The sequence below is a fragment of the Leptospiraceae bacterium genome, from assembly GCA_016708435.1.
In the GTDB taxonomy this organism is placed as follows: domain Bacteria; phylum Spirochaetota; class Leptospiria; order Leptospirales; family Leptospiraceae; genus UBA2033.
This window is the reverse complement of the sequence record JADJFV010000002.1, coordinates 173015-230685: the sequence shown is the minus strand read 5'-3', so window position 1 is coordinate 230685 and position 57671 is coordinate 173015. Positions and strand designations below refer to the sequence as shown.

Below are 57671 nucleotides of genomic sequence, written 5' to 3'. Positions count from 1 at the left end.
TTCTCCATTGCCGATTTCATGACCGAATAAAACAAATGTCTTTCGCTTTGAGATTTGCTCTTTAAACGAATGGAATTTTTCATAGATCGTAAACGATGTATTGCGCCGAATGCTTTTAAGAAGATTGAAAATATCTTTTGTTACATTCTTAGCCCCCGCAACACGCAAGCATATCGGAATAAGAGACAAATTAAGAGTAACCGCTCGTATGAGTTTTTTAAAAAGAGATTTTGTTTCGGATGGAAATTCTCTATCCCATAGATTCATTTGCACTGGGAAATAGAGTCTTGCTTTGATTGAAAATATATCAGCGAGATAGGCGCTCAGTAGCACATCTCTTTCTTCCACATTGTTTATAAAAATCGTAGTCGGGTAGGGTAGATGAAGTCTCGATTCAATTCCAGTATGTAAATAATACTTAACGTCTTTGAAAAAGAATTTGCATAAGTATTTTAGAATACTAGTTGAAATTCTACTCCTAAAATTTACACTCGAATTATAATTTTTCATTGAAATCAGAATCCTATTGAGCTTGCTATTTTTGGCAACTCATTTCTCAAAACTATTCAGGAGAGTTTTATGAATCGCAAGATTATTTTTACTATAGTTATTTTTATTCTAATGCAGTCATTCCATTGCAAGAAAATTTATCAAATGTATGGGCAGACTGTTTCCGGAGTTGAGCTTACCGACGAGAATATTGAAAAATACGTCAAAGCGGTCAAGGCATTGCATAAACTAGGTCCGAATCTTCCCGAACAACTTGCAGAGAAGGGAGATAGTGCGACTGGAATGGAAGTCTTCAATGAAATTGAAGGTGTAATTAAAGACGCAGGCTTCAAAGACTATTTTGAATTTGTAAAGATAAATGCAAAGGTTGCCTGGGCATGGAATGTTTCGCAGGGAGAAGTTGGAATTCAAAAATTTCAAATCATGAAAGACAATGGAATACGTAGAATGGATGAATCTATTGCTGATCCGCAAGTCCCCGAAGAAACGAAAGAAGAGCTTCGAAAAGCGAGGCAAGAGATACTAGCGAACTGGGAGCATAACAAGAAGTATGCGGACTTAACGTTAAATTTCGTTCGTCCGCTTACAAATGAACATGATTTAGAAATCATCAAGCGTCATCAAAAAGAACTCATGGAGGCATACACCGGTAAGCCAATTGAAGAACTAAGTGAGATTGATCCGAATCTATTTTTTGGAAAGTAGAGACTTTATAAAAACATAGATTATTTTGAAAAGTATTTGAGTATGGAGCAGCTATGAATAAGATTGGAAGATTACAACGTCGAAAGTTCTTTATACCGAACGTAAGCCGGTTTTTGCTTAATGTGCTAATTTTCTATTTATTTCCATCCAAAATTGGAAATTGGATGTATTATTTATCAATTGTATCTGTTTCTTTCTCTTTGTTTTGGTTAGTTATAGAATTGATAGTATTCTTGGATTACAAGAAGTATCCGCTACTTGTATATTTCCCATTTTTATTTGATATGGCAGTTATCAGTGTCCTTTGTTATATATCAGGAGGAATAAATTCACCATTTTTATTTATGTATTTAATGATGGTAATCTCCGATACGATTTATTCTGATTCCAGGCTTGGGTTTAATGCTATGATTGTTTCTTCTATTTGCTATGCTACAATTTCAATTAGTATCTACTTTGGGACATTAGAATATACTAATATACTTTATTATCAAAAAAATCATCACTGGATGTTCTATGTAGGAGTTGCTGTTTTTTTTATGTATTCAAGTGCAATGATGCATTTTTCTATTCAAGAAGTGATGAATCAAAAGAAAAAACTTTTAGATTCTCTTGAGTCAGAAAAACAACAGTCTGAAATTGAAAAAGGGATTGCTCTCATTGCTCAAAAAGAAACTGAAAATGAAAAAGTAAAATCAGAAAGTTTATTGCTAAATATCTTGCCTGAGGAGATTGCTGATGAATTAAAAAATTCAGGCAATTCCAAACCAGTTTTTTATTCTTCCGCAACCGTTTTATTTACCGACTTTCAAGGATTTACTGAGATGGCGGAAACACTTGAGCCATCTAAATTGATAAGAGAACTAGATTATTGTTTTTCAAAATTTGATTCTCTAATGGAAAAATATAATTTAGAAAAATTGAAAACCATTGGAGACTCTTATATGTGTGTTGGTGGGATTCCTAAACCGAATAAAACTCATGCTATTGATTGTGTTCTAGCTGCTTTAGGAATGCAAGCGATTATGGAAGATTGGCGTGCTAAGAAAATTCAGAATTCCGAAAAATATTGGACCATTCGTATTGGAATTCATTCAGGCTCTCTTATCGCAGGCGTAATTGGTCAGAAAAAATTTGCTTACGATGTCTGGGGGGATACTGTTAATTTGGCGAGCCGTATGGAATCAAGTGGACTTCCTGAAAAAATAAATATCAGTGGGGATACTTATCATTTTGTGAAAGATTATTTTGATTGCGAATATCGAGGAAAAATTGCAGCCAAAAATAAAGGACAAGTGGACATGTATCTGGTAAACGGGATTAAGAAAGAGTTACGCAATGAAAAAGGTTATCCCAATTCTGATTTTTTTGAAAAAATGCGAGTGTGAATATGCTAAGGATAGGAGTCAAGTTCAGCTAGTTCAAAGATTCCGTTATAAAAACTAAATTAGAAATTGATACGTTACCCGTTCTTGGTATTCGTATAAAAAATTTATTTGTATCTATTGCGGCTAACGCTTTTGCTTAGAATCTTTCAGGAAACCCCATCCATTTCTGATAGAAATGCTTTCTCATGTAAAACCTGATTATGTTGTTTTTTTATGATTCAATACAAAATATGCAAGCAGGAATTGAACTATAATTTAATAAAGGTATGCACACATCTTATTTTAAACATTTAACTGTTCGATTGAGGGTGAAGCAAAACAATAGGGAGATAAATGTTATGAAAAACATTTTTAAATTTAGCAGAATGATACAACTAATTGTATTGTTTTCAGTGATTTCTTTCTCGGCAATATTCGCTCAAACGGAAGTTCCGAGTCTGAATGTTGTTGGTTCTGGATACAATATATTTGGTAAATATGCAGAGGCATCCAGTGTAACCTATCCGATTTTTCAATGGAGTGCAAATCAAAAAATTAAGGGAGGCAAAGATTATTTTGCCCCACCAGAAATTACAGTCACTTATATAGGAACAAAAAGTCGCAAAGAAATTTCTGGAAGTTCACAGAGAGAATATGCAAAGTCATTTAGCCAAGAAGTGGAAGTAGGCTATGAAGGACCAGCGTTTAGTGCTTCTGTAAATGTGGCTTATTCCAAATCATGGGGTGGTAGCTCGAGCGAGTATTATCTCACTATCCTCGATGCCAATCGCGTTTGGGAATTAGGAATAGATAAACGTATAAATCTAAAACAATTTATGACAGAGCAGGCAAAAGCAGATATTAACAATATGGATCCTATGGAATTGTTTGAAACCTACGGAACTCATTATATCGCAAATGCCTACATTGGAGCTAGGGCTGATTTTACTACCGTTACAAATAATGAAAGTAAATTCTCTGAGAGTGAAATTAAAGTGGCAGTTGAAGCATCATATAGCGTAATTAGCGGATCTAGCACTACTGGTCACACAAACTCATCTAAATCCATATTGGAGAATACAAAATCGACCCTGATCGTAAATGGAGGGAATTATCAATACGCAAATGACATTAAGGACAAAGAAACCTATACGAAATGGGCAGATGGTGTTGAATCAAATCCGGTTCTATGTGATTTTGAAAAAGGCAGCTTAAAACCTATCTGGGCGCTTGCAGACTCTCCCGCAAGACAATCGCAATTACAGACTGCTTTTAATGAGTATGCAAAAGGATTTCCTTTACCTGATTACGTAGAATCTGGAAGCGAAATGTTTGTACTTTCTGCACTAGATGGAAATATGGCTCTCACTGTAAAAGGTGGAAAAGATAAAAATGGAACTAACATTGAATTGTCGAATGGAAGTGCGGATAATAGCCAACAATTTTATTTTGAAACAGGAGATAAAGGAAGATTATTCATTCGCAGCAAGGGTAGAAATTACCTAGGGGTTGATGCCTCAGGAAATGTTCAATTATTTGACAGTGCTTTATCTGATAATCAAGCATGGAAAAGAATGAATACTGGTGATGGGTTCCAGTATATTGAAAATGTGGGGACTCAAAAAGTTTTAACAGTCGTAATAGATGACGATGACAAGGAAACAAACACAATCAAATCTGGATTTCTAAAGAAAAAATTCAAATTTGGACCCCTTAAGAAAGATAAAATCAAAGAAGCAGTCAACAATGACGATTCGGGAGCAAACATAATAGTTACACCTTATAAAAAGCTCAAAAGCCAGAAATGGAGATTGTCTTCGCCCGAAAATCTATTTAGCCTCGGACCAAATATGTATAAAGAAAAATGGAAGAAAGGTTGGAAAATAACTCGTTTTTTACAAATCAAAGATTCTCCCTATCTATTATTATACGGAAGAGATAAAAAAGCCAATGTTCAACCGATTGTTATAGATGATAATAAAATTGAACTAATAAAAGATAAAGGGGAGCATTACTCAAAAGAATGGTCATCAGGATGGTCGAATATAGATTTTTTTAAAATGGATGATGCTACTTACCATATGGCAATGAAAGAAAAATCAGGAAGTGTCAGTATCAATCAATATGATTATACCGGAGCACCTAAAGAAATTTGGTCTGCTGATTGGTCCGGCGGATGGTCAACTTTAAAAACTTTTTCAATGGGAGGCAAATCTTATGCTTTCGTTTATAAAAAAGGAAAAGGACATGCAAAAATTCATGAATTAGATCCCAAACCTTCAAAGGAAGCTCTATGGGAAAATGAAACTCTAAACCCAAATATAGTTTCTGCTCAACATTTTAAGATGGGAAAGGAACACTTTCTATTACTGCATAGTTTGGATGGGACTTCTTGGACTTATAGCATTGAAAAGGCAAAAAGTGGAATAGGGATGACTGAAGTTTCTAAAAATACCGAACTTGAAACTAATATAGATACTGCAATGGTTATTGATTACCATACTGGTCCTGTTTTATTCATGTATAAAAAACAAACCGGGACTGCTTGGTTTACTCCACTGCATTCAGATGGTTCTCTCGGAAAAACATGGAAAAAAACACTCTGGGGAAAGGATTGGACTGATTTTGATTATTTCAAAAAGGGTGATCATTACTACTTCCTAAAACATAAAGAGAAGGGAGAAACAGAGATATATAAACTCAAATAGATTTAGATGAGTTAAAGTGATTGAAATACATGGAAACGAAAAATCTTTTTCTCGTTTCCATGCAAACACAAATACTTTTTAATCTATTTACTTACGATGTCAGGGGGGATACTGTTAATTTGGCGAGCCGTATGGAATCAAGTGGACTTGCTGAAGAAAATATAAGTGGGTTTTATCGTTTTTTTATCCGTGTTCATCGTCTTTATCGGTGGTAATCTTTGAAATTTCTTCTACTCCACAAGTATCCTCGGTATCTCCGGATGAATGCGAGTAACCACATCGTAGTTGATTGTGCCGGTGAGTTGCGCTATTGTGTCAGCGGAGATTGTTTCTTTATCAGAGCGACCGATTAAGACTACTTCTGTTCCTACATTTACATTTCGGATGTGGGTAATATCAATCATGCTCATATTCATACAGACTCGACCGATGATATGAGCCCTCTCTCCATTGACTAAAACATAACCCTGGTTGGAAAGCCTTCGATCAAATCCTTCATTGTAACCAACAGGGATTACTGCGAGCGTTGTAGGATAATTGGTCTTAAACGTTGAGCCATATCCGATGTAAGAACCAGTAGGAACTTTCTTCGTGTGGACAATCGTTGTTTTCCACGAGAGGACTGGCATTAGATCGAATGTATTTTTTCCCATGAGAGAAAGAGAAAGCCTTGTTTCCAGACTAGGCCAGAGCCCGTAAAGAGAAATCCCTACACGCACCATATCAAAATGAGCTTCTTTAAAAAGCATAGTCGAGGCAGAAGAAGCAGCATGGCGGATAATGTCGGTATATCCCTGTTTCTCTGCGTGTTTTATATATTCCTGAAATGTCTTTAATTGTTGCATGGAATAGGAGTGCTCAGTAAAATCCTCTGTGCTAGCGAAGTGCATGAGTAGACCGGAGAGATTTATTTTATGGGCTTTTAATTCTTCTAAGAGTTTAAATAAATCTTTTCCAGACTGTCCTAATCGCGCCATACCAGTGTCAGTCTTGAGATGAATTTTGGGTTCATTGGAAAGTTTAGAAAGATGTATAATTTCTTTTAGTCTAGAAGCGACAATCCAGAAGTTGCTATGGTTAAGATCGGTTAGCCGCTCCTCCAGATTGGGAACTTCGCCCATGAGTAGAATGGGAGTAGGGGAAAATTTCTTTAGTAGGAGCGCTTCTTCAAGTGAATTGACTGCAAGAACATCCACTCCATTTTCGATGGCGAGCTTTGCCATTAACTCTATTCCGTGCCCGTAGGCGTTGGACTTAATCGCTACCGCCAAACGAGTATTTGGCGATAGAATAGAGCGAAATGCTTTTATATTATTAGAGACTGCTTTACGGGAAATCTCTACCCGTGTAGGGGCTAACAAGACTAATCCAGCCCGTATTTATCTCGCATAGAAGAACCCGGGCAACTCGATGTTCCGTGACAACCACAACCAGTGCTCGCACTTGCAGAAGCTGAAGTATGTCTGCTATAGGGAGAACGGTCTTGGTAGGAACTCAGATCAGTTTCTCCAAAGCCTGAGAACGCGAACGACGAAATCATCTTGTGGATAATACCGTTTTGCTTGCAGCCTTCATTTATTTTGTCACAGTCTGTAAAGGGTGTAGAATTGGATTGTAATACTTCAAATTTTTTGTTACAAGTTTCACATTTGTATTCAAAGATTGGCATTTTAATTCTCCTAGAATTGATTCCAGTATTTAGACTCGGTTTATACTTTCAATTCGAATAATAAAAAGTCTTTACGAAATACTTAGAATGATTATGATTTATTTATGGCGATTAAAAAAACAAGATTTCAAAATATGCTTTTAGGGATTGCAATTGGTGATGCTTTTGGCGTTGCGTATGAATTTACTTGCGATAGAATTGCTCTGTTGACTCATCTTGATCCAACTAAGTATAAATCAAAAAGAGTGAATAGAAAGGCTGGAATGTATACGGATGATACTCAAATGTCTATTGCAATTTGTGAAATGATGCTTAGTGATAAAGAGTTTAACTTAGAAAATCTAGCCCAAAGATTTATCGATACATATAGAGCATATCCAATCGAAGGATATTCTACTACTATAAAAGAGGCATTGCTTTTAAAAGATGGAGCAGAACTTTTAGAAAAGGCCGTGAGAAATAAAATAACGAACGGAGCGGCTATGCGCTCTATTCCGCTCGGACAGTAGGCGCTGTGTTTTATATTATTTCTAATTACAAGAATCCTTTTGATATTCTTTTAGAATCGGTGAAACTTGGAGGTGACACTGATAGTATTGCCTCTATGAGTTTGGGGATTACAATGATTAACCATTCTGTTGATGAACTTCCTGATTTTTTATTAAATGATTTGAATAATGATAATGGTAGAAGGGATAAAATTTTAGACTTAGGAAATAGATTAACTGATTGGTATGTGAGAAGAAATGAGTGAAATTAACCTACCTCGTTATCAAATGCAATGATATTGAAAAGAGCAAATCTTTCTATGAAGCAATTGGTTTTCTTCCTGTAAAAGAAAAGCATGGCAAAGGAGCGGAACATTATAGTTTTGCGCTAAATGATTTTATCATAGAGCTATATCCTTCAAGTAAGATTGTAGAAGGAAATTTAATTATGGGTTTAGAAATAAAAATTCCAATTGTGAAAATTAAGAAACGACTCAAATTTATTTCTTACGAAACTGAGCCTTCTAAAAATAAAGATGGGAATTTTTCTATCAATGACCCTGATGGAAATAAAATTCGTATTGACTCTTAAATTACTCTAGTAATTCGTGTAAATAGATTGTAATTATATAATGAAGAATTTGATTTTAATTTTTTGGATTATGCTGAGTTTTCAATGTTCATCGATGGAAATGAAAGCAAACTTGGAGAGAAATGTAATCATCGCTTATTCTGATTTGCCTGTAACCTCAATTGGGAAATTCAACAGAGTCAAATATGATTTTATTGCTCTATGGGGATTGGTAAATTATAATTCTGATAATGTAGAAAAAATTTTAGAAGAAGAATTAAAAAAATATCCAAATGTAAAAGGAATTAAAAATTTAAAAATCAGGTCATATAATTCTTCTCACAATACAAATCAAATCATTAGTCCCTGGGGTGCAATCTTTAGCTATTGCACTTATGTTGCTGGATTTTCTTATCGAAATGTATGGGTCAGAGGGGAAATCTTTTAATGAAATGGATAATCGTTATTATCTGCTTTTTTACTTATCAATGTAGGTTTTTTGATTATAGACAAGAGGCATTGACGGGAACTACTTTTCAAGAAAGAAATTGGAATAAAGAAACCAAATCAGATATTTTTTTCTTTAGCAGTAAAATTAAAAATCTTAGCAAAGGGAAAAATATATTTTTTACGAAAATTGAATTTTCTGTGATTCCTGGAATATTTGGAAATATGCTAGGTAATACGGCTTACAGAGATAATTTTTCCGATTACTTTCCCATTGAAAGATATAGAAAGGAACTGACAGAGGGGCAATACCTTATTATTCACAATATACGAATTAAATACAATAGCAATGTGCTATTTGATTGGTTTAAAACTTATAGTGTAATTATGTTTGGCTACTATACGATTGAAGCAGAGTTAAATTTTATTTCGGAAAATGAGTTCGGAAAAATTCTTGAGAGCAAAGGAAGGGAGAACTAGATGTTTCAAAAAACTTTATTTTTACTTCTGGTTCTATTTGCCTTTCAAGTTTGGGCGGAAGAGAATGACGATGAAGAAAATCCTACTCAAGTAGAGTCTAGACAAAAGAGAAAATGGAATCTTTTATTTTCAAATAAAACTATGAATAGTTCTCATCATTCATATAACCTTGAATTAAATTATAATATAGGGAAAAAATTTTCCATTGGCTATAGACATATATATAGAAGAGACTATGAGGAAAAATTAACTCTGAATCAAGCTGCACTGGCTAATGGTGATTACCTACTACAATTAAGTAAGTCATATAACTACTTGGATCGAGGTATATTGAATTTTCGTTACTATTTCTGGGATACGGTTCCTTTTTATCTTACAGCAGGAATTGCAAGAACATATACGACTGGTCGTCAAATGAATTATTTTACAGAGCTTCGATTTTCAGGGAATAATCCTTATTTAACTTATCCTTTTGAACTTTATTTTGATAGAAATCCGTATTATAGTAGAATGCTTGGGATTGGATTTCAATGGGTTTTTGAAAGCGGACTTACATTTGGAACTGAATTTTATACGTTGAAAAGTATAAATGGGGCTACAACTAAGAGAGAAATATATTATAGTCCTTATTTGTCATACTCTAGACTGACAGAGATTTATTTTCGTAATCAAGAAAAGCTAGGTCTAAGGCAAACCACACATTTCGAAATTAGCCTCGGCTATTCGTTTTAAATCTCAATCAAAAATCCCAACCATTTTTATTTGCTTCAACAACTTGCTGGAAGTTTACAACTTCTTCCTGCGTGGCATTGTCCTTTTTTTCTAAAGATTCAAATATTGAAAGCGGCGAACGAGTCTTATCCTCCAACATATCCATCATCTTCTCCACCCTATCAGCTAATGGCAATTGTTCCAAGCTAGAAGGAATTAATCTTTGATTCCAATCGTGTTTGCACTCGCAGGTTAGATTGTCAAAAACAGAAATGTCGTTTGTTTGATTGTATTCCATGAATAGGTTTGAAAATTTGTCATTGCAAAGAGGGCAGTTGGAGGAGGTGGCGATTGCTTTTACTGTATAATTGGCGGGGCTAACGTAGATTATCTTCTTTAGGTTTAATGCATGTCTGTGCTTTAGAATTTCTACAACGGACCAGAGCTTGATTGGTTTGTATAATTCTTGTTTCCATAATTCATGAGATAGGGTAAATGCTTCAACGGTGGGTAATTCAATGTCAATTCGGTTGATTTCAGTCTCTTCTAAAAATTGTAAGCTTTTGACTGCGTCATCGATGGATTCTTGTTCGCTTAAGAAAGGAGGTTTTAGCATGAGAAGTGCAGTGCAATTGATATTATGCGCTCTCAGTAGTTCCGAGACTTCGATTACTTTGTTGTTTGTGAAGTTTTTGTTGATGCAAAGCCTTCTAACTACTGGGTCAGAGGATTCAAATCCAAACGATAATTCTAATTCCTTGTTAGTTGTATTTTTTATTCGTAGTATTTTTTCTTCTGTGATGTCCTGGAGTTTTGATTCAGTTGTAATTAACTTTAAATTTTGAAAACTGGAAAGAGTCTGAATCATCTCAAGAGTTACATCAAGACTGATTTCCTGCTCGGATAACATGCTTCCGTCGTTGTAGAGGCTAATGATGGGAAACCGGTCTAATTCTTTTTTGTGTAAGTCAAAGGCAAATTGCAATTGGTTTAGAAAATTGGAGCGATTTAGCTTGATTCCATGATTCGTTGCTGAATAAAATCCACAGAAAGTGCATCCACCATTGAGTTCGATAGAGGAGCAGCCAGTTCCGCGCAAAAAGATGATTAACTTTTGAACGAGATCACCATTGTATCTAGCATGTCTAACCTCAGTGCATACAGGGCGGTCTACAGAAAATTCTTCTCTTTCGGCTTCCGATTTATTTCGTAAGTCTTTTAGATAGCTCTGAATTCGTCTGGCTAATTGTGAATAGTTTTCTTCCAAAGATTTTTGCCCCGCTTGTCAATATCCCTATTATCCATTTCTATATTTAGAAAGCAAATCCATTTTCGCCTACATTGGGTATTTATCTAACGGTAATATGATTTTTTAAAGTAACATCGGAAAAAAGTCATGCTATTTTTACGATAGATCAGAAAAAACTCACAGGAGCGAATTTTCCATAAAAATGGAATCAGAAAATTTTTTTTCTTTCCATCGAATGGAGCGTTTTACTGTAAATTCAAAGAGTAGAGGATTATAGTCGTAAATCTCCTGTAAAATTTTCTGCTCCTCAGGAGTAATGAATCCAAATTCTACGAGTCGTCCCAATCGAATTACAATGTTGACTGCGGGTAATGGATAATCACTTCCCTGGACAAGTCTGGAGTGCAAGTCCTGTCTTGTGAGTAAAGTTTCTAAAACTTTTTTATCTCGGTTGAATTGAATAACAGCAGAGATGTCTGCGAATAGATTTGCTTTATACTTGGGGTCATCCATGAGTCGCATGAATAAATCGAAATTATCCACAACTTTCTTGTCAGGGCTTTCTAGATCGATGTTTGTTCCTAAACTTCCACAGTGAGCTATAATAATTTTTACACCGAGGCTAAGTGGATAACGGAGTAGGAGAGGGTTTCCGTATTTCTGATCTTCTTCTGCGTCTACTGCTTTTTCTTCGCCTGCATGTGTGAGTAGAGTCATCTTGTATTGAATCATTTTTTTATAGTAGGCTTCGATTTGAGGATTGGATGGATCAATGCCTTGTGAGTTGGGTAGCCACTTGATGAGTCTAATGCCGAGTTTCCCCCATTTGTCCAATTCCTCTAATGCATCTTTGCGATAGGGATGAATCGAAATGGTTGGAATGAATACATCTGGATTTTCTTTGGCTAATTTGTAAATGTATTCGTTTGGAACATAGAACTCGGTCTTTTTTAGGTTGAGAGAGCCGTCTGTGTTGTAGTATTTATCAAGTGCCAAAAGATAGTGCTTTCCATGAGTTTCTATATTGCGAATAAGGCGTGTTAGTCTTTCGACTGCCTCTGCATCTGCGTTGTTTAAATTTTTAATTTTTAATGCACTAGAATAAATCTTAAACCGAATGTATTCTTTTATATGAAGAGGTGATCGCATCTTTGGATTGATAAACGCTCCTGTCTTATTTTCTTCAATGCCTACAATATGCGTGTGATAGTCTCGTATCTTGGTAGCGTCTAATCCTGCGTAGCTTCTCTTTACAAGCTCAATTGCTTCTGGACTTGCTTTTTTGTAAAAGTCTTCTGGATTTTTACTAGATGCTCCGCCGATTTTATCAAAGAGGCTTTGCGGGAGGAGGGAAGTTGTTAGAAGTAATAGTAAAAGAAAATATTTCATTTTTGTCTGCCTATTTTTTTTATTGTTCTACCTGTTCGCCTTCGAACAAGAAAAAAACAAGTTTTTGTTTCATGGATGTTTCACGCTTGTTACTTTCTATTCATATATCAGATTTTTTCAATTGCTTTTAATATTTAAAAGTCTTAGGATGGTTTGCATTAAGGATTTGTTGCATTGGCTATGCACGAAGCAAATTTGGACGGACCCAAAAATGATTCCCGATACTACATATGTAAGCACATCTGGTTATTCTAAATCAGGATTATATTACAAAGTTACTGATTCAAAAATTGGAGATGTTGTTGTTATCCGCGTGGGTTTAAATGGGAGTAATAAAGCGACACATTCCCATGCTGCTATTTTAGGAAACATTGAATTAAAGAGAATGAAGAATGGCAATGTGATTGCTGTGAGGAAAACTCTCCAATCAAGTGGCAGCGATCAAACAATAAAGATGGAGATGTGGTAAGAAAAAAATGAAAAATCTGATGTTCGTGAATTTATTAATGAATATTTAAGAAAGAAAGAGTATTTTAGTATAAAAACTGATACTTTGTTAATTATGCACGAAGACGATCATTGGCGAATTAAACAAAGTGCTACAAATATTTACTACACAAAGGAAGGATTGATGACATATTTGGAGAAGGTAGGTAGGCATGATTCCAAGTATTACAAACTATTTAAAGTTCTTAAGAAAGAATCAATAGAGGAATGAAATGAAATTGGTAAGTATACTATATGCGCTCCTGTTATTTGGGGGTCAGAGAGAAAATATTATTGAGGATATTGTAACTATTCGTGTTCGCACCAATGGACAGGCGAAGGCGAAGGTCGCGAATACTTGCAGCGAAGGGTGGAATTTCGGGAATGACACAAGACTATTTCCTCACTTCAAACTCATCCCCTCGATAATTCTGAAAAATATACGAATCCATATTCGTCTTTTGTAAGTAATCTGTGGGTAATGGAACTTTGCCGCCACCGCCGGTGAGATCGGCTACGTAGGAAGGAATTGTAATTCCGCTGTTGAAGCCGCGCAGTTTTTTCATTAGGGCAATGCCTTCGGAGATGGGAACTCTGAAATGAGAGCTTCCGAACACTTCATCGCATTGGTGGAGATAATAGGGCTTAACTCCCATTTTTACGAGTGCGTAATTTAGGGCAGATAGCTTTTCGGGTGTATCATTGATGTCTCGCATGAGAACAGTTTGGTTTAAAACAGTCATATGGGCTTTGGTCGAAAGCCTCTTTATTGCCTCTGCGGCATCTGCCGTGCATTCGGCAGCAGAGTTGAAATGTGTCACCATAAAAAGCGGGAAGAATTCGGCAAGTCCTTTACATAGTTCGTCTGTGATTCGAAAGGGCAGAGTAACAGGATAACGGGTATGAATTCGAATCTGGTTTAGGTGCGGAATCTTTTTTAATTCGCGGATAATATAGAGTATCTGGTTATCGGAAAGAGAAAGTGGATCGCCTCCGGAAAGAATTACTTCTTTCAGCTCTGTATGTGTTTTGAAATACTCGAGTGCCTTGTCCCAATCTTCCGAGCGAGGCGTATTTTCGCTGTCCCCAACTTTTCTTTTGCGAGTGCAGAATCTACAAAATACAGCGCAGTTGTGAGAGAGATACCAAAGGGCTCGGTCCGGATAACGGTGAGTTACCCCTTTTACTGGCATATGAGCTTCTTCGCCTAGCGGGTCAATTCGTTCAAGCGGATGACGGGTTAATTCACCTGCGCGAGGAACAACTTGTAGTCGAATTGGGCAATTTGGGTTGGTTTGGTCAATCAAAGACAGGTAGTAGGGTGTGACTCCAAAGCTGAAGAACTCATCGGCTGCTTGGAATATCTTTTCTTCTTCTTCTGAAATTGGAATAAAATCTTTTAATTTGTATGGATCGGTTAGACGATTTTGGAGATGCCATTTCCAGCTATACCAATGGTTAATGGTTAATGGTGAATTGTTAATGTTGGTTGTTTTCATTATAATGGTAAATTGTTAATGGTTAATTGTAAAGGGTTAATTTTTAGTGATAGTTTGATGGGTGACTTTAATAGTTTCGTTCTGTTTTTCATTAACCATTAACCCTTAATAATTAACCATTAATATTAGCTTTCGTGGTCTTGAGAATACTAGTTATTAACTTTATAATCTCTACTGCATCCATATTGATTGTTTGAAATTGTTCTTGAGATAAATATTCTGTTTCCTTCAAAAGTTCCAGCCAGTAAATTGTTTCATTTATTTCTTTTTGGGCAATTCCCATTTTATGTTTAAAATCTGCTTTTGTCTCTGCATGTTCCGCTTCTCGAACCATTGCTCCAACGCTTGTTCCACTTCTCAAAAGTTGTTTGGACAATACAAACTCTTTTTTATTTTCTACTAAATATTGACACAGTTTTACAATTTTCACCGCAAAACTAAAACTCTTATTTTTGATCACATTCTCTTTCATCTTAATTATAATGGTTAGTTGTTAATGATAAATAGTTAATGTTAGTCTTAATAATAATTGCCCTTTCTTTTGCATTAAACATTAAACATTGATAATTAATCATTATCTCTCATTTTTCCATCCGCCGATAGCATTTTCAACTGTCCGATATTTTCGGACAGTTCACTTCCTTCTTTTTTTAATTTGGCTTTCAAATCGTTCCAATATTTTCTAGGGCGATCTGTTCCTGTAAGAGCTTCGATTATATCAATAATGCTGAAATACCATTGCTCTTTTTCAGCGTCCCAAATTCGGCGCACTTTTTTTTCTTCAAAAAGTTTTATCTCTGCGGTAGTCATTTTTTTCTCCCTAGGGACAACTCGTCCCCATGTAGTTTCCTTTCTCTACTAAAAAATTTTGCTATTACTATGCGTTAGGGATCAACTGGATGAGTGGTTCGACACATTATGTTGCGACTTTAAGAAGCAACATTGAGTTCAGCTTGGTAGCTGCTGCTCACCAACCGGGCTCAATAGAATTCCACTCAGGAAGGCGAGCCCGGCGTCAAACCTCGAAGGCGCGGAAGCGCTTCCGCGCCTTCGAGGTTTGACGCAACGCCCAAACTTTTCTCTTGACAGTGCCATTAAGTTAAAAAACCTTTATTTAACAATCAATAATCGGTAGGTTTTTCATGGTACTCGGCATCACAGAAGTTAGAAAAGGCATGGTTCTCAAAATTGAGAATGATATTTATACTGTCATCAAATCAGAATTTGTAAACCCAGGAAAGGGTAGTGCATTTATTCGCACAAAACTCAAAAGCGTCATCAAAGGCTCTAGCATCGAGCGCACATTTAAAGCGGCGGAAACTCTCGAGAGCGTCGAACTCGAGAAACGTGCGATGACTCTTTGTTACACAGAAGGCGATCAAATCGTTTTTATGGATGTAAATGACTTTGAGCAAATCCATGTTCCGATTGAATACGTGGAAGACGTTCTTCCATTCATGAAAGAAGAAGCGCAAGTCGAAGTCACTTTTTATGAAGACAAGCCAATCGGTGTTATCCCCCCAAACTTTGCTATATTAGAGGTTACTTATGCAGAAGAAGGTCTCAAAGGAGATACTTCTGGAACAGCTCTCAAAAAAGTTACTGTCGAAACTGGTGGGGAGATTAACGTTCCCATTTTCGTAAAACAGGGCGACAAAATCAAAGTTGACCTTCGTGATATTTCTTACGTAGAGCGTGTGAATAAATAAAATGGCTACTATCATTCGCAAGGGTAAACCAGAAATTACCGTTAACGAAGAAGTAAAAGATTTTTTAAAAGGCTATGGTGTGGAGTATGACCATTGGCCTGTCCCTTCCGCTTCCAAATCCTATACCGAAAAACAAACTTTAAATGATTTGGAAAAAGAAGAATTACTTAAAACTCTTAATAATCGCTTCGAATACTTACAAGAGCGGGAAGGTTTTACAACGCGTGATTTAGTGGTTCTTCATCCTGATGTTCCTGGCATTAATGATATGCTGGCTAAGTTTGACAAGGTTCATACTCATTCCGATGTAGAAGTTCGGTATATCATTGATGGTTCCGGCTACTTTGGATTTGTCGCTCCGGAGGGAAATTTTTTAGTGCATGTATTTAAATCTGACTTTGTTTTTGTCCCAAAAGGAATACAGCACTGGTTCACCCTCGACGAAAAAATGCGCATCAAAGCAGTTCGCTATTTCAAAGATATGAGCGGCTGGGTTCCTAACTATGTCGAAGGCGCAGTGGCTAGTATAGAATAAAAGATTTGCCACGGAGGCACAGAGACACAGAGTTTTGGATTTAAAGAGAGTCTTGCGCCAGATTAAGTTTTGTTTTTACATATTAATGGATACCCAAAATGAAATTAAAAGCTCGAAATCTTCGTGACCATTGTCTTTCCACACCAAACCAAATTCTTTTACCTCCGTGTCTCTGTGCCTCCGTGGCAAAACCCTATGCACAACGAAATTCAGCAATTAATCGAATATAGCCGCATCTACTATGATCGTGGGTGGATGGTGGCTACTGCTGGTAATCTGTCTGTGTTCGATCGTGCTAGCGGCGAACTTTGGATTACCTCTTCTGGAAAGCATAAAGGTCGTTTGAAAGAAGAAGACTTTATTTGTATGAGCCTCGATGGAAAAATTCTTCGCGAGACAACAAACAAACCAAGTGCCGAGACTTCTATTCACCAAGCTATTTATAGACAAATTCCTTCTGCCTGTGCCGTGCTTCATGTTCATACGGTTACTTCTTGTAAGCTGCATTTTGGATTACAAAAGTTAAATTCTGCAACTAGATTTCTTTTGCCTAATGTAGAAATTCTAAAAGCATTTGGAGACTTTCGAGAAGAGCCAAATTTTTCTGTCATCGTTACTTTTAATCATGGCTCTGTCCTGGATATTTCACGTGATTTGGAAAGTGCTCTGTGTGAGCGTCCTAGTGATGTGCCTTTTTTTTTAATTGAAAATCATGGTCTCACCGTCTGGGGCAAATCGGTAGAAGACGCTAACAAAAACTTAGAAGCCGCTGAGTTTATACTTCAAGTGATGGCAAACGAATAAAAATCGAGTTGTCATATTTGCCCATTTACAGGGGCTTTTATTTTCTAATGGAGTATAAAATTACTCTCTAAATCCGATTGCTTCAATTAGGTTGTTGATGATGTTCTCTTGCTCAGGTGTTTGGTTTATAAATTCAAATCCATTTACGAAATAATCTGGATTAATATCTTCTTTACTCCAGCGACATCGAATATTCAATTCTAAATGTCCATTGATTTCCTGAAATAATTCATCTCCTAATTCAATTCGGACTGGGATTTCTAATTGGTTTGTAATTTTTTCACGGCTAATTAGAAGTAACCCTTTTCCTGTAATATCCACTACACGTCCAATTAATTCATTTGTGTAACGGTTCTCCACTTTTAAATAATAAATTAGATGGCGTCGATCTTCCTGACGACCATGGTTAGCGCTATTTATTTCTGTCATTTTACTGCTCCGATAAAATAAGTCTTACTAATTCTGAACTTTCTTCGAATCCCTTTAAATTGGATTCAAAGATTTCTATTTTAATTTTTTCTTTTTCAATTAATTCTTTGACTGCTTCGTTTTCGTAGAGTGTGCGGGTAATGACAATATCTCCACCTTTACATTTGCCTTCTACACGGGCGGCGAGATTTACAGTCTTTCCAAAATAATCAAGCTTTTCGTTTTGATTTACTGCCAATACGGGACCACTGTGAATTCCTACCTTGAGGATAATTACATTTTCTCCATATTCTTTTTTGTTTAATTCTTTAATTTCTTTTTGCACTTGAATGGAATATAATACCGCGTTTACCGGCAAAAGGAAAATTCCCATGATAGCATCCCCAATCGTTTTTACAATCGCTCCATCGTATTTTGAAATGTTTCGAATTAGAATATCAAAATGACTACTGACAGCTTTGTAGGCAAATGCATCTCCGCGGGTATTATAAAATTCTGTTGAGCCTTTTAAATCAGTAAATAGAATTGTTAGATTTTTAATTCCAATTTCTTCCCCAGGACGAAGAACTTGAGAAGAAAATAATTCGCGGAACTCTTGCATTGCGGTTACTTCGGAAGCCGTCACGATATTTTCTAGCCATGTGGCGTGTTCGAGTTTGACTGTAATCTCTTCTGTTAAATCAGAATTTGAGAGTAGAAATTTTTTCTTGCCCGGAAGAATGGAAATCTTTTGACTTTCTATTCCATTGTAATGGAGGGTATCGATTGTTTGCCCCGATGATTCAACTGTTATATCTAATACTGCCTTGCTTTGTTGACTGTAGACTTTATAAACTCCAGCTAACAGTGTATATTCGAACTCTTCCGTTTGATTTGGTAAAACCCGAACTTGGGATTTTAGATGTGGAGTGCTGCCTGGTCCAGATGCGCAATATACACCACCAAACACTTTGCGAATCGATGCGTTAGGCGTAAATGTTAATTCCACCGACTTATCAAAATCAGCTTCATAATCTACATTGCAAGAAGAACAATGCACTTTTTTTTTCATGTCTGAAAGGGAATGAGAACTTGACTTTGCTCCACGGCAAGAGGGACAAAGAACGTCCCAATTCATATCAAAAAATCCTTCCTTTGTTCCTCGCAAGAAAAATTCTAAAACTTCTCTTTTGTCTTCGTGCCAAATAACAGCGAGTCGATAGGGGCGAATCTTGATTAGATCCAAGTCTTGCGATTTTAAAATAAACGAAGCGATTAGATCACAAAGTAATTCATTATGAGATAGGAGGGAAAATTTATGTAGTAGGGCATTGTGCTCTTCTGGTTTAATATTTTTTACAATTTCTGTAATGCCAATATTGTAATTGTGAGTAGGGCTTGAGGCAACGGCTAACTGGTAATTTTTATACCGGGGAATAATATCGAAGTAAAATTTTAAAAGATTGATTGGTGCTAGTATTTTCCAACGGAGGATAACGCGTATTGTGTTCTTGATTCGAATATGTCTTTCATCGACTTGTGTTAATTCTAAACGATGAATTAATCTCTTAAAAGGTCCCTGTGTATAGTTTCTTACAATTTGATAAAAATTTTCTTCGACCCACTCTGCTGGCTTTTCTTCGAAGCGGAAAGCGAATCCTGCATTTGTTTGAAGTCCTTCTTTTTTACTTCCTCCTTTCGGTAGCGGAAAATCTTGGTATTCCATTACAGGCTGACCGAGAAATTGGTTTGCTCTATCTGTATCAGAGACATACCCCCAAGTTTTTTTTAGACTCGCTTCTACTGTGCTTTCGAATCGAAAGACATATTCGTTTGGTAAAATTTCGTAAATCATTTATGCACCTTCAGTGAACTATAATCAGAGGAATGAAATGTAAACCATAATTTTAACTAACCTTTTATTGATTAAAAATTTAATTATATACAATTTTATTAAAATGTCACATGAATTTTTGAAAATAGATTGAAAATTAAAAAGAAGATACCTGTTATACTAATACATGCAAGACTCATCTGGAAGATGATTTGTATGCATTCGTTTGAAATGATTTTATATACACAAGATAAATTGGTTTTGGTAAATTGTCATCCTGAGCTTTTCGATGGATATTGATTCTATTCGCGATGGTTCGACAGGATTGGTTGGTGAATAGTAACTTCCGAGCGTGCGTATCGAACCACATCATGACATCCGAAAATCCGTTTGATTTGTGTAAAAATCTAAAATTCATATGAATGAAAAAAAATTAGGAGACTATTACGATGATCAAAATAATAAAGATGTGTTCCGTTGTAATGCTTTCAATATCTTTGATAGCAGGGTGTTCAGAAAAAAAAGATGACAGCAGTAAAACGAGTTTACTTGCCTTAGCGGCTCTTTCCAATCGATCTAGCAGTGCAAGCGCTACCAGCACAAGAACAACAGATATGTATACCGGTTTTGCTGAAATTCCTTCTAGCATTTACAAGACAGTTGCCTCTGGCGCGACTGCGTCAGTGCAAGGACAGTCTAGAACTCTTGCTACAACAGATTATAAATTTCAGAATAGTGCCAATGACGCTTCTGTTTCGAAAGTATATGACTTAGTAAGAGGAACTGCAAAGACAACAAGAGATATCGCTAAGTCGATAGGCGATATAGTAAAAGCATTGGAGGTGATTCCTGTTACAACTGCAATAGAAGGAAGTAATCCTGCTGGGTCTACTGGTTGGGCTAACTTAGCTTCGAAGTATAAGTTTCAACCTAGCACGATTTTGTCTGGTGGAAAAAAACTAGAAGTTTGGTGGAACAATGCTCCTGCTCCTTTCGCAAACAACAAAGCAATCGAAATGAATTACACTGGAAGCAGCACTTCTGGAAATATGAGTGGATTTGTATTTGTCCGATTTACCTCTGTTACAAATGCAACTACATTATCAAAGGCATATATCCGATTTGATTATAATGCTACTACTAGCACGCGGTCAATGGTTGTTATCCTACAAGATATTGGACCAACATTCACAGACAAAGCTCATTTTTTTGTGCAAGAAGTAAATGGTGTTACATCTATGGATGGAACATACACAGTAAATAATTTCAATGCGAATTCTAATGGTGTTGCTGTCGCTAACAGAGCCTATGTGTTTTCTGCGATTGGAAATTCTACCAAAGCTGTGATTAATGCCGCTTTTCCGCTTGCAACTGATAATACAACAGCGATTTATGCAAATACAGCAATGGGAAATATTGGACAAGTTTGGACAAATTTCATCTTTGCAAATCCTACAATTGTTGCTTTAGTGCAAGGTGTTAGTGCCTGTGCGGCTCCGAGCGTGGTTCTTACTCCTACCAATGGAAATCCAACGGGTGGCACCGTAACGGGTGCGGGGGTAACAACAGTTGCCGCTCTAAAAACTTGCTTAGATGCAATCATCACCGCTCAGTCAAGCACAAACAGTGTTAAGGACACATACTTCTTAACAAACATTAAAAATCCTGCCTATTTTAGCGTGTCTGGAAACACGGTGAGTTTGTATGGAGTAGAAAGTCTAGAAGCATCCGATACCAATAAAACAGCATATGACGCTCTACAAAATAACACATCTTTCCTGTCTTCTACAAGAACTACGACTAACACAACGTATGCGGCAGCTCTGGATGCAGTATCTGTAACTGGGTTGAATTTATTTACAGGAACTGGTGTTCCAACAGGAAGCAGTGCAACTGACTTGACAAAGTTAAATGCACAATGGGGTGGTAGTGCGACTGGAACTGGAACTTCTACATCGAGTGCAACAGCGAACATTGTGAACGGTAGTATAGACAACACAGCTCCGTTCTAGGGCTAGATCACGAGAATGCTAAAAGAATACTGTCATTTCGAACATCTCTTGGCGAATGATTTGCAGCTAAGCAAATAAGCGGATGTGAGAAATCTATCTTACTTAAAACGATAGGATTAAGTAAGATAGACCTGGCGAAGGCGCTGGTTCGCGACTAAGCGAAGGGTGGATGAAGCTATTCGAGGTGACAGGAGTATAGGTTTCCCTTAAGTTGATATCATTGTCTATGCAAGTTGTTGGTAATCTAATTAATCTCTCAATTTAATCTTTATCAAAGTGGCTTATCATCAAATTGTATTTTTCTAATAGATTTGGATCTTTGGCTTGGATAATCTTTCTTGTTTTTTCTAATAACTCATCGTCAGCGTGCTCATAGATTGTTTTAATTTCTTCCGACAAATTGCTGTTTAACCCTGCAACCATAACACCGAAAATTTTATTATCATCAAATCGTTTGAATAGATTGAGGACCCTCGCTTTGTCACGAGCATTGTAGGTAATTGATATTAGATCCGATAGTTTCTCAATTCCTCTTGCAATTTTTTCTACTGAGTCAATCGGAGTGTAGTCAATCAGGCTTCCAATTAGGAAGTAATTTTTTCGGGTTATAAGCTCATTAACCGCTCGACGCATCAAGTCAAATGGGGATTTGTTTATCATGCCTTCAATTTTTTCAGGGACTAAATGCTCTAATACATCACAAAAGAATTTGATAGAAAAATGTCCTGCGATTCCGATTGCATCTTTCGGATCAAGGTGATAAGAGAGATTAGCCGCAATGCTTGGTCCTAGAATATCTTCGCTTACTTTTGCATTCAAAAAATTTGGCATGAACTTACTAACCTTAGCCATCGGCACCCAAATTTCTTTTTGTCCATCTTGCATGAATAAAATGATTTTATTTCGTAGCATATTCATTTCTTCTGGTTCTAATTTTTCAAGAAATGATAATTCATTTCCGTGCACACCAAGGAGATTATTGATAGATTTGAATTCGAATTCTTTTTGTTCGTGTTTATTTGACATTTATTATTCCATTTTTTAAAGTAAAATTCAAGGATTACCACCGATTACCACCGATTACACCGAGAGCACCGATAAAAGATTCAATAGCCCTTGAATATTCTTAATTTGATTGATTTCTTATAATTATTCCTAGTAAATTAGAATAGTAATTTACTGGCAAGAGAAATTACTACTCTGATAAGTCGCTTGGTAATAATTGTATTTTGTATTTCTCTGCCATTTTTATTAATTGGTCGTTTGTTATTTGATGAATATTTTTTCCTGAATGTCGATTCTCTACAGTTAGAATAAATATGCTGTAATTATACTTGGATGCCAGTTTGAAATAAGGCTCTAATTCCCATTCCAATGTAAAACAGTTATCTAAAAAAACTTTTTCAAAATTTTCTTTTAAGCTAAGCTCTGTTTCTTTTTCACAATTTTTATAAGCAAGGTGATTCTTTTGATATTCGAACTTGTATTCGCCTGTATTTGGATTTATAAAGTAATCATCAATCGAGTGAATAGGATACTTTCCATTTTCACTGAGTAGGTTGGCTAATGTCGATTTTCCGCTACCGGGCAATCCTCGTAATATTATCAATGCTTTTTTAAAATAGATTTCCATGCATATTTGCCTTTATTTAACTACGCTGAATAGGATTCAATTCGGTATCTTCTTTGTCATTCAAGAAATTCTGGAAGTTTGGTAGTCATATTGAAAAAATTAAATGACCATAGGTTTTAAGAATTGGATACAAGAAAATTGTTGCCCTGGTGGAGTAGAGGGAGAAACTCGCGTTAGTCGGTCAATAATTTTCAGTGACTGATTGAATCAAATTAACTATATAGGAGAAATACTATGCAATTATTTAAAAAAGGATTAATTCCTTTTAATATTCTATTTATCTTACTCTATTTTTTTTGTTCAATCCAATCAGAAACCCTATCTTTGGAGTGGGGAAAAGAAGAAGGAAGTCTAGATTGGAAATCTGCAATCGAAAAATGTAAGGCAAACGGAATGCGTATGCCGACCAAAAAAGAACTTTTGTCTTTATATAATACTCGCGAATTTAAAACATGGGCGGCAAATTGGTATTGGACTGGCGATGAATCCGATTCCGAACGTGCCTGGGCTGTTGTTTTGAATGTAGGGGCAATTCTCCATATACCCAAGCCGTATCATAATAATGTTAGATGTGTTGGTTTGTAATTGTCGGCTTAAGACAACACAGTTTTAGCATTCTCAGAATTATAAAATCCTTCGAGTCTAAGAGTGATTCGTTTTTGTAAATGCGCTTGCATTTCTGGTAGCGAAATATAATTATCTAGGAGATTAACTAGATTATCCGTAATGTCTGACTTTTGAATTTTATATAAACTGAGTAGTTCGTTAATCTTTTTTCCTTTGTAACGAGTGAGGATTATGTCGATATGGCTCTCTAGTATTTGCAGTAGAAGAGGGATGCTTTGATGTGATTCCATTCTGCTTTGGTTACAGCTAAAATTTTCTTAATATCATCTTTGTCGGCATAATGCTGTAAGTCAGAGATTTTCTTTGCACTGATAAAATTCCAAATCTCATCTGTGAGTTCTTTTGAAGTCTTCGCATCTAGTTCCTGATTTAAAAGTTTTTCACTCTGCTTGAGAGAATTTTGTAGATTGGATTGGATAAATGCTGTTAGGTTCTTCTCGATACCTGCTTGCACTCCTGGAATATTTCCTAAAAAGTCTTGTCCCATTTTAAATAAGGAAAATGCACCAGGGACATTTTTGGCAAAAGAATTTTCGCCGCCAACAAAATCTGCAATCGCATTATACATTACGCTTGAAATCATTTTTGTGTAAACAGGTGAATTGATTACTGTGTGGATAATGTCCTTTCGAAGTTCTTTCATGCCCATTCCCATGTTCATGCTATCTTCAAAAATGCTCTTTGTGAAAAGTGAAGTTAATGGCTCTTGGTTCTTACTTATGAGAGTGTGCGTTGCTTCTGCCAATGACAAAACTAAATCTTCAGCTTCCTTTTCAATCTCTCTTGAATTTATATAGGATTTGACATAGTCTAGAATTGTTTTTTTATCGATGAATTTTTCTGCTTCTATTTCTACTATCGCATCATAGAGGCTTTCGATTTCAAATTTTAAACTTTTCTTTAGATTCTCGCCTTTCCATGCGGAGACTTCATATTCAATATGTGCGTTTAACAGTTTTTGTAATTGGGACATTGTTTTATTCTGGAGAAAATGAATTATTAAGCAAGCAATTTTTATTACATTCTTTGCTAAGCGGCTAATAGGGTCTGCCCGTCATTCATCCAATGTAAAGTTGATTGGCACGCGATGAGACATTTTCACTGGCTTGCCTGCAATGTAGCCTGGAGAGAAACGAGCGAGATTGATAATCTTAATCGCAGCTTCATCAAAGCCATATCCCGCTTTGCCAGAGGCGATCTTCGCACTTTTGAGCGCACCGGTCTCGTCTATCTGCACAAGAACTACAACAGTCTTTTCGGTAATGTTCGCTGCCTTCGCGGCTGCTGGGAAAAATTGTTTCAAATCAAAATCAATAATGGGAGTAGGGACTTTGTCTCCATTAAAAGAGAAGAGATAACCATCCTTATCCGTTCCATTTCCAGAAACAGCATTTACATTGATATCGTCATCGATTGGGTCGTCCCCATTTTTATTTTTTCCTTCGACCCATTCCTGTTTTTCGACAGGTGCGGGACTAGAAGTTCCGCCGATTAATTCAGGTGGAATTTCCTCAAAGTTTACGTCTACATCTTGTTTGACACTTTCTGAGTCAATTTCCTGTGATTCAATGATAGTGGAAATATAATACGCCGCATACAGACTAAAGTGAAGGAAGATAGATAAAAATAACATAGCCCCAAAAAGATTATTTTGTATTATTTTTTTAATCTTATCTTTCATGTGTGACCTACTTCTTGACCGAGAGCGCGATTTTTGTTACGCCTGCTTTGCGGATAATCCCCATTAATTTCGTAATCGTTCCATAGGATAAATTCTCATCTGCCGATAGAGTGAGTCTCATATTGGGTCTGAACTTAGAGTCTCTCTGAAGATTGGCAAACAACTTTTCTTCCGTAGTAGATTGACCTTCTAATAGAATTTTTCCATCCCGCGTTATCGCCACTTGAACAGATTGAGCAACGTTAGGATCTGCTGCTTGCACTTTGGGCAAATTGATATTGATTGATTCTTTCTTTAGAAAGTTTGCTGTTACCATGAAGATTACGAGTAATACTAAAATTACATCCACCATGGGGGTAATATTGATATTCCCTATTTCATCATCATCGCCTGATTGTGACGCCATTGCCATAATTCTGCCTCCTACTTTTAAAAGATTACCACCGATGGGCACAGATGAACACCGATAGATATTAAACTATATCTTAATCTCTGTGTCTCCGTGACTCTGTGGCAGATTTTTTTCATTTTCTACTATAACTTGCTATGAATTCTTTTGAAATAATTTCTAAGTTCTGGATAATCACTTTTAGCTTCTTAGCGAAAAAATTATTTACCATCACTACAGGAATTGCTACGAACAAGCCGGCAGCGGTTGCGAGTAGGGCAGTAGAAATACTTTTCATAACTACCTCCGCTCCTGAATTTCCAAGAGTTCCTAGACCATTGAATGCTTTGATAACTCCGAGAACTGTTCCAAGTAGCCCTAAGAACGGTGCGTTATTTCCCAGAGTAGATAGAATTGGAAGTCTTTTCTCTAATTGAATTCTTTCTTCAATGGCTTTTCCTGCCATCATTTCGACTAACGCTTCTTGTCCATCAGGGTAATGCTCAGCAGAAAATCCGGCAAATCGTGAGTAAACGTTCGTTGGATTCTGAGAAGACTCTTCGATACCTTTGATATCTTTTCTTCTGAGTCGCTCGATAATTGCTTTGAGGGTGTTTTCTCCGCCCTTTGCAAACCTTGAAAAAATAATTGCTCTTTCAAATCCGACTGCCAATGCCAATACGCTAGCTAATCCCATTAATATAAAAATGAGTTGTTCTCCAATATCAACAAGCTGTTCCATGGTGTATTCCTTTTAAAGTTATTCTATGATTTCCAAATGTTTTTAGTTTTATGACTATCTTTTTGCATTTCCATTTTTTTACATTATGTTTTTTCAATTAATCATGGTGTGTTGTTTGTTGGTAACACACAATTTCTTTTGCAATTACTTGTTCCACTATCCGAAAAACTTCCTTCGAACATTGTTTTATAGGACACATTACAGATGTTTAAATTTTTTCTTGTCTTCCAGTAACTAATGTCACATTTCAAATAACATTCTTTCAATGAATCTGACATTGTTCGATAAGGATCATTTTTTACAGTCTCGTTACAATAATCTGAGTAAGTAAGAAATTTATTAAAAGTAATACTTCCAATGAAAATTGTTTCTGTTAAAGTAAATGATGAAAATTCAGGTGCTGTTGCTGCGCAATTTTGCATTGCGATCATCCCTGATTGACAGGTTGCGACAGGATCTGGTTTTGCTTTCGTTGCAGTTTCTAAGAGAATGCGAAGCGCATATAAATCCTGGTAACTTTTTTTATTTTCATTTGCACACGAAATTTGAAATAATAAAATGAATAGTAAAGTAATTTTGAAAAACATTAGAATCTCACCTCCATGCCCACGTTGAAAAATGGAATCAGCATTCCACTGGGAAGTTGCAGTGTGAAAAAATCATTTTGCGGCTCTGGGTTTCGTTTTGAGTAGGGAGCCGTTGTGCTAAAATTTTCTCCATTGATATTTTTTCGCACATACATATTGATTATCTCTAAATACAGATTTACATAGCCCCATTCATAACTCAGGAATTTATCAATTCGTATATCAAATCTATGATAAGGTGCTTGTCTTCTTGAATTTGTATAGTCTGTGGAATAAGGATTTGTAGAATATCTTGGATTCCAATAGATTTGGTTGTTGTAAGGATTTTTAAATTGACCACCGTCATCACCAATGACCGGAGTATAGGGAGTAGCCGTTCGATAAAACCAACGTCCACCAATTTGGTATTCTTCTGTTAATCTCCATCCATAGACTACACTGAGTAATTGTGTTATATCATAATCAAAAATTGTCTCTCTTGAGTTTGGATACAGTGCGCGTAATCGTTGTTCGTCTCCACTGAGGATTCGATTTTTGTTTGGATCATAGTCTGCATTGTAAATATTATTATTGCGAAAGGACTGCGACCAAGTGTAAGAAATCCAGCCGAACCAGTCTTTTGAATTAGGGCGATTTGCTTTTTTAATGTATAATTCGTATCCATGCGACCAACCGGTTCCACTGTTGGAATAGTTCAATGCTCGATTGGTTACAACCGGTCTTTGCAATCTTTGGAATTTGTCTGGATTTAAACCATAGGGCTCAGAGATATAAGGATCGTTTACGATTTGGCTTGTGAATTCTTGTTTGAAAAGTTCTCCCTTCACTGACCATTCCTCTGTAATCTGTTGGTCAATACCTCCCCCATATTTGCGAGCTTTTTCAAATTGTATGTTTGGATTTCCTGACTCTCTTGAAATCGCTTGATCAAAGTAAGGAAAACGCGCGTAATCCCCTGCACCTCCGAAGAAAGTTGTTCCTTTTAAAATTCCATTTACTTTGTAAGAAACTGTTGCTCGCGGACCTGTAGCTCCTTGTTTTCCATAATCAATAAAATCATGACGAATACCTGGTTCGAATTTGAAATTTCCAAAAGTAAAATGGAAAGTTGTATAGGCATTAAAATAATTGCTCTTTGTCTGTTGTGTTATATCTGCTTTTTCAAATGCTGGTGTTGTTATATCATACGGGTTGGGAGAAGGATTGTTTGGGTCTTTTAGTCTAACACCAAAGCCGGTAATGTTGTAATTAATTACTCTTCCCTCTGTTCCAGCATCTATTTTCAGGAAGCTTGCAGGATTCCATACTAAGTCTTGTCTTACTCCTATATACGGTGCACTTGCTCTGAAGGTTGCTTGGATTGAGCCAAATTGAACGTTTGTATTATTGAAAGGTTCGTAGTTAATCAGTGTTATCCGGTTACTGAACTTTGTGCTTGGTGTCCATGTGTAACGAAGAGCCATAGTGCGGTATCCCTGTCCTGCAGATACGCTTGCTCCAGCTACAGCGCCTAACGGTTCCTTGGTAGGATCATTAGAACCAAAAAAACCAGGTGCTTTTAATACAAATCCATCGAGTGCTGTGAGAGATGTAAAAGATATTTGGTGTTGGGAATTAAAATTATAAATGAATTTCACATTTGAGCTATTGTATTGAGGAAGACGAATTCCTTCCGGGACTAAACCAGTTGAGCCAAGAGTCTTATCAAGATAACCAACCTTTCCACCTGCGGCTAAATACCCTTTGCCGTTGAATAGCGGAGTCTGATACATGGCTTGACCAAGTAGAAAGGACATATTAAAAGAACCCGTTGCTTTTTTTGTAGCTTCATTGGATTCAATTTCAACCACCCCACCAGTTGCGTTGTTGAAATTGGCAGGATAGGCTCCCGTATAAATATCAATTGTTTTGATTAGGTCATTGTGGATAACAGAGTTTATGCCATCAAAATGATATGCATAATAAATTGGTAGATCATCGTATAGGTAAGTGTTTGTTCTACAATCCGCTCCGCGAATTACAATTCCACCAAAACATCCACCGTTATTTCCTGCAAAGGGAGGAGGAGCAAAAACTCCGGGTAATGTCTGTAATGCGTTAAGGGCTTCGCCTAAAGTTCCTGGCATACGCTTGATTTCATCATAACGAACTTTGTAACGGGAAAGAATTGTTTTATCCTTTTGTCCTTCTACGTCAATTCCCCCTTTTGGTTTTGGAGTCTTATCTGTATAAATGGTAACCACTTCCCCATCGGCAGTAATTGATTTTTCCAATTCTTGAATTCCTGTAGTTCTTAAAATTCTAAATGTATAATTTCCAAGACTCGGAACCTCTGCATCAAAATACCCCTCCGCATCAGTTTGTGCGGGTATTTTAGAAGTAGGTGTTACAATTATCACGGTTAATCCTGCTTCGCCTTGATTTTTGACTCTGCTAAAAAGTCTTCCTCTAAAGGCTACAGCAGAAATCTCTGAGCTAAGGGTCAATAGAATAAATAAAAATAAAAACCAATTTCTTTTGTATGTTGTTATAGATTTCATAGAATTATTTTATCTGCCTCTTCGCAAGATCGTTATTAAAATTCAGATACCAAGGAACATCTCCGAGTTTTTCTGTCGTATAGATGCCGAGGCAAATGATCGGATACCCCGCAAAAGGACAACCAGTTCTTGTAATAGCAACACTACAAAGATTGAGATTGCGACTATCTTGGTCTGTAAATACTAAAAGGGGAGGTTGTGGAATGGTTTCCCTACAGTCTGCTTTGGCTGTTGCTGTTATCGCGTTGTTTACACATTCATCGCGACAGGCTTTGGCTTTATAGGTAACCGCTGCATTAATTTGCGATTGCGCATCCCAAGCCGGCACAGGTTTCTCATTACAGGAAATTAGAAAAGCTAGGAAGAAAAGAATTAGTTTCAAATTTTAACTTCTCCTATTTATTTGGCTACGCCTTTTTTTACAGGTAGCGGCTTATTCTTGTTTGTCTCTTCAAACAATGGTGCTTGTGAGTCGGTTTTCAAGGATACAATATCGCCACGAACCTTTGTCACGGAAACTGTTCCGAGTGGATAAAAGTAATGCGTTTCATGCCATAGAGTCATATTTACCATAGAGTCGCCGCCTTCCACTTTTTGCACTGCTTGACTGAGCGCATACTCCATATTAAGCGGATTAGTCATTGGAATTAATCCAAATAAGAAAAAGGTGGAAGTCTCTCCCGTTTCTGTTCCTAAGATTTTATATCCCTCTGAGCGAATAATTGTAGCAGATGGAGCTATATGGATATTATCCGCTCTTCGATTTAAATTAGTCGGATAAGAAATCACCATCACGCAATTTAAAAGAAACAATGGAATGATTGTGTTAGCGAGTTTTTTTAGCATTTGTTTCAGGTGCTGTTTCATCTGCAAATTTAACGGCTTCTGCGTTTATCCCTAATCGATTTCTAGTTAAAAAAAGAATAATCGTCCTATCTTGCCAATAACGAATATTGATGAGTGCATCTGCTTCTTTTGATTTAATCATTTCATCCATCATTTCGTTGATAGGAGGATTGCTAAATGAAACTGCAAGGAGCGCTACATCGAGAGTAAACCAAGAATGTTTTGCTTCTACGGGTCCTATAACTTTGTATTTTTTATTTGCAATAGGTATGTTACTAGTTGAAATACCTGCACTTGAAGAAGCGCAGTTTAGTAATAAAGCGCTTAGAATTATGGAAAAGAGTTTAATCATTGTTACGTCCTATTGAAATTTATTTTTTATTAGTTCTATTCTTCCACTTCTCTAGAAGTTCTAGAGAAATTTCTTTGTCTAAATTGATCCATTGAAGAACACCAAAAAGCTTTTCTGCTGAATTGCCTTTTTTCTTCAGACTATCAATGCCTTCATTTACAACTTCGCATAAATAATCATAGCTATTGATCTTGCGAAGTATGGAATCTTCTACTGCTCTGTCAGAAACCATAAAGTATGATTTTCTATCCCCTTGAACATGAACTTCTTTAATGCCTGCATTTAATAAAAGCATCTTCAGGTTTGTAGAAATGCTACTTCGGCTAACACCGAGAATCCGTTGCATGTCTTCCTGAGAAATTCCATCTTCAGTAATAAGCATTAGACCTACCATTTGACCGCCGATTCTAGATATTCCAAAGTTTTCATAATATTTCCCCATTTTATTAACAAAGTCCATCATTTGCGAATCTAATGTTAATTTTTTACTCTTCTTGGTGATATTCTTCTTCTTTGCTTTCATGATAGATTAATTCTTTACGAACATATTTTTTCTGTAATTTCAGTCAAGACTGAAATTACAGAAAATTATAAAATTTAAAACTTTCTGACTCTATTTGCAATCGTCCAGAATTATTTGCATTAAGTCCTCGTGTAGCTACTTGATTTGTTACCAATAAAATGCGTGACATGCACTGCAATGCTTAAGAATTTATATTGAAAACGCCGATGATTATTAGCATGAAATATCTACTTATTTTTTTAATTGCCATAACAGTTTCCGCTCAAAGCACATCTAGAGGTATAAGTGTCAAGACAACTGTTCCTCCACCCAATGAAGTTAAGCCGGAGAAAGAAAAAGAGCCGGCAGCTAAGACAAGTTCACTAGATGATGAAGAGTTAGATAAAGTTTTTTATACTTATTACTATTTGAATTTGCCTAAGCATTTACAAAAAGAGGATAAAGACAAAAAGAAACTGAATCAAAATATAATTCGAGTTTTTAAGAAGGAGATTGCTAAAAGAGATCGTTCAGTGTCAAAAGAAACTCTCGATGGAATTTCTCCGACTACTATAAAATTTAAAAGAGTGCAAGAAGATAGTAAATGGATGAGGAAGATTAAGAAAGAAATAAGACATATTCATTTTACGGAGTATATGTATATTGTTAGATATCAAAATTATTTAACTTTGATTTTATATCAACTTGATCCGGAGCTTCATCTTCAAAGTCCATCACAAGTGGAGTTTATTAACGTGAAAGAAACAGAGTCAAGTCAGGATTTAGAGTAAAGCTTTTCAATTAGCTAAGCTAACTCTCGCTTAAATACAACTAAAAAGATTCCACCGAATCCAATTAGAATAGAAAATCCTATTCCAAAAAGCGCAATTTTTTCCAAGTAATTATAGTTTGGTAAAATCTGTTTATTTCCATCAATTCTGGAAAGAATTCTATCCTTTCCCGCTAGGAAAACTTTCTTCTGGCGGGTAACAACTGTATTCCCTACGCGAAGTCTGAGATGAGATTTGTCATCGACAAATTCGGTAATTTCATGTAATTTTCCGAATTCATCTGTGACGAGGTAAGTGTATATATGCCGCTTCTGTTTTTCGCTGACTACTAGATGATAACCTGTAATTGTCGAAAAAGATTTTACGCCATTTGTCTCTAACACTTCGTATGCATTCTGAAGTTCTTGATTTCTGTGCTGAATTAGAACCAAAAAACATGAGAATACAAACGAAGTGAGAAAACTAATTAGAAAGAAAACTTTGTATAAGGGTGTATACAACAAGTCCGCAATGGATTTTGGCACACCAGTTTTTTCTTTCAAAGTTAAAGCCTAGGCTTTTCCCTTCTTCTCTAAAATATCCAAAATCTTTGCCGCTGCATCAGGGATGACTGTGCCAGGACCAAAAATTGCCGCTACTCCATGTTGATACAAGAAATCATAATCTTGCACAGGAATGACTCCACCGGCTATTATCAATATGTCGCTAGCATTTTCTTTCTTCAAGATTTCTACAAGTTCAGGGATAAGAGTCTTATGCCCCGCTGCCTGTGAGGATACTCCGATGATATGCACATCATTCTCGATAGACTGCTTTGCAACTTCTGCTGGAGTCTGGAATAGGGGAGCCACATCAATATCAAATCCCATATCAGCAAAAGATGTAGAAATAACCTTTGCACCTCTATCGTGTCCATCCTGTCCCATCTTTGCGACTAGCATTCTAGGACGACGACCTTCTTTCTTTGCAAATTCTTCAACACGTTTAATTACAGATTGGAATTTTTCGTTGTCTTGATTTAAGCTAGAGTAGACGCCGCTGATAGTGCGGATAACAGCCTGATGCCGTCCAAATACTTTTTCCATTGCATAAGAAATTTCGCCAAGAGTAGCTCGTTTACGTGCAGCGTCAACCGCTAGATCAAGTAGATTACCCTTACCAGATTGGCTCGCTTCTGTGATAGCGTTTAATGCCGCGTTAACCGCTGCTGTGTCTCGCTTAGCTTTGATTGCATTGATTCTAGCAATCTGACTTTCTCGAACTGCTGTGTTGTCAATATCTAGGATTTCCATCTTGTCTTCAGTTTTGAGTTTGAACTTGTTGACTCCAACTATAACATCTAGACCTTGATCGATTAACGCTTGACGTCTTGCGGCAGACTCTTCGATTTTCATTTTTGGGAGACCTGCTTCTACAGCTCCTGCCATGCCACCATGAGCTTGCACTTCATCGAAAAGTTTTTTTGCCTCAACGATGATAGAGTGGGTTAGAGACTCAATGTAATAAGAACCACCAAGAGGATCAATGACTCTAGGAATATGAGTTTCGTTTTGAATGATTAACTGGGTGTTACGTGCAATACGAGCAGAGAATTCTGTTGGCAGTGCAACCGCTTCATCTAATGCGTTAGTGTGTAGACTCTGTGTTCCGCCGAGCACAGCCGCCATTGCTTCAATGGTAGTGCGGATAACGTTGTTATAAGGGTCTTGCTCGGTTAAACTCCATCCTGAAGTTTGGCAATGAGTTCTAAGTGCTGCACTCATTGGTTTTTTAGGATTATAAGGTTTAATTAGTTCTGCCCAGAAATATCTAGCTGCACGAAGTTTTGCAATCTCCATAAAGAAATTCATTCCAATTCCAAAGAAGAAAGAAAGCCTTGGCGCAAAATCATCAATAGCCAGACCTTTGTCTAAGGCAGTTTTTACATACTCCATTCCATCTGCCAAAGTATAAGCGAGTTCTTGCACTGCATTTCCGCCCGCTTCTTGAATATGATATCCACTGATTGAAATGGAATTGAACCTTGGCATATTCTTAGAAGTGTATTCTATGATATCGCCAATAATTTTCATAGAAGGCTTTGGTGGGTAAATGTAAGTATTGCGCACCATGAATTCTTTTAGAATATCGTTTTGAATTGTTCCTGAAAGCTCAGAAACTTTTGCACCTTGCTCTTCTCCTGCAACGATGAACATAGCAAGAATTGGAATTACGGCTCCATTCATTGTCATAGAGACAGACATGTCTTTGAGAGGAATCTGATCAAATAAGATTTTCATGTCCTCAACTGAGTCAATGGCTACTCCCGCTTTGCCCACATCTCCTGTTACTCTTTCGTGGTCTGAGTCATAGCCCCTGTGTGTTGCTAAGTCGAATGCAACGGATAATCCTTTTTGTCCGGCAGCAAGGTTTTTCCTATAAAATGCGTTAGACGCCTCGGCAGTAGAAAAACCTGCATATTGTCTTACTGTCCAAGGTTGATGAGAATACATCGTTGCACGTGGACCGCGGATAAATGGAAATATCCCCGGAAGCGTGTTTGTGTTTCCTAAATTTTCCAAATCTTCATAAGTGTAAAGAGGCTTGATGATGATGCCTTCTGGAGAATTCCAGTTCAAAGAAGATACGTCTTTCCCTTTTAAGTCAGCTTCTTTTGCGACTTTTTCCCATTCGTTTAAATTTGCCTTATCCATAAATTACTCCTTTACTAATTCAATTTCTTCCATATGATCGGGATAATCACCGACGCCGCGTGCGAATGTAAATAGAGCTGGAGCTAATACGAGTCGTCTGCCAGAACTTATAACCGATTCCCATGATCCTGTTGATACTCTATTTAATACGCCAAATGGCAATGTCACAATGAATAAACTTGTCCCGACGGCTAATCCCGCTAATCCGAGAGGTCGAACCAATAATTCTGAAATCATCTCTCCACTACTTGGCACTTCTTTGGCTGAAAGAGAAAAATTTAGAAATAAGCTGATTGTGATTGCTACTAAAAATGTCTTCCTCATTTAGAAACTCCTGCTTTTTTATTTTTATAATATTCTGGTAAAGATATTAGTATGGATCCAAAGAGTAGCGTGATGATGACAGCCAGTGAAACCTGGATATCAATATGAATTTTTTCAACATTCATTAATTCACCATAAAGTGGTAAAAGCATTTTAAATCCAACGAAAGCGAGGATAATGGCTACTCCATGCTTTAAATATACGAATAAGTCCATTATGCCGCTAATCATAAAGTAGAGAGAACGAAGTCCAAGGATAGCAAAAATGTTCGAAGTATAAACGATGAATGGATCTTGTGTGATAGAGAATACTGCCGGTATCGAATCGAGCGCAAACATTACATCGCTTGATTCGATCATAACTAGAACCACAAAGAGAGGAGTTGCCATTCTCTTTCCATTTTCAATTATAAAAAATTTACCTTCTACGGAACGAGTAGAAAGAGGAACGATTTTTTAAGCATTCTAAATACAAAATGCTTTTCAGGAATAAAGGATTCCTCCTCTTCTTCTTTGTGGACGAACATTTTAATTGCAGTGTATAATAGAAAAAACCCAAAAATATAAAGAATCCACGCGAAGCTTGCAACAAGAGTTGCTCCAGCTAAAATCATAATTGCACGAAGAATGACTGCTCCGATGATTCCCCATTTTAAAATATCCGGCTGCTCTCTAGGTCCTATTTTAAATTTTTGAAAGATCATGATAAATACAAATAGGTTATCTATGGAAAGTGATTTTTCGAGTAGATATCCAGCTATATATTCTAATGTCTTAGTTTTACTGTAGCCGGAATCATTTAGATTGCTTGGATTCGTATCATAAAAATAGATTGCGCCCGCAAACAAGAAAGAAACTGAAATCCAAATCAGTGTCCAGATTCCAGCTCGTTTGACTGACATTGTGTGGTCAGTTTTCTTGCTTAATAACCCCAAGTCTATTACAAGCATTATAACTATGATAATATTGAATAAAATAAATAAGACTAATTCGTGATTGATACTTTCGAGATTCATACTACCTCTCTTTAAATTCCAAATTAATTCTGAGTGAAGCTTTTTACAATAAGAAATTTTGAAGTGTTAAATAATCAATATCAATCTACGAAGAGTAGTAGTTTGAATTGTGTGTGAAAACTTCCCCGAAAAGGAACACACGAAGGAAAAAATCCTATTGTTCCAAAACTTTAAACTTCGTGCGTTGCGTTATAGATTAAAAGGTTTTAAAAATTACTTTGCACTTCTCAAAGCGGCAATTCTATCTTCGAGAGGAGGGTGAGTTGAGAATAATGCGAACCAACCACCTTTATGCGAAGAAATCTTTAGAGAAGCCATGCTAGGTGCTCTATTATCATCTTCTACAACATCAAATGTTCGTTTCAAATTTTCAAGAGCGGCAATCATATTAGCTCTTCCTGAAAGTTTTGCTCCACCTGCGTCCGCTCTAAATTCTCTTTGTCTAGAAAAGTAGGCAACAACCATAGAGCCCAAGATACTGAATATAATGTCTAGAACGAGAGTGATTACAAAATAAAGTCCTGAGCTAAAAACAGAAGGACCGTCATCATCGTTGCGACTCATTGCCATTGTGACTCCGTAGCTAATGATTCTTGCAAGAAACATTGTAAAAGCATTCACTACACCTTGAATCAATGTCATTGTTACCATGTCACCGTTAGCAATATGAGATACTTCATGCGCCAACACTCCATCTACCTCATTTGCATTCATTCGCTCTAATAGTCCAGTGGATACTGCAACTAATGCGCTGGATTGACTAGGTCCGGTTGCAAATGCATTTACTTCTGGAGAATTGTAAATTCCTACTTCGGGCATTGGAATTCTTGCAGCTTGACTTAACCGTTGGATCGATGTATATAAATGTCCATAAGGACCACGCGCATCAATGATCTCTACACCCATCATCCATTTCGCCATCATCTTTGAAAGTGCGAGCGAAATTAGCGATCCTGTCATACCCCAAATTAAGCATAAGGTAAGAAGCGCAGTCATGTTTAGACCACTGCTAGAAATATATCCCTTAAGACCGAAAACGCTGGTGATGATTGAAATCGTCACCATAATTAAAATGTTGATTAGAAAAAATAAACCGATTCGTTTGAACCACATGTTATAGTAAACTCCTAGATATTAGACTTTAAGATTTCGCATTGTTACAATATTCTTGAATTGCTTTGTTTTCGTTCGCATTAATCCATCCTCTTTCTTGAAAAACTTCCAGAGAAAGTTTTAAACAGTCCATTGGTATATTTGCCGAAATTTGTAAGATTTGAAAGTAAGGTAATTTATTCCCTGAATTTCTTTTCATTTCGGCTTCGATCTCCTCTACAAAGGAAGAAACCAATCTAAGCTGCACAAACACAACAGTATATTCATCTAAGAAAGCTAAAAAGTCATCATCTGAATTGGCTACAGCTAAATCAAACGCATAATCGTAGATATTCATATCTTGCGCAGCTAGTTTTTGAATTTCCGGACCAAGCTTTTTTAAAAAATTCAAAACTCTATCCGATTTAAGACTTCCTGAAGATGTCATCATTCGCAAATAAACTAAATCTACTTTTGATAAAATTGTTTTTGTTACTTGAATACTGCTTGTTCTAGAGATTAAATTCTTAAATAAAATTGCATACTCTGCCTTAGAAAGAGTTGTCCAATAGGAACTAACCATTTCGGGTAACGGTTTTTTTTGTAGGATTGCTTTGTGATATGCGGTGACTTGACAGTAAAAAAGTTCAACGAGTGCATCGTGACTGAACATTGGATTTTGTAGAATTTTTTTTACTATTTGCACATCCATATGCCTTAGATAATAATCTATTAAATAAGTAAAGCCAACGTCTTCTAGAATCGCCATTGATAAAATAGCCGGAGGTATATTACTAATAGCCTCTTCAATATTTCTAAAGTTAGGAATTGGGCGCATCAATTCTTCATCTAGAATTATATAATGCTGATTGTCTTTAACTAAGTCAGTTTTCATTTTGCTTGACCAGAGATGCTCCAAAAAGTAATAAGGCTAACAATAAGTAGGCGATAATAAACTGGAAGTTTGCAGGAAAACTATATTCGTTTAAAATTGCATTACCTGAAAGTTTATAGGCGTGAATGATTCCAACAGAAGAGAGGATACTTCCGGTTAAGCACCAATAGGATGCTGTTCTAAAATCTCTATCAATAATGAATGCACAAATCGATGCCCATATCATGGAAACTATTAAAAATCCTTGAGAAAGTGCCAAAATTCCTGATAATGAGTAAGGTAAAAATTCTAAATCGGGCGGAACTGATTCCATTGTGATGGCATAGGTAGTAGCAATTTTCTCTTTGGCTAAAATTTTCCCAAGCTCGCTATTTGCAAAGTTAAAAACACTTTGCACAAGTAATACTCCCCATCCTGCTAGCGCGGGAAATAATCCTAGAATAATCGCTGGCGCATGACGCATGGGAGAAGTCTCAAAGCATTGTGCTCCAATGATGATTCCGATCCAAAGTATGATTGCCATCCCTGCTTCTATAGGAACTAACGCTTGCACAACACTCATTAGTCCGAACAGGCAAAGGATTGTCATAAATACGCCGTTTAATACTGAGTAACCCGCACGGGCACCCAATGCTTTCCAACCTGGGTGCCCAATGTAAATCGTCGTTGGAAAAGGAGAACCAAAGAAAGAGCCTAGTATAGTTCCGGCACCGTTTACAAGGAGCGAACTTCTAGTTTCAAATTTATCTCCACCTGCTTCTGCCGATTCAATGTTTTGGAGAGAGCCAATCACATTGAATAAACCCATTGGCAAGATTACGGAAGAGTATTCTTTAATATTTTTCAAAGTAAAAACATCAAATAAATCTGTGATTGATAAGGAAGGAAGATAGAGTCCTGCGTGTTGAAAAGAGCTTGCGAGTGCTTTGCTGTCCATCATTGGTTTTCCCCAATACCCTGAGAGCCATGCGATGCCCGTTCCAGCGGCTATTGATAAGAAACCTCCCGGAATTCGAAAAGGATATTTGAATTTTCCAAAATACTGCAAGAGTATAATTCCAAATGGAAGAAACGCAACGAGTGGACTTTTATAAGTCTTAATCATAAATTCCATCGAGATAAATGTGATAGCTATTCCGCTTAACGCAGACAGAAGAGCAGCACGAGGGGTAACGCGCCTAATATAGTTTGCCACAAAAGACCCAAAAAACTCAATGACTCCGCTGATAAAACAAGCAAGCAGTCCAATCTTCCAGGCAGTCTTATAATCACCTGTCGCTTTAAAAACAGGAAAGATAATAAAAAAGATAAATGCAAACAAAGAAATTGTATTGATTCCATAGGGTAGGGCTGTTACATCATCACGATTTTCCTGAATGGCTAGTTTTCTGGCTTGCAAGGCGTAAAAAATATTTCCGACTAACAGTGAGATACCTACACCAGGCAATACAACTGCAAAAACAAATTCAGCTGGCATTCCGCAAACGAATGAACAAAGTGCGGTTAATACAAGAAGCTGCAACAAGTTGTCGAGCATTAATTCAAAAAAACCATCAATATCACCGGCAACAATCCATTTGAATTTTTGCATTCTTATTCTTTCTTCCTTGTAAAATCTACTTCGATAACTTTTGATTCGATTGATTCTTTTTTCTTTTCGGGCTTTTTGGGTTTAGCTTCTGACTTGCTGAAGTCTAATTCATCCTCGAATACTCTCAATTGCGTGATTGAATTTTGACCTTTATCGTATATTCTAAAAACTGCATCCCAGGGGATAATCAATTTTTCCCAACTAAATCCAAATTGTAATTCTGCATAAAGATAATCTGACTGAGAAGAAATATCTCTTACGGCAGTAGAGCCAAAGGCGAGGACGACGCCTGATTCTTTTTCATTTCCTACAAGTCCTCGTTTGCCCATTTCCAAATTTGGATGTGGAAGTATATGTAGATAAAAAGTGGGAAATTTTTCCCAATAGGTATCGAATAGCTGAATCTTAAAATCTCTCAGCGTGCGGATTTCTGTTTCGGTAAGTTCTGGTTCCATACGGTTCTTTTAATTGTTTTTAGTAATCGAAATATAATCAATGTGTTTTTGATATTCTGGAATGATTTCTTTAAATAAATCGTAAATTTCCTTGTTTTTGTTTGCTTTCGCTAAGCTAAAGAGTTGGTTTAGTTTACTTATGAAGACAATTTGATTCTGATTGAGGTTAGAGGCAGCAATTTTGATTTTTGGATGATGCGTTTTCTTGATTCCCTCTAAATTGAGCAGTAACTCCTCGTATAGCTTTTCGCCCGGTCTGAGTCCTGTGAATTCAATGTTAATGTCTTTATAAGGTTGGTATCCTGAAAGTCGTATCATTTCTTCTGCTAGCTCTAATATTTTGACTGGCTCTCCCATCTCTAAAATAAAAATTTCTCCCCGCTCTCCCATGCTTCCTGCTTGTAAAACCAATTGGGATGCTTCTGGAATCGTCATGAAATAGCGGATAACGTCTGGATGGGTTACGGTTACTGGTCCACCTTTTTCAATTTGTTCCTTAAACCTAGGAATTACGCTTCCATTTGAGCCAAGCACATTTCCGAATCGAACTGTGATAAATTTAGTTTTAGAATTTGGAGTAATGTGTTGAAGATAAAGCTCTGATGCACGTTTTGAAGCTCCCATTATATTGACTGGATTGACTGCTTTATCTGTAGAAATTAAAACAAAGCGATCAACGCCGGATAATCGGGATATGTCGGCAATATTCTTTGTTCCCATTACATTGTTCAATACAGCTTCCGATGGATTGATTTCCATCAGAGGCACATGCTTGTATGCCGCACAATGGAACACTACCGTTGGCGTGTATTGTTCGAAAATATGACCGAGCCTCGAAAGATTTTTTACATCAGCGATAATGGATTCGTAGCGAATGTCAGGAAATGCCTTGCGAAGTTCATAGTCAATATGATAAAGCGGTGTCTCTGCTGCATCCAGTAATATTAAACTTTCTGGATCGAACAAAGATACCTGCCTGCAAATTTCGCTGCCGATAGAGCCACCAGCTCCAGAGACTAATATTGTTTGTCCTTTCAAATAAGATTTAATAGATTCAATTTCCAAATCGACTGGATCCCGCCCGAGCAAGTCTTCGACTCTGACTTCACGCAATTGATTATAAGAAGATTTTTTCCCAGCAAAGATTTCTCCAATCGAAGGAAGAATCTTTGCATGGATTTTATAAGCCTCACAAACTTTTATGATATTGCTAATTGTTTTTCCGGGTAGTGCTCCGAGAGTAATGATGATTTCTTCAATTTTATAGGTTGTTAAGAAATTTTCAATTTGATCGATTGCGCCTAGGACGGGGACGCCTTGAATATGTGCCCCAAGCTTGGAAGGGTCATCGTCTAAAAATCCGACTGGTCGCAAGTTTAATTCAGGTTGCCTCCGAATTTCGGTAACAAGCATCATTCCTGATTTACCTGCACCAATTACTAATGTCGCTTTTCCATCATTGAAATTTTTGCTTAAGTATTCATCTCGAATAATTCGCCAAGAGAAACTTCGAAAGCAGAGTAGGCTGAGTAATAGCAATGTATCCAAAATTGGAACCATTCTAGAATGCTGGGAGAATCGATTATAAAATAAAAGAGCCAGTGTTGAAAATAGGGAAGACGATAGAGTGATTTTAATGATTTCCATTAAGTCATGAATAGATGCATAAGCCCAGAGCGACCTGTAAATATCGGAATAAAGAAAAACAATCGACCTAGTTCCTACTACAATCAGCATTGAGATTGCAAATTTCTCAGGGTCAGCGAGGAATTCTAAGCTTTCATAGCGAATTAGATGTGCCGTTAAGTAAGAGATTGTCATGAAGACAATGTCAATAGGAAAGATTAAGTATCGTTTGTTGAACATTTATTATTACTCACTTAAAAAAACGGTTCAAAGTAGATTTTTTATTGTATATATTTTCTATACTATAATTTTTATTTACTAATATCCAGAATTTCAGAAACTAACTTTGTCGGAAAGGAAATATTGAATAAAGCAAAACATATAGTCATTAATTTGTCAGGCAACTTTGGTCAAAGTCTAGGGGAAAATGTATGGAAACAAGTAGAATCTGTGGCACATACGACTAGGGCTGTTCTCTTTGATTTTACTGGTGTGGATTCTATTAGCCAAGAAGGTTTAGTTTTCCTAAAGAAAATTATTTACCATCTAAGAGAATTTGGGTGTGAAATCGCCTTTTCAGGGCTTAAGGGAAACTCCATTTCTCTTTTGCAGGAGAATATAGACAAGTCTATCATTCACATCTTTGCGTTACGCGAAGAGGCAAAGGATTTTTTAGAATCAAAGCTTGATGTAACGGAAGAGGAAGTTAATGCCGTCTCTACATTGCCTGAGGTTCGCTCTGCTCTTGTGAAAGAAGGTGTATTCTATACCTATTGTCCTTCTTGCAATGCAAAATTGCGTCTGCGTGCAAAGGGTAATTATGCTTGTCCTGCTTGCAAGACAAGATTTTTCTTCAATCCGATCCAAGAGCCGATGAAGTATGAAAGAATTTCGCTCGAATAATTTTTATCTTTCTATCTTCTCTGACAATTCTGCTCTTTATCAATCTCTTCGAAGCAAACTAGAAATATTTTCTGAAAGAGAAGATGTTTTAATTCTAAAAGATTTGGTAAGAGTCTTCACTCGTGAAAATTTAACAACGGATTATCTTTCTCTTAAACTCGTAGCGGATAATATTCCTTCTCTGCTATTTGAAATTAGTCCCTATAGAATTATTCCTAAGGAGTTTTTAAAAAATCAGCCTTCTTCAGAAAATTTAATTTCTGACCTAGCTTGTATTTTACTCATCGAAAGTATTCTCTTAAAACAAAATAAGGAAGAGAGTAAGCGAAAGACTAAGAGTGTCAAAGACAAAGCTTCTTCTCAAGTGAATAAGAAAGTATTACGGCAATTAGCCGGTGCCATTTTCCAGTTTTGGAAAGAATCGCTCATTTCATTTTCTTTAAAAGAAGAGAAAATTCCAAGCAATATAAAAGAAGAATACGATTCAGTGATTCGAACCTTTATCAAAGCAAAGGGAAATAAAAAAATTGAAATAGAATATGTATACGAAGCCTGTGCAGGCGGCAAATCTCATTTTATCTCAGAAAAAGAAGCAAAGGAAAAATTCGGAGATGAAATTATTCTCTACGGAGTCTCTGAGATAGATCCACTTCATTTTAAAGTTTTAGAAATTCTTTCTTCTTACGTAAAAATATCCTTTTTAATCCCGATGCCTCCTGTTCGTCTGATGCATAAGAACAATGTAAAACTGAATTCAAGCAAGTTGAAACAATTAATTCCTGATTGGCATATTCTTAATAAATTCTTTGGAGACAAGAAAATCGAAGAGATTCAAACTACACTTGGAATTGAATTCCCAGAAATTTTACCGAATGCAGATTTGAATTTTTATGAGTCGCAGGAAGCTTATCGCGAAATTGAATTTGTAGGTAGAGAAATCCTTCGTCTTATAGAAGAGCATAAAGACGATGATGCTTTTCGGCTAACGTCGATTAAGCTTGTTCTTCCAGCGGAAGATGTGAATTATTCGCTCCTGGTGAGCAATGTTTTCGACCGAATAGGAATTTCTTATTCCTTCACGAAAGACATTCGAAAGAAAAAGTCTCCTTATTTCTCTGCGGTCGCATCCATTTTAAAACTTTCCATTTCTGATTTTGATAAAGAGACGATTTTCTCTCTTTTTTATAATCCTTGTTTCTATCCAATTTTAGAAGAAATGAGAATTTCTATAAAACCAGAAGTATGGAATCAAATTATTTCAAAGATGAATTTAACTGAATTCTTGGACAAACAACATCGAAAAAGGCAGGGCTTTCGCGAATCCAATTTGATGACTTGGGAGAGTTTATGGTCTAGATTGAATTTGATTTTAATCGGAAATACGTCAGACGATACAATCAGTCTAGAAACAGAATTAATTGAAGAAGTGTATGAGTTTCTAGCGGTTAGTTCTTCTTTGCTGCAAGACTTGATTGGGTTAAAAGAAGACTTTACTCGTTTAAGTGATTTTAGTAAATTTTTTAGAATTATCTTGGACACCTATCTTCATCCATCGATGCGTTATAATAAGTCTGAGGAAAGTGTGCGACTAAATGAGAGAGGGCTTACTAAAACAAATAATCTCTTGGCAAGTATTGAGTCAATAGATTCGGAGTTAGGCTCTTTACTTGCGGATAATCTAGATTTTACTCTCGATGACTTTGCGGATATATTGCTTACGCTAATGGAATCATGGACAGAAGGGGATGCCAGAGTTCTAAAAAACGGCGTCGTAGTTGGAGAATTGTTAGATGCAATTGATCCAAGTTTTGATTACTTGTTTTTAGTGGGACTCGACGAGAGAAAATTTAGTCACACTTCTAGTAAGCATGATTCTGTAATGATAGAGGATACGATTCATTCTTCTCGATTAGATGCAGCGTTGAAACTAAAAAACTATTTTTATCATATCTTTAATCACAATGCAAAGCGATATACATTTAGCTATGTGAGTCTTGATACGATTAACGATAGAGAGTATTATCCGGCGCGCGAGTTGGAATGGATCAGGAGTATTTCTAAACAAGCAAATACAAACTATAAAAAGATTCCCTTATTTTCGTATTTAGAATATAGAATGGATGAGGCTACTGTCTTTGAAAAAGAAACGTTTCATCTGATTGATTTAAAACAAAAAGAATTAAACCTTTCTCTGTTGAAGAATTCTTATCCTAATTGGATAGCGAACTCAGACTCTCGTTTATCTGGCGAAATAGATACCTTAACTTCTAATAAAAACTTAAATCAGAAAATGAAGTCTTACTTTTTTCGTTCGTCGATTGACGTAGGACATTCCAAATTAGCGCATAATAAAAATTTGTCGGTCAGAAAATTTGTAAGTTATATGGAATGCCCGAAAAAGTTTTTTTACGAATACTCGGTTGATACAGAAGAAGAAGCTGATGTTAGTGGAGAGCTTGAATCGGTCAGTGCTCTTACAAGGAACTTTAATATCAGACAGCTATTTTCTTATTTAAGAGAGGATTCAAGTCTAGATGCTACAGATCTTACGAAAAAAATTTTTAGTCCAAAGAGAATCGAGTCAGGAGAACTTCCATTTGGTGTCTTAGGAAAATTATCCGAGTTAGAATTCAAAGATTACCTTGAAAATTTCTTTTTACCTTTCTATCACGAACTGTTATCCGAAAACAATAAGATTTTTAAAAAGGCAGTTTTTTCATCGGAGGCAAATAAAACATTAGACTCAATCGTATTTTCAACGCCTGCGATTTGGAATGAATCAATTAAGACAAATGTTGATTTGCTTTTACTCGAAAGGGATACTCTATATTTAACTTCATTTGTATCTGCTAAGGATGTAAAGGATAAAAATAGAATTCTGTCAGGTTTGACAGCTCATGTTGTGAATCAATCGGAGCAAATTAAAAAGGAAATATATGATTTACTTGGTGTTAAATCCGTTTGTGTTGCGCCGGCAATTCTCCATTTTCCGTTACAAAGCAAACCTAATCTCATAAGAGGAAGAACAGTAGATTACTCGGATGATTTGTTTTTACCATTTTGGAAAAGTCTTTCTGAAAACCAATACCCTGCATTTCCAATTGGAGCTGATAAACGGAAATGTGATTATTGTTCAGTGAAAACTGTTTGTCATGGATATCATACCGAGTTTCTTTCTTTTCTTGAGTCAGAGATGGAACAAATTCAGTCTGTATTAAAAGACCAATTCGCCGAAGTAAATTCTGCAGAAAAAAAAGAAAAGGCTCCGAGTAAGGCAAAAAAATAAATATATTAAATGCTCAGATGAAAAAAACCCTAAGTTAATTTGTCTAATTAAGCAAGTGGATGCAAAGTTTTTTATCTTGAAAATATGAAACTTATTCTAAACAATGTTTTGATGCTAGATAAGACACTTTACATGGGAAGTTTGTATGAGATGTATCATAAAAGAATCTTTGATTTCTTATATAAATATTCCAACAACCAAGAGGTTGCTTCTGACTTGATGCAAGAGACTTTTTTTAGCTATTTTAGGAGTTATGGTGAGAGTAATCTTCCTCCTGAAAAAGCTATCATGGTTCTTTACACGATTGCCAGGAACAATTCTATTAATTATAGTAAAAAGTTTTCCACGGTAAAAGAAAACGCATCCAACAATATTGATATTTATCAGAGTAAGAAGACATCATTTGAAAAAAGAGAAGAATTGAAAGATATGGAGTTGAGGTTACGACAGTGTTTGGCGTTGCTACCGGAAGATCAAAGAGTCGCCCTGATTATGAAAAATATAAAGGATATGACGTTAGCCGAAATTGCGGAAGTAATGGAATTATCAATTTCAACTGTTTCGAGGTTAGTAGTGAAAGCGACTGCAAGGTTGATTCAGCTAGCCGAAGAGCATGGAATTGCACCATAAATGAAGATAAGCGAGTAATAGAATGGAAGAATTTTCAGAATTAGAAAAAAAAGTTTATGATGCTTTAATTGATAACAAACCAAATGAAGTATCGCAGCGGGTTAGAAGTATCGAAGAACTTCTTTCTAGAACGGGAGCACATACGATTGAGTTTCCGACTTCAAGTGAGATTCTAGATAAATTTCAAAAAATGGAACAACAAAAAATTATAAAATTAGATCGGAGTAATGGAATGAATAAAAAAATAATCTATGTATTAGGGGCAGCAGCAGTAATCTTTTTGGGAATTTTTCTTGCTGTGGGTAATGGAGATAAGCCGAAGGAGCCGCAAGTTGCTACTCCCGGTGAATTAAAAGCAAAAGTTACTTTTGTAGTAGGGGATGTAAAAGTAAAATCAAATCCTAGCGATGCAGGCGTTAAACCAGAAGTAGGCGCTCTTCTTACTACAAATCAAATGCTATTCACAGGAGACAAATCAACCGTTGATTTAGAATTCTCTCATGGATCGTCTTTACGAATCAAGGCAAATACGGAAGTTTCTCTTAAGCGATTAGTAGAAACAAACGGAAATGTTACAGAAGAGGTTTCGATAAAGAAAGGTATGTTAGTGGCAAATGTTACCAAACAGAAACAATCTGATAATTTCAACATTGTAACTCCAACTGTAATCGCTGGAGTAAGAGGAACTCGCTTCTTAGTTGTAGTTGATCCTGATAAAGGCAAAGAGGATGTCACTAGAGTATCCGTTCTAGATGGGGTTGTTGGGATTACGAAACACAAAGAGGAAGTTCCACTCACTGTTGAGCCGATCGAAATTTTAGATAGTAAACAATCTGCACAAGAAATTTCTCGCGGTGGAAATTTCAAGAGATCCGCTATTACAGATGCTGATATAAAAATTATCGAAGGCAAAGATGAAATAGAATCAGATGCTAACTCTGCTCCTGCTGAGACTGAACAAAGTCTCTTCGCGAAATATGGACGTTTAGAAGTTCTTTCTTTAGATGGTGGACAAGCGGTTACTGGTGTGATTACCGCTATGGATGACAATACCTTCACAGTTCATACTGTAAAAGGTTTCGTAAAAGTAGATCGCAAGAAAGTAATCTCTCACGATGCAAAGCAATTGAAATAATATTTACTATTCGTAGAGACGTTTCATAAAACGTCTCTACGACGAATGAAACCCAACCCAATCTTCATAATTTAAGAAAATCTCAAGACTTCCTAGTTCACCAAGTCGCTTTCTAATATGAGTAGCAGTAATACCCGGACCACAGGCATGAAAGCTATTTACAATTGAAGGATACTTTTGAATAGCCAGATCAAACTGGAAGCCACTCATCCAAAAGAAATGAGTCTTTTGCGTTAAATCAGGAATATCCGCTTCTAATGAAATTTTATAAGTATAGATTCTTTCTAAATTGGATTGAATTTCGCCGCTATCTTCGTGGGTTAATTTTACAAATGGTTTCTCTTCGCCAAGCAGGATCGAAATATTTGGATTTTCATCTTCGCCTAGTCCGTCTGAGGTTCCGCTCACCCATTGGTCTTTTCCGGCTAATTGATAGAATGTCTTTATTCCGGCTGCCCAAATGATTTGTTCCAAATTCATCTGAGTCCAGTTTGGATGCCAGGCATTGGTGCGTGCAACTAGGAAATTGGAACCACTTAGTTCTGGTTCGGTGATTGTTTCTCTTTTAAATTTTAATTTTTCATTTTCTCTTGGGAAAATACTCGTTATGCGCTCAGCTTTTGGTTGAGTGGTTTTATTTTTAGAAAGAGCTTGTGCGTTTAGTTCTATTCCGTCATCAGTTAGCCCGCGAAGATAAAAAACTTCTCCATATTTTCTAACGAGTGAACTTACACCAATTTTTTGATGACAACCGCCACCGTATTTTTGTAATTCTTTTCTTTCGATTAATACTGATTTGCCTACTTCTGGAATTGTAAGAGTTGCAATGATTTCACGTATATCTTGTCTCGTTGATTTAATTTCGGCAGCGAGTGCGCCCTGTGCAGGAGCATTTGGATTTTCCGAAAGAGGCAGACACATAAAGGCTGCATCTTTTAAGTAAACGCGAATCGTTTTTCTGATTTGCGCATACTCGTCAGTTGCCGCTTCTGGAAAATTCTCAGTTAGGAGTCTATCAAGGGCAGCTTTGGCTAAAATGAGTCCTTGCGTTTCTTTTGATTCGCTCCATTTGGCGAGTCTTGTTTGCATATTTCCGCGCACGGGCTCGAATACAATTGGTTTACCCTGTAGTCTTTTTGGTAAAGCTTTCGCTAAAAATCTTTTTAGATTGAATTCTCTTCTTGGGGAAGAACTGAATATTTTTATTTCTGAAAAATTTGGATTTAATAAATGTTCTTTTTTAAAAAGGAGTAGATCTCTTTGGTCGGCTCGCTCTAGGATTGAGATTACTTCTGTGTTATCCTCATGTTGTAAATCTAAGTCTTTCCAAGAGTGAATGACTACATCGACTGTTTCGTTTAGTAAATCTTCTTTAAAGTCTTTTGTGAAAACTCCTCTGTCGCCCATTTTCCAAAGCGGAGAAGTGAGGTCTTTATCGCCTAACGATTCTTTAAAATAAAATTCGATTTTTAGGTCGGGAAATTTTTTCTTTAGAGCATCTGCTACTAAATAGGATTGTAATTTCGCTAGTGCGCTTTTTCTGGAACCAATTTTTAGCAGGCTAGGCAAGGTATGTCTTCCCAACCATAGATAAAGTTTTGGCTTTCATTTTCACGCTCTATCGCAAGTTCAGTAACGACTTTTTCCAAAGTCTTTCGAAGTTCATTGTTTCTCTCTTCTTGCGCTTTGAGAGAATTTAGCATTGACTCGAAAGAAATATAATTAAGCGCATTACCAAAATTATCCCCTTTATCGTCTTCTCTAAAATCAACGACCATTGTATTGTCTTTTATGGAAGGAATAATTTCTTTTAAGGAAATGGGAGCTGCAATGACAATTGCTTCATCCTTAGGAACGAAAGCGTCTAACGTTTGAATTTGAACAGGATACTTGGAAGCGATTTCTTTAAGTTTTTCTAAATTTCTTCCTATCACAGTTACTTTTCTATTTTTTTCTAAAAGCCAGGGTAATACTTTTACTGCCAAATTTCCAGTCCCGAACAAGACTACTTCTTTTGTGGACTTTAAATAACGATTTGCTAAACCACCATAAGACTGATCTCCCAAAAAACGTAAATGCCCACTTCGAATTTTTCGCGAATCTTCAATGATTTGGTCGCGGAGTTTCTTTAAGTAGTCACCAAGAGAGTGTTTTGGTAACGATTCATTTTTCATGATTTCTTTGAATTGCGCTAAAATTTCTGTTTCTCCAAGTAGTCGTGAACGAATTCCACTTACAATTTCGAGAAGCAATTTGTATGCTTCGTAGCCCACATAGGTCTCATAATGTCGAGAGAATTGCACCTGAGTATGATCGAAAATTCGAATGTCCCCGATATAAAGGGTTCTCATACATGTTTTCCAGTGTAATAAACCTGAAAAGGTTTCTCTGTCTCTGTTCTTATCGTTTGAATGCAATATAAGTAAGTTTGACCACATACCAATATATTACCATACCTTAAATTCCATTTGTCATGAAACTGTCAGGAAGTGAAAAAAAGAAATTTGAATCAGTCAACTCTCGTAATTCTAGAGATCTGAATAGGTTTTGCTTTTTATTATTGACAACATTTTATTAATAAGTGCAATTAATAACTTAAATAATTACACGAACAAATATATGAATATAATGAAAACTTTTGCAACTATTATGTTTTTTTGGGTTACATTTATAGGCTGTAATAAGTCAAAAGAAAAAGATAATAAACCACTGCTATCATTGTTAATATTGCAAACACAGCAATCCCAAACCACCTCTTGTCTCACTTCTGCCGCAAATCTTTCATCCTCGGTAAGTAACTTTGGAAATAGTTGTCTTGCTTCATCAACTGATTGCAGTGAATGGTGGTTTAATATTAAAGCAACAATGTCTTGTTCTTCCGGACAAACTTTTAGTGAAAGTAAATGCTTTAATTCGGCTACAGCTACTTATAAATGTAATTGCACTACGACTTATTCTAATGGAACTATTTTTTTACAAAATATTTACAGTGATACAAAGTCTTGTATAGTAAGTTCAACTTCGACAAGCTTAAAAATTAAATCGTGTACATACGATGGAACTACTGTCTGCAAAAGTCTATAATTCAACAAACAATATTTGGTTATTTAATTACTTCCAATTCTTTAATGTATTCGGTTACATAAATTAATTTCTTCTTAACCTGCGCATCTATATAAATCGTTTCTTTGGGATTTATTTGGGTATAGAATGATAAAGATTTTTTGAAAGCGGCTCTTGCATACTGTGTATTGTGGTTAATGATGTGTAGCTCCGCGAGCAGTAAATAGATTTCTCCTTTGTAAAGATTGGAAAGTCTAGTTTCATATTCGTTTAATTTTGTTTGAACAAATTCCAAAAATTTTTCTTTGATTAAAAAATCTACATCGGATAATTTTATATTTTCAATCAAGTTTAAGACGGGGCTATGATCGAAGAAAGAATAGGTCGAGTATAATTCAAGCATTGGGAAAAAAAACTTTTTAAAGCTGAGGATATCCTTCATTGAGAAAAAAGAGGACACTAAATTAAAATAAGAAGGGGCAAAGACTTTATTTTTAGAAATGCTATCATATGCATATTGAATGCTTTCTTGATATTTTTCAGAGCCGAGTGCATTTGTGCTATCAAAGTAAGATTTAAAAAAATCTTCTTTGATCAAATGAGTTGATCTATCTTTTTGGCTAACGGTCATTAACCAGTCAAACATGTAAAAGGCTTGTTCGTGAATGACTTCATGTCGAATCCCGGGATAGATTTTTCGAATAGCATACGGATTGTATCGTTTTAAAACTTGAAAGCGATTATCCATTTCGCGTCGGGTAAATGCTTCTCCTTCTCCTGTGTCCCCTGAGATAAATAGAATATTTATTTTTCCCGCGTTTGAAATCTGTCTATCGGTTAAAGAAGTGTAACCACCAGAAAGTCCTGCAAAATAGCGAAAAATATTAGGACTAGAAAGTGCGGATTGTAGACCCTGGTTTCCTCCTTGCGAAAATCCAAAGAGGAGCACGTCATCGTAAACTTTATATTTTGCTTTAATTAAATCGACTAGATTTAATATATACTTTTCACTCTTATCATAACCCCATTTTACTCCATTTCTTCCATTGTCTGTAAAATTTCCGTCGGGGCAAACAAGGATTATATTCATATACCGCGAATAATAGCTAAACGGGTTTACCATACGACTTCCATCGCTAAAGAGTCCATGCAGACCAACGGCTAGAAGATACTTTTTGTTCTTATTGTAATTGACTGGCAAAACAATCGAATAAGAAATTCCATCTTCGATTGTAAAAATATTATCTAGTTTAATCTGAGAGTAAATACTATTAGTTGTCAGAAAAAAAAGAAAAAGAAAAACATATCTAACTAAAAACAACTTCATAAAAAAATTACTTTAAATCAGCTTTTGCAAATACTTTTTTAAAAAAGGGCTTATGATTTACTTCAATACTCATTATTTTATCTATGATTTGTTTTTCAGTGACTGAATACTTTTTTAAAACTTCATGATTCAATGAAATTTGTGCAATAGTCATAAAGTTAATTAAGCTTTCCGTTTGCCTTGCTTCCTCCGGCAAAAGCTTGTTAATCTCTGCAACTAATTCTTTCATAGTGTATCTCTCAGCGCCGGAAAGCTCTGGCATTGGAGTTCCTCCGTGGTCTGCTGTAATAATAAGTATAAATTTATTGTTATATTCCTTTTGTAAAAAATCAAAAATGAGTCCGATTTGTTTGTCTGCTTCTCTGAAAGTTTCTTTGGCTTCGAGAGATTCAAATCCAAACTGATGTGCAACTGCATCTGTAGATTTAATTGTCAAATAAGCTAAATCAGGGATTCCATCTGCATGTCTGCCTTTGTCAATTAAGTGCGCCTTGATAACTTTTCGAAAAAGCTCAGCTTCTGATTTTGTTTCCGCAGGATTTGCCATTAAGATTCCCCAATATTTATGGATTTCATCAAAGCCTTTGACATTGATGCCTTCCCAACCTTGCGGATACTCTTCATTAAACGTATTTAAGGGATTATAGTCGATAGTCTCGGGTGGGAGTGTGTAATAGCGAGTATCCGTTACCCATTGCGATTTTCCGGTAGAAAGCCAATAAACTATATCCTTGTCACCTAGATAGTCTGCGCCTTTTATTTTTGAAGCTCCATGTCCTGCCATGCCAATAGAAGCCCTCAGAGCATAACATTGGCTAATCACTTCCGACTCTCCGCGATATTCATTGTCTAATACATCTCCGAGAGTCTCAACTAATAACTCTCCCGGATTTACAGTCGTGTCACTTGTGGTATAAATTTCGTCTCTAGTAATTTTACCATTGGCTAATCGCAAGTATCCGTTGCCAATAATCCCATTCTTTCTAGGATAAGCTCCTGTTCCAATAGCTGCGTGACCAACAGCAGTTTCTGCATCTAAATGACCAACGAGCGCATTCGGGAAATATGCCGCTTCTTTTTTTATTTTAGAAATTTGAATCGGAACTTCTGGATGGGCTTTGTAATACTGTTGTCCACCTTGGTCAACAACTACAGTGACAATGATTTCAGGGAGATTTCCCTCTGCACTTGGTTTTAAAATTTGCGTTAAAGGATGAGTTTCCACTCCGTTTGGATTTCTTATTTTTAAAATCTTTGCGAGAGTAGGGACTATATGTTGTTGGTGAATTGAGTCCGTATATTCCCCTTTTTGAATCCAATTCGGTCCGTAAAAAACAATTGGAATATTTGTGTCGTAGTCATAAAAAGTAGAGTGTGCACTTCTCGCCACTTTTAAGGTTACAATGTTTTCTGCTTCTTTGTATTCTAAGACTGGATTTGTTTTGAGGTCGTCTAACGTTCTTCCATAGGAGCGAAGGTGTCTGACTAAATCTGATTTTTCATACTTCGAATAGTATTTTAAATTTATCCAATCATTTTCTAATACATTAAATTTATGAGGAGTTAAATACAAATCAATATCATTTGTCGCTGAGCGTTTTATCCATTCGAGTTCTTGATTCTTTTTGCAACTCAAGAGAGAGAGTATTAATAATAAAAATAATAAATATTTCATTCCACACCTTTGTATTTGGATCAAGAACTTTGTAAAAGCTAAGAAATTGTCTCTCACAGAGCACCCAGAGTTCGCAGAGAGTATTGACACATTCTGCAAGCTCAGTGCAAGCTTCGCTAACGCTATTTACTCTTTTCTCTGTGTCTCCGTGCCTCAGTGGCGATAGGTTCCTGATCCGAAATTAAATTTAGATTACATATAATCTAAGTAAGGAGAAAGCCACTTTTCTACAATCTGAATTTCCATATTTTTTCTTTTTGCATAATCAGTGATTTGGTCTTTTCCAATTTTACCTACTGCAAAATACTTTGAATCAGGATGAGAAAAATAGAGTCCACTAACGGAACTTCCGGGCCACATCGCATAACTTTCTGTGAGTTTGATTCCAACTTCCTTTTCTACGTCTAGTAAATCCCAGAGGATTCCTTTTTCGGTGTGATCGGGACTTGCAGGATAACCAGCGGCAGGTCGAATTCCTCTGTATTTTTCTTTGATTAACTCAGCATTGGAAAGATTTTCATTTTTTCCAAATCCCCATTCGTCTCGCGCATATTTATGCATACATTCTGCAAATGCTTCGGCTAGTCTGTCGGCTAACGCTTTCGCCATGATGGAATTGTAATCGTCATGCTTGGCTTCAAAAAGTTTTTCGAATTCGTCTGCTCCATGTCCAGATGTAACCGCAAACCCACCAATATAATCAATTCTTCCTGATTCTTTTGGAGCAATGTAGTCCGCTAACGCATAATTAAATTGTCCTTCTGGCTTAGACATTTGTTGTCTGAGCGTATGAAATTTCGTTAGAATTTTTGTGCGAGTTTCGTCTTCGTAAACTTCTATATCGTCTCCAATACTATTCGCAGGGAACATTCCTATGATCGCTTTTGCCGTAAAACGCTTGTTATCCACAATGTCTTTTAATAGGACTTGTGCATCGTTGTATAAGTCTTGGGCTTGTTTTCCTACCACTTCATCTTGGAAAATGTCGGGGTAACGACCTCTTAACTCCCAAGTATGAAAGAAGGGAGACCAGTCGATGAAAGGAACTAATTCTGCTAGGGAGAAGTCTGCGAAAATTTTCTTTCCAATAAAAGATGGCTTTGCAATTTCTTGTGTCTTCCAATCGTAAACTGGTTTATTTCGGCGAGCATTTTCAAGGGTCAAATTATTTCGCTCTGCATTTCTGTTTAAGTATTGTTCTCTAAGTCTTGCTTGGTCTTTACGAACGTCTGACACATACTTTGTCTTAGCCTCTGGATTTAAAAGTTCGTTCATTACGTTTACAACACGAGATGCATCCAATACGTGAACTACTGGCTCTGAATACTGCTCTGCAATTTTAACAGCAGTGTGTGCCGGACTTGTTGTTGCACCACCAATGAGTAAAGGAATTTTAAATCCTTCCCGCTCCATTTCTTTTGCAACGTGAACCATTTCGTCAAGAGAAGGTGTGATTAATCCCGATAAGCCGATGGCGCTGACTTTGTGTTCTTTTGCTTCTCGTAAAATTCTATCCGTCGGAACCATGACTCCAAGATCAATTACTTCGTAGTTATTACAAGCTAATACTACTCCTACGATATTTTTACCAATATCGTGAACGTCTCCCTTTACTGTAGCCATAAGAATTTTTTCGCGTGCAGATGTGTCGGAGTTTGCTGCTTTTTCAGCTTCCATAAATGGGAGTAGGTAAGCTACTGCTTTTTTCATTACCCGTGCGCTCTTTACGACTTGCGGTAAAAACATCTTACCCGCTCCGAACAATTCTCCTACGACTCGCATTCCGTCCATGAGAGGACCTTCGATTACTTCGAGTGTTCTTGCATAATTCTTTCTGGCTTCTTCTGCGTCTTCGTCAATAAATTCTACAATTCCTTTTACAAGAGCGTGGGAAAGTCTAGCGGCTACTGGCTCTTTTCTCCATGCGTCATCTTTTACTTGTTGCGTCTTATCACCGCTTGCCGCTTTAACGGATTCTGCGAAGTTGATGAGTCTTTCTGTCGCATCAGGACGGCGATTAAGGATTACATCTTCTACAAGTTCGAGTAGGTCTTTTGGAATTTCTTCATACACAGAAAGCATTCCCGCATTTACGATTCCCATATCCATTCCTGCTTTAATTGCATAGTATAAAAATACAGAATGCATTGCTTCTCGAACAGGATTATTTCCTCTAAACGAAAACGAAATATTACTCACACCACCACTCACTTTTGCATGAGGGCAGGTAGCTTTGATTTCGCGTGTCGCTTCAATGAAGTCCATCGCATAATTGTTATGTTCCTCAATTCCAGTTGCAACAGTAAGAATGTTAGGGTCAAAAATAATATCGCTAGGAGGAAAGCCGACTTTTTCGGTTAACAGCTTGTAGGCTCTCTGGCAGATACGCACTTTATCTGATTTCGTTGCGGCTTGTCCTTGTTCGTCGAATGCCATTACGATTACACTTGCTCCGTAGAGTCGAACAAGCTTCGCGTTTTCGATAAATCTTTCTTCGCCTTCTTTCATGCTGATAGAGTTTACTATCGCTTTGCCCTGAACACACTTCAGACCCGCTTCAATCACTGACCATTTAGAACTATCAATCATGATTGGAACACGAGAAATTTCTGGCTCAGAGGCAAGTAGGTTTAAAAACTCGGTCATCAGTTTTTCACCGTCTAACAGTGCTTCGTCGAAGTTTACGTCGATGATATTGGCACCGTTTTGCACTTGTTGTAAGGCAACAGCCACTGCACCTTCTAGGTCGCCGGCAAGAATCATGTTTTTAAATTTTGGAGAGCCAGTAACGTTAGTTCTCTCACCTACCATGAGAAATCCTTTGTCGGGAGTAATGTTTAAAGGCTCAAGACCGGAAAGTCTTGTCACTTCTTCTGGTTTAGCTGGAATATGCGGTTTCATACCTTTAACCGCTTGGGCTACTGCTTTAATATGACCCGGAGTCGTTCCACAACATCCGCCGGCAATATTCAGCCAACCCTGTGTTGCAAAATCGTGCATATGATGACCGAACTCTTCTGGAGTCTGGTCATATCCACCAAAAGCATTTGGAAGACCGGCGTTCGGATAACAACTAATATGCGTTCCAGCTACTGTTGCAAGATCTTCGATATATGGTCGCATATCCTCAGCGCCTAACGCACAGTTAATTCCAACACTCATTGGTCTTGCATGGGCAATAGAATTCCAAAATGCTTCTACAGTTTGACCCGAAAGAGTTCTTCCTGATTTATCTGTAATCGTAACAGAGATAGAAATAGGAACTCGAACTCCGCGCTCTTTAAAGCATTTTTCAATAGCGAAAATGGCTGCTTTCAAGTTGAGAGTGTCAATAATCGTTTCTGGGAGAAGTAAGTCTACGCCGCCTTCCATGAGAGCGTCTACTTGTTCATAAAAAACTTCTACGAGTTCATCAAAGCTAGTAGCGCGGTAAGCTGGATTATTAACGTCAGGCGACATAGAGGCAGTGCGTGTAGTTGGACCGAATGCACCAGCTAGAAAACAAGGATGGTCTGGATTTTTAGCTTGGAATTTGTCTATAGCCGTTCGTGCTACTTTGACACCGGCTATGTTCAATTCTCTAACAAGATGTTCAAGTTTGTAGTCTGCTTGCGATATCTTAGAGCAACTAAATGTGCAAGTTTCAATAATGTTCGCACCGGCTTCTAAAAATTCCGTATGAATCGCTTCA

At 36.6% G+C, this 57671-nt stretch carries 57 protein-coding genes and 2 pseudogenes (2 of these 59 running past the window's edge); 22 read left to right on the top strand and 37 right to left on the bottom strand.

The window, feature by feature from the left end; genetic code table 11:
* Positions 1-510 carry the beginning of a hypothetical protein gene (locus IPH52_06495; GenBank protein MBK7054692.1) on the bottom strand. The gene continues 603 nt to the left of window position 1, outside the view, so 510 of the gene's 1113 nt are visible here — the first part of the coding sequence; the start codon lies at positions 508-510; the stop codon falls past the left edge of the window.
* Between the two features lie 69 nt (positions 511-579).
* Between IPH52_06495 and IPH52_06490 the strand changes: the two genes are divergently transcribed.
* From IPH52_06490 to IPH52_06475, 4 genes are all read left to right on the top strand, one after another.
* Entirely contained in the window at positions 580-1215 is a 636-nt protein-coding gene (locus tag IPH52_06490; protein ID MBK7054691.1) for a hypothetical protein, read from the top strand.
* A 164-nt stretch (positions 1216-1379) separates the two neighbouring features.
* The gene (locus IPH52_06485; GenBank protein ID MBK7054690.1) at positions 1380-2603 is read left to right on the top strand and encodes a hypothetical protein; all 1224 of its coding nucleotides are present in this window, start codon (positions 1380-1382) and stop codon (positions 2601-2603) included.
* Between the two features lie 338 nt (positions 2604-2941).
* Positions 2942-5290, top strand: coding sequence for a hypothetical protein (locus IPH52_06480; GenBank protein MBK7054689.1), 2349 nt, complete (start codon positions 2942-2944; stop codon positions 5288-5290).
* Between the two features lie 29 nt (positions 5291-5319).
* Entirely contained in the window at positions 5320-5505 is a 186-nt protein-coding gene (locus IPH52_06475; GenBank protein ID MBK7054688.1) for a hypothetical protein, read from the top strand.
* 15 nt (positions 5506-5520) lie between these two features.
* Here IPH52_06475 and alr read toward each other — a convergent pair whose 3' ends face one another.
* Positions 5521-6651 carry an alanine racemase gene (gene alr, locus IPH52_06470; protein ID MBK7054687.1) on the bottom strand — a complete coding sequence of 377 codons (1131 nt, stop codon included), beginning with the start codon at positions 6649-6651 and terminating at the stop codon, positions 5521-5523.
* 2 nt (positions 6652-6653) lie between these two features.
* The gene (locus tag IPH52_06465; protein ID MBK7054686.1) at positions 6654-6959 is read right to left on the bottom strand and encodes a zinc ribbon domain-containing protein; all 306 of its coding nucleotides are present in this window, start codon (positions 6957-6959) and stop codon (positions 6654-6656) included.
* A 104-nt stretch (positions 6960-7063) separates the two neighbouring features.
* On the opposite strand from IPH52_06465, the gene IPH52_06460 reads away from it, so the two are divergent.
* The 6 genes from IPH52_06460 to IPH52_06435 all read left to right on the top strand — a co-directional run bounded on the left by IPH52_06460 (position 7064) and on the right by IPH52_06435 (position 9677).
* Complete coding sequence (locus tag IPH52_06460) at positions 7064-7468, top strand: ADP-ribosylglycohydrolase family protein (GenBank protein ID MBK7054685.1); 405 nt, start codon at positions 7064-7066, stop codon at positions 7466-7468.
* Between the two features lie 59 nt (positions 7469-7527).
* Complete coding sequence (locus IPH52_06455; GenBank protein MBK7054684.1) at positions 7528-7713, top strand: hypothetical protein; 186 nt, start codon at positions 7528-7530, stop codon at positions 7711-7713.
* Positions 7710-8039, top strand: coding sequence for a hypothetical protein (locus IPH52_06450; protein ID MBK7054683.1), 330 nt, complete (start codon positions 7710-7712; stop codon positions 8037-8039). Before IPH52_06455 ends, IPH52_06450 begins: the two co-directional genes overlap by 4 nt.
* Positions 8040-8139: 100 nt before the next feature.
* Positions 8140-8466 (top strand): hypothetical protein, encoded by a 327-nt coding sequence (locus IPH52_06445; protein ID MBK7054682.1) that lies wholly within the window; start codon positions 8140-8142, stop codon positions 8464-8466.
* On the top strand, positions 8466-8945 hold the full coding sequence (locus IPH52_06440) for a hypothetical protein (protein ID MBK7054681.1): 480 nt from the start codon (positions 8466-8468) through the stop codon (positions 8943-8945). Before IPH52_06445 ends, IPH52_06440 begins: the two co-directional genes overlap by 1 nt.
* Positions 8946-9677: a hypothetical protein gene (locus IPH52_06435; GenBank protein ID MBK7054680.1), complete on the top strand. Its 732-nt coding sequence runs from the start codon at positions 8946-8948 to the stop codon at positions 9675-9677.
* A gap of 7 nt (positions 9678-9684) precedes the next feature.
* On the opposite strand, the gene IPH52_06430 is transcribed toward IPH52_06435, so the two are convergent.
* On the bottom strand, positions 9685-10923 hold the full coding sequence (locus IPH52_06430) for a radical SAM protein (GenBank protein MBK7054679.1): 1239 nt from the start codon (positions 10921-10923) through the stop codon (positions 9685-9687).
* A gap of 159 nt (positions 10924-11082) precedes the next feature.
* Positions 11083-12294: an amidohydrolase family protein gene (locus IPH52_06425; GenBank protein MBK7054678.1), complete on the bottom strand. Its 1212-nt coding sequence runs from the start codon at positions 12292-12294 to the stop codon at positions 11083-11085.
* A gap of 211 nt (positions 12295-12505) precedes the next feature.
* On the opposite strand from IPH52_06425, the gene IPH52_06420 reads away from it, so the two are divergent.
* Entirely contained in the window at positions 12506-12763 is a 258-nt protein-coding gene (locus IPH52_06420; protein MBK7054677.1) for a hypothetical protein, read from the top strand.
* A 412-nt stretch (positions 12764-13175) separates the two neighbouring features.
* On the opposite strand, the gene IPH52_06415 is transcribed toward IPH52_06420, so the two are convergent.
* From IPH52_06415 to IPH52_06405, 3 genes and pseudogenes are all read right to left on the bottom strand, one after another.
* The gene (locus IPH52_06415; GenBank protein MBK7054676.1) at positions 13176-14279 is read right to left on the bottom strand and encodes a KamA family radical SAM protein; all 1104 of its coding nucleotides are present in this window, start codon (positions 14277-14279) and stop codon (positions 13176-13178) included.
* A 112-nt stretch (positions 14280-14391) separates the two neighbouring features.
* Positions 14392-14751, bottom strand: a complete 360-nt coding sequence (locus IPH52_06410; protein MBK7054675.1) for a four helix bundle protein — start codon at positions 14749-14751, stop codon at positions 14392-14394.
* A 107-nt stretch (positions 14752-14858) separates the two neighbouring features.
* Positions 14859-15089 (bottom strand): annotated as a pseudogene (locus IPH52_06405) (hypothetical protein).
* Positions 15090-15421: 332 nt separating this feature from the next.
* Here IPH52_06405 and efp point away from each other — a divergent pair.
* The 3 genes from efp to mtnB all read left to right on the top strand — a co-directional run bounded on the left by efp (position 15422) and on the right by mtnB (position 17327).
* Positions 15422-15988, top strand: a complete 567-nt coding sequence (gene efp, locus IPH52_06400) for an elongation factor P (protein MBK7054674.1) — start codon at positions 15422-15424, stop codon at positions 15986-15988.
* 1 nt (position 15989) lies between these two features.
* On the top strand, positions 15990-16523 hold the full coding sequence (locus tag IPH52_06395) for an acireductone dioxygenase (GenBank protein ID MBK7054673.1): 534 nt from the start codon (positions 15990-15992) through the stop codon (positions 16521-16523).
* A 195-nt stretch (positions 16524-16718) separates the two neighbouring features.
* Positions 16719-17327, top strand: coding sequence for a methylthioribulose 1-phosphate dehydratase (gene mtnB, locus IPH52_06390; GenBank protein ID MBK7054672.1), 609 nt, complete (start codon positions 16719-16721; stop codon positions 17325-17327).
* A gap of 60 nt (positions 17328-17387) precedes the next feature.
* Here the strand turns inward: mtnB and IPH52_06385 are convergent, their stop codons facing one another.
* On the bottom strand, positions 17388-17756 hold the full coding sequence (locus IPH52_06385; GenBank protein MBK7054671.1) for a PilZ domain-containing protein: 369 nt from the start codon (positions 17754-17756) through the stop codon (positions 17388-17390).
* A 1-nt stretch (position 17757) separates the two neighbouring features.
* On the bottom strand, positions 17758-19590 hold the full coding sequence (locus IPH52_06380) for an adenylate/guanylate cyclase domain-containing protein (GenBank protein ID MBK7054670.1): 1833 nt from the start codon (positions 19588-19590) through the stop codon (positions 17758-17760).
* Positions 19591-20018: 428 nt separating this feature from the next.
* Here IPH52_06380 and IPH52_06375 point away from each other — a divergent pair, with 428 nt between their 5' ends.
* Positions 20019-21581, top strand: coding sequence for a hypothetical protein (locus tag IPH52_06375; protein ID MBK7054669.1), 1563 nt, complete (start codon positions 20019-20021; stop codon positions 21579-21581).
* 261 nt (positions 21582-21842) lie between these two features.
* On the opposite strand, the gene IPH52_06370 is transcribed toward IPH52_06375, so the two are convergent.
* Both IPH52_06370 and IPH52_06365 read right to left on the bottom strand, forming a co-directional pair.
* On the bottom strand, positions 21843-22607 hold the full coding sequence (locus tag IPH52_06370; protein ID MBK7054668.1) for a hypothetical protein: 765 nt from the start codon (positions 22605-22607) through the stop codon (positions 21843-21845).
* Between the two features lie 169 nt (positions 22608-22776).
* On the bottom strand, positions 22777-23208 hold the full coding sequence (locus IPH52_06365; protein MBK7054667.1) for an AAA family ATPase: 432 nt from the start codon (positions 23206-23208) through the stop codon (positions 22777-22779).
* 240 nt (positions 23209-23448) lie between these two features.
* Here IPH52_06365 and IPH52_06360 point away from each other — a divergent pair, with 240 nt between their 5' ends.
* Positions 23449-23799: a DUF1566 domain-containing protein gene (locus tag IPH52_06360; protein MBK7054666.1), complete on the top strand. Its 351-nt coding sequence runs from the start codon at positions 23449-23451 to the stop codon at positions 23797-23799.
* An 8-nt stretch (positions 23800-23807) separates the two neighbouring features.
* Here the strand turns inward: IPH52_06360 and IPH52_06355 are convergent, their stop codons facing one another.
* The 11 genes from IPH52_06355 to IPH52_06305 form a co-directional block, all read right to left on the bottom strand.
* Complete coding sequence (locus IPH52_06355) at positions 23808-24071, bottom strand: hypothetical protein (GenBank protein ID MBK7054665.1); 264 nt, start codon at positions 24069-24071, stop codon at positions 23808-23810.
* Positions 24029-24814: a hypothetical protein gene (locus tag IPH52_06350; protein MBK7054664.1), complete on the bottom strand. Its 786-nt coding sequence runs from the start codon at positions 24812-24814 to the stop codon at positions 24029-24031. The genes IPH52_06355 and IPH52_06350 overlap by 43 nt, the downstream gene beginning before the upstream one ends.
* A gap of 81 nt (positions 24815-24895) precedes the next feature.
* Positions 24896-25522, bottom strand: coding sequence for an energy transducer TonB (locus IPH52_06345; GenBank protein MBK7054663.1), 627 nt, complete (start codon positions 25520-25522; stop codon positions 24896-24898).
* Between the two features lie 7 nt (positions 25523-25529).
* Positions 25530-25934, bottom strand: coding sequence for a biopolymer transporter ExbD (locus tag IPH52_06340; GenBank protein MBK7054662.1), 405 nt, complete (start codon positions 25932-25934; stop codon positions 25530-25532).
* A gap of 112 nt (positions 25935-26046) precedes the next feature.
* A complete protein-coding gene (locus IPH52_06335; protein ID MBK7054661.1) occupies positions 26047-26652 on the bottom strand; it encodes a MotA/TolQ/ExbB proton channel family protein in 606 nt (201 codons plus the stop codon).
* Between the two features lie 101 nt (positions 26653-26753).
* Complete coding sequence (locus IPH52_06330) at positions 26754-27239, bottom strand: hypothetical protein (protein MBK7054660.1); 486 nt, start codon at positions 27237-27239, stop codon at positions 26754-26756.
* The gene (locus IPH52_06325) at positions 27239-29779 is read right to left on the bottom strand and encodes a TonB-dependent receptor plug domain-containing protein (GenBank protein ID MBK7054659.1); all 2541 of its coding nucleotides are present in this window, start codon (positions 29777-29779) and stop codon (positions 27239-27241) included. Before IPH52_06325 ends, IPH52_06330 begins: the two co-directional genes overlap by 1 nt.
* A 4-nt stretch (positions 29780-29783) precedes the next feature.
* Entirely contained in the window at positions 29784-30161 is a 378-nt protein-coding gene (locus tag IPH52_06320) for a hypothetical protein (protein MBK7054658.1), read from the bottom strand.
* 17 nt (positions 30162-30178) lie between these two features.
* Positions 30179-30625: a hypothetical protein gene (locus tag IPH52_06315; protein MBK7054657.1), complete on the bottom strand. Its 447-nt coding sequence runs from the start codon at positions 30623-30625 to the stop codon at positions 30179-30181.
* Entirely contained in the window at positions 30606-30974 is a 369-nt protein-coding gene (locus tag IPH52_06310; GenBank protein MBK7054656.1) for a hypothetical protein, read from the bottom strand. The genes IPH52_06315 and IPH52_06310 overlap by 20 nt, the downstream gene beginning before the upstream one ends.
* Positions 30975-30996: 22 nt before the next feature.
* Positions 30997-31500 carry a hypothetical protein gene (locus IPH52_06305; GenBank protein ID MBK7054655.1) on the bottom strand — a complete coding sequence of 168 codons (504 nt, stop codon included), beginning with the start codon at positions 31498-31500 and terminating at the stop codon, positions 30997-30999.
* 218 nt (positions 31501-31718) lie between these two features.
* Between IPH52_06305 and IPH52_06300 the strand changes: the two genes are divergently transcribed.
* Positions 31719-32270, top strand: coding sequence for a hypothetical protein (locus tag IPH52_06300; protein ID MBK7054654.1), 552 nt, complete (start codon positions 31719-31721; stop codon positions 32268-32270).
* Between the two features lie 14 nt (positions 32271-32284).
* Here IPH52_06300 and IPH52_06295 read toward each other — a convergent pair whose 3' ends face one another.
* From IPH52_06295 to IPH52_06255, 9 genes and pseudogenes are all read right to left on the bottom strand, one after another.
* Positions 32285-32812: a hypothetical protein gene (locus IPH52_06295; GenBank protein ID MBK7054653.1), complete on the bottom strand. Its 528-nt coding sequence runs from the start codon at positions 32810-32812 to the stop codon at positions 32285-32287.
* A gap of 9 nt (positions 32813-32821) precedes the next feature.
* Entirely contained in the window at positions 32822-34963 is a 2142-nt protein-coding gene (gene scpA, locus IPH52_06290; protein MBK7054652.1) for a methylmalonyl-CoA mutase, read from the bottom strand.
* Positions 34964-34966: 3 nt separating this feature from the next.
* Complete coding sequence (locus IPH52_06285; protein ID MBK7054651.1) at positions 34967-35200, bottom strand: hypothetical protein; 234 nt, start codon at positions 35198-35200, stop codon at positions 34967-34969.
* Between the two features lie 83 nt (positions 35201-35283).
* Positions 35284-36302 (bottom strand): annotated as a pseudogene (locus IPH52_06280) (TerC family protein).
* Positions 36303-36515: 213 nt separating this feature from the next.
* Positions 36516-37415 (bottom strand): protease HtpX, encoded by a 900-nt coding sequence (gene htpX / locus IPH52_06275; protein ID MBK7054650.1) that lies wholly within the window; start codon positions 37413-37415, stop codon positions 36516-36518.
* Between the two features lie 28 nt (positions 37416-37443).
* Positions 37444-38289 (bottom strand): hypothetical protein, encoded by an 846-nt coding sequence (locus IPH52_06270; GenBank protein MBK7054649.1) that lies wholly within the window; start codon positions 38287-38289, stop codon positions 37444-37446.
* Positions 38279-39886, bottom strand: coding sequence for an NCS2 family permease (locus IPH52_06265; protein ID MBK7054648.1), 1608 nt, complete (start codon positions 39884-39886; stop codon positions 38279-38281). Before IPH52_06265 ends, IPH52_06270 begins: the two co-directional genes overlap by 11 nt.
* Positions 39883-40335, bottom strand: coding sequence for a stringent starvation protein B (locus IPH52_06260; GenBank protein ID MBK7054647.1), 453 nt, complete (start codon positions 40333-40335; stop codon positions 39883-39885). Before IPH52_06260 ends, IPH52_06265 begins: the two co-directional genes overlap by 4 nt.
* 9 nt (positions 40336-40344) lie before the next feature.
* Entirely contained in the window at positions 40345-42201 is a 1857-nt protein-coding gene (locus IPH52_06255) for a polysaccharide biosynthesis protein (protein MBK7054646.1), read from the bottom strand.
* Between the two features lie 123 nt (positions 42202-42324).
* Here IPH52_06255 and IPH52_06250 point away from each other — a divergent pair, with 123 nt between their 5' ends.
* From IPH52_06250 to IPH52_06235, 4 genes are all read left to right on the top strand, one after another.
* The gene (locus tag IPH52_06250; protein ID MBK7054645.1) at positions 42325-42864 is read left to right on the top strand and encodes a hypothetical protein; all 540 of its coding nucleotides are present in this window, start codon (positions 42325-42327) and stop codon (positions 42862-42864) included.
* Positions 42842-46150 carry an exodeoxyribonuclease V subunit gamma gene (locus IPH52_06245; protein MBK7054644.1) on the top strand — a complete coding sequence of 1103 codons (3309 nt, stop codon included), beginning with the start codon at positions 42842-42844 and terminating at the stop codon, positions 46148-46150. The genes IPH52_06250 and IPH52_06245 overlap by 23 nt, the downstream gene beginning before the upstream one ends.
* Positions 46151-46282: 132 nt before the next feature.
* The gene (locus IPH52_06240; protein MBK7054643.1) at positions 46283-46780 is read left to right on the top strand and encodes a sigma-70 family RNA polymerase sigma factor; all 498 of its coding nucleotides are present in this window, start codon (positions 46283-46285) and stop codon (positions 46778-46780) included.
* Between the two features lie 22 nt (positions 46781-46802).
* Positions 46803-47915, top strand: a complete 1113-nt coding sequence (locus tag IPH52_06235; protein MBK7054642.1) for a FecR domain-containing protein — start codon at positions 46803-46805, stop codon at positions 47913-47915.
* A 36-nt stretch (positions 47916-47951) separates the two neighbouring features.
* Here IPH52_06235 and IPH52_06230 read toward each other — a convergent pair whose 3' ends face one another.
* Positions 47952-49484 (bottom strand): uroporphyrinogen synthase, encoded by a 1533-nt coding sequence (locus tag IPH52_06230; GenBank protein ID MBK7054641.1) that lies wholly within the window; start codon positions 49482-49484, stop codon positions 47952-47954.
* Positions 49469-50266, bottom strand: a complete 798-nt coding sequence (locus tag IPH52_06225) for an NAD(P)-binding domain-containing protein (GenBank protein ID MBK7054640.1) — start codon at positions 50264-50266, stop codon at positions 49469-49471. Before IPH52_06225 ends, IPH52_06230 begins: the two co-directional genes overlap by 16 nt.
* 277 nt (positions 50267-50543) lie before the next feature.
* On the opposite strand from IPH52_06225, the gene IPH52_06220 reads away from it, so the two are divergent.
* A complete protein-coding gene (locus tag IPH52_06220) occupies positions 50544-50999 on the top strand; it encodes a hypothetical protein (GenBank protein MBK7054639.1) in 456 nt (151 codons plus the stop codon).
* Positions 51000-51018: 19 nt separating this feature from the next.
* Here IPH52_06220 and IPH52_06215 read toward each other — a convergent pair whose 3' ends face one another.
* From IPH52_06215 to metH, 3 genes are all read right to left on the bottom strand, one after another.
* On the bottom strand, positions 51019-52305 hold the full coding sequence (locus IPH52_06215) for a hypothetical protein (GenBank protein ID MBK7054638.1): 1287 nt from the start codon (positions 52303-52305) through the stop codon (positions 51019-51021).
* Positions 52306-52312: 7 nt separating this feature from the next.
* Entirely contained in the window at positions 52313-53980 is a 1668-nt protein-coding gene (locus IPH52_06210) for an alkaline phosphatase family protein (GenBank protein ID MBK7054637.1), read from the bottom strand.
* A 192-nt stretch (positions 53981-54172) separates the two neighbouring features.
* Positions 54173-57671: the 3' portion of a methionine synthase gene (gene metH, locus IPH52_06205; protein ID MBK7054636.1), read on the bottom strand. Its footprint extends 188 nt past the window's final position; the window shows 3499 of its 3687 coding nt (coding positions 189-3687); its start codon lies off the right edge, out of view; its stop codon occupies positions 54173-54175.

Excerpts from the sequence above, each read along its gene's own strand:
- IPH52_06490 (MBK7054691.1), top strand. The coding sequence starts at position 580 with ATGAATCGCAAGATTATTTTTACTATAGTTATTTTTATTCTAATGCAG.
- IPH52_06485 (MBK7054690.1), top strand. The coding sequence starts at position 1,380 with ATGTATTATTTATCAATTGTATCTGTTTCTTTCTCTTTGTTTTGGTTA.
- IPH52_06480 (MBK7054689.1), top strand. The coding sequence starts at position 2,942 with ATGAAAAACATTTTTAAATTTAGCAGAATGATACAACTAATTGTATTG.
- IPH52_06475 (MBK7054688.1), top strand. The coding sequence starts at position 5,320 with ATGGAAACGAAAAATCTTTTTCTCGTTTCCATGCAAACACAAATACTT.
- IPH52_06465 (MBK7054686.1), bottom strand. The coding sequence starts at position 6,959 with ATGCCAATCTTTGAATACAAATGTGAAACTTGTAACAAAAAATTTGAA.
- IPH52_06460 (MBK7054685.1), top strand. The coding sequence starts at position 7,064 with ATGGCGATTAAAAAAACAAGATTTCAAAATATGCTTTTAGGGATTGCA.
- IPH52_06445 (MBK7054682.1), top strand. The coding sequence starts at position 8,140 with ATGAAAGCAAACTTGGAGAGAAATGTAATCATCGCTTATTCTGATTTG.
- IPH52_06440 (MBK7054681.1), top strand. The coding sequence starts at position 8,466 with ATGAAATGGATAATCGTTATTATCTGCTTTTTTACTTATCAATGTAGG.
- IPH52_06435 (MBK7054680.1), top strand. The coding sequence starts at position 8,946 with ATGTTTCAAAAAACTTTATTTTTACTTCTGGTTCTATTTGCCTTTCAA.
- IPH52_06425 (MBK7054678.1), bottom strand. The coding sequence starts at position 12,294 with ATGAAATATTTTCTTTTACTATTACTTCTAACAACTTCCCTCCTCCCG.
- IPH52_06420 (MBK7054677.1), top strand. The coding sequence starts at position 12,506 with ATGATTCCCGATACTACATATGTAAGCACATCTGGTTATTCTAAATCA.
- IPH52_06415 (MBK7054676.1), bottom strand. The coding sequence starts at position 14,279 with ATGAAAACAACCAACATTAACAATTCACCATTAACCATTAACCATTGG.
- IPH52_06410 (MBK7054675.1), bottom strand. The coding sequence starts at position 14,751 with ATGAAAGAGAATGTGATCAAAAATAAGAGTTTTAGTTTTGCGGTGAAA.
- efp (MBK7054674.1), top strand. The coding sequence starts at position 15,422 with ATGGTACTCGGCATCACAGAAGTTAGAAAAGGCATGGTTCTCAAAATT.
- IPH52_06395 (MBK7054673.1), top strand. The coding sequence starts at position 15,990 with ATGGCTACTATCATTCGCAAGGGTAAACCAGAAATTACCGTTAACGAA.
- mtnB (MBK7054672.1), top strand. The coding sequence starts at position 16,719 with ATGCACAACGAAATTCAGCAATTAATCGAATATAGCCGCATCTACTAT.
- IPH52_06385 (MBK7054671.1), bottom strand. The coding sequence starts at position 17,756 with ATGACAGAAATAAATAGCGCTAACCATGGTCGTCAGGAAGATCGACGC.
- IPH52_06380 (MBK7054670.1), bottom strand. The coding sequence starts at position 19,590 with ATGATTTACGAAATTTTACCAAACGAATATGTCTTTCGATTCGAAAGC.
- IPH52_06375 (MBK7054669.1), top strand. The coding sequence starts at position 20,019 with ATGATCAAAATAATAAAGATGTGTTCCGTTGTAATGCTTTCAATATCT.
- IPH52_06370 (MBK7054668.1), bottom strand. The coding sequence starts at position 22,607 with ATGTCAAATAAACACGAACAAAAAGAATTCGAATTCAAATCTATCAAT.
- IPH52_06360 (MBK7054666.1), top strand. The coding sequence starts at position 23,449 with ATGCAATTATTTAAAAAAGGATTAATTCCTTTTAATATTCTATTTATC.
- IPH52_06355 (MBK7054665.1), bottom strand. The coding sequence starts at position 24,071 with ATGGAATCACATCAAAGCATCCCTCTTCTACTGCAAATACTAGAGAGC.
- IPH52_06350 (MBK7054664.1), bottom strand. The coding sequence starts at position 24,814 with ATGTCCCAATTACAAAAACTGTTAAACGCACATATTGAATATGAAGTC.
- IPH52_06345 (MBK7054663.1), bottom strand. The coding sequence starts at position 25,522 with ATGAAAGATAAGATTAAAAAAATAATACAAAATAATCTTTTTGGGGCT.
- IPH52_06340 (MBK7054662.1), bottom strand. The coding sequence starts at position 25,934 with ATGGCAATGGCGTCACAATCAGGCGATGATGATGAAATAGGGAATATC.
- IPH52_06335 (MBK7054661.1), bottom strand. The coding sequence starts at position 26,652 with ATGGAACAGCTTGTTGATATTGGAGAACAACTCATTTTTATATTAATG.
- IPH52_06330 (MBK7054660.1), bottom strand. The coding sequence starts at position 27,239 with ATGTTTTTCAAAATTACTTTACTATTCATTTTATTATTTCAAATTTCG.
- IPH52_06325 (MBK7054659.1), bottom strand. The coding sequence starts at position 29,779 with ATGAAATCTATAACAACATACAAAAGAAATTGGTTTTTATTTTTATTT.
- IPH52_06315 (MBK7054657.1), bottom strand. The coding sequence starts at position 30,625 with ATGCTAAAAAAACTCGCTAACACAATCATTCCATTGTTTCTTTTAAAT.
- IPH52_06305 (MBK7054655.1), bottom strand. The coding sequence starts at position 31,500 with ATGAAAGCAAAGAAGAAGAATATCACCAAGAAGAGTAAAAAATTAACA.
- IPH52_06300 (MBK7054654.1), top strand. The coding sequence starts at position 31,719 with ATGAAATATCTACTTATTTTTTTAATTGCCATAACAGTTTCCGCTCAA.
- scpA (MBK7054652.1), bottom strand. The coding sequence starts at position 34,963 with ATGGATAAGGCAAATTTAAACGAATGGGAAAAAGTCGCAAAAGAAGCT.
- IPH52_06285 (MBK7054651.1), bottom strand. The coding sequence starts at position 35,200 with ATGATTTCAGAATTATTGGTTCGACCTCTCGGATTAGCGGGATTAGCC.
- htpX (MBK7054650.1), bottom strand. The coding sequence starts at position 37,415 with ATGTGGTTCAAACGAATCGGTTTATTTTTTCTAATCAACATTTTAATT.
- IPH52_06270 (MBK7054649.1), bottom strand. The coding sequence starts at position 38,289 with ATGAAAACTGACTTAGTTAAAGACAATCAGCATTATATAATTCTAGAT.
- IPH52_06260 (MBK7054647.1), bottom strand. The coding sequence starts at position 40,335 with ATGGAACCAGAACTTACCGAAACAGAAATCCGCACGCTGAGAGATTTT.
- IPH52_06255 (MBK7054646.1), bottom strand. The coding sequence starts at position 42,201 with ATGTTCAACAAACGATACTTAATCTTTCCTATTGACATTGTCTTCATG.
- IPH52_06245 (MBK7054644.1), top strand. The coding sequence starts at position 42,842 with ATGAAAGAATTTCGCTCGAATAATTTTTATCTTTCTATCTTCTCTGAC.
- IPH52_06240 (MBK7054643.1), top strand. The coding sequence starts at position 46,283 with ATGGGAAGTTTGTATGAGATGTATCATAAAAGAATCTTTGATTTCTTA.
- IPH52_06235 (MBK7054642.1), top strand. The coding sequence starts at position 46,803 with ATGGAAGAATTTTCAGAATTAGAAAAAAAAGTTTATGATGCTTTAATT.
- IPH52_06225 (MBK7054640.1), bottom strand. The coding sequence starts at position 50,266 with ATGAGAACCCTTTATATCGGGGACATTCGAATTTTCGATCATACTCAG.
- IPH52_06220 (MBK7054639.1), top strand. The coding sequence starts at position 50,544 with ATGAAAACTTTTGCAACTATTATGTTTTTTTGGGTTACATTTATAGGC.
- IPH52_06215 (MBK7054638.1), bottom strand. The coding sequence starts at position 52,305 with ATGAAGTTGTTTTTAGTTAGATATGTTTTTCTTTTTCTTTTTTTTCTG.
- IPH52_06210 (MBK7054637.1), bottom strand. The coding sequence starts at position 53,980 with ATGAAATATTTATTATTTTTATTATTAATACTCTCTCTCTTGAGTTGC.